This window comes from Streptomyces sp. NPDC088147 (assembly GCF_044741565.1).
Lineage (GTDB): Bacteria > Actinomycetota > Actinomycetes > Streptomycetales > Streptomycetaceae > Streptomyces.
In genome coordinates this window covers 115,344-171,407 of record NZ_JBIUSY010000011.1, presented here as the reverse complement: position 1 = coordinate 171,407, position 56,064 = coordinate 115,344, and the positions used below count along the sequence as shown (strand labels likewise).

The following is a 56,064-nucleotide window of genomic DNA, read 5'->3' as shown; positions in this document are numbered from 1 at the left end:
GGCCCCTTCAACCCCTGTGAAGCGCTCCTCCTGGCCCGGCTCGCCGCCTTCTATCACCGCCGCGGTGCCGAGTGGATGGTAATCGTCCCCTACCTCGCTCAGCGACAGGAGGTCGTCCGTCGCCTGACCCCGTTGATCGGTGATTCCCAGCTCGCGGATGCCTCCGTCGGCAGCGTCGACTCCTACCAGGGCGGAGAGCGCGACGTCGTCCTGTACGGCTTCACCCGCAGTAACCCGGAGGGCCGGATCGGCTTCCTCAAGGAGCTACGCCGTGCCAACGTCGCCTTCACTCGGGCCAAGAGCCAGCTCGTCCTGACCGGCGATCTGAGCACTTTGATGCGTGCGGACGATCCAGGATTCCGCACTCTCATCGGTGACCTGCATCAGCATCTGCTCGAACGTGGCGATCTGCGGGACTACCGGGAGGTCATGGCCGCCGTCGACGAAACCGTCCCGGACCTGGGAGATGCCGCAGGCCCGGCCTGGGAAGGAGTCCGGCCATGACGACCGCACCTCGTCTGATGAACTTCCCTGAAGAGCGGGTTCTGGAGGACGCCGCCTTCGGACAGGGCATCGTGCCAACCCGGCTCTACGCACTGCTGCTGCCGGTATGGAAGGTGGAAATTCGTGCCGATATCACCGAGGGTGAAGCTTTTTTCCTGATCGACCGCTTCCTGGAGCGCGGGCTGCGCCACGGTTCCTTGGACACCGTGGACGAACTCGCGGCGTTCTTCGCACTAGACCGTGCCCTGGTCGCGCAGGCCGTGCGTTTCCTGACCGCGATCGGCCACACAGAGGAGGGGCCCGGAGGCATACTGCGCTTGACGCCGCTGGGTCAACGCTCCGTGGACGACGACATCCGCTACGTGGTTACCCGCCAGGACCGTCGCCAGCTGTACTTCGAGGCGCTGAGCTGCGGCCCGCTGGCCCGGGCCCACTACGACGACGAGGTCGTGACGCTGCTGTCCGCCGAAGAGATGGACCAGGCGCAACGCGGCAAGCACTACCCGCGCTTCACACCGGTCGCTGTGGCATCCGGCTTCGACCGCTCAGCTCTCGACCGTCTCAAGAGCCGTAGGGACCGGGCCCGGTTCAACCTCCCCGTCGCCCTGGACGCCGTGGAGTGTCTGAGCGAGACGCTTGTCTTCCTGCCCGTCTACCTGGTACGTGGCCGGGCGGGGCTTCTGGTCTACGGCCAGGCCGAGGCGGGGACAGCACACGACCCGGAGCTCAGCGCGCTCTGTACCGGTACTCCGGAACTGATCAACGCGCTCGACAACGAGGAGTTGGACGCGGAGGCGGACGAGCGTCTCCTGCGGTCCGCCCGGAAGTGGCTCAGCGAGCAGGGCCTCGACGCGGTTGCGCCGGAACAGGACGACGACGGCACCTGGTCAGTCTCGCTGCCTTCCTCCGCCTTCGGTGAGAAGGGGATACCGTTCTCCCGCATCGGAAGCTACCGCATGGCGGGCAGCCGCTTCTTCCGCGTCTGGTGCCCGGAGGAAACACCACGGAAGCGCAGCCTTCTTGACCGACTGGACCAAAGGATGGGCTCGCGCCGACAGGTCACTCGACAGGAAGTGGAAGAACTCATCGTGCGCCTGGCCCTCCAACTGCGTTTGGATATACCCGACTTGACTCTCGTCCGCAGCGGGGCGAAGAGGACCGGCCTCAGCGGTCTGGAAGCCCAACTGGCTCGTCTGGAGAATGAACACCTGTGATCGATATCGGCCAACTCCTGCTTGCCGAGTACGAGCAGATCAAGCAGGAGCAGCGAGCGAGGATCGGCTTCCGCGACAACCTCATTTACGCCACCCTCGGCGTCATGGCGGCGGTCATCGGCTCCACGCTCGCTCGGGGCGGCCACCTTGAAATGCTGTTGCTGCTCCCCCCGCTGTCCGTAGTCCTGGGATGGACCTACCTGGCCAACGACGAGAAGATTTCCGCCGTTGGCCGGTACATACGCGACGACCTGTCCCCTCGTCTCAAGGAGTTGACGTCAGTCCAAGCTGATGTCTTCGGCTGGGAATCCGCACATCGTCGCGACGCGCGACGCCGCTCCCGAAAGCGATTCCAGCTCGCCGTGGACCTGATGACCTTCTGCGGGGCACCGCTCGCGGCACTGGCCGTCTTCTGGCTGCTCGGCCCGGCGCCATGGCCACTGTTGGTGATCTCGCTGGCCGAGACAGCCATGGTCATCGGCTTGGCGGTCCAGGTTGTCCGCTACGCCGAACTCGGGAGCTGACCCAATCCAGCGGCCTCGCCCCGGGGCAAACAGCGGCGAGGCCTTCCAACAGCACATCGCCACCAGTTCCTCGGCCACGGCGGTGCCGTGCTCAGCCATGGCCTCGGCCAACTCGGGGTCCCACGGCGCTACGGTGACACGCCCGGGTAGCGGACCGTATGCGTTGCGGACGGCTGCGGCCCCGGTAGTCCGCTGCCCTCATGCGCCAGGGGTACGCCCGCGTCGTGTCCAGGACCTGTGTGGCAATGCGGGTGCCCACGCCATGGAAGTCACCGTAGTAGCGAAGGTCGGCTGCCGGACACCCGATCAAGAATCGTAGCGCTCAGTTACCACCAGCGTCGTCCCTGCGAGCGCCACTCCCACTGGGGTCTCAGCCCACTCAGCAAGCCGCAGCGGCTTCTCCTCCACAGACTTCAGCCAGTGTGCAATCTCCTCGGCACCCGGTGCGGCCGGAAGGGCGCAGCCGATGACGGGGCTGCCTGTCGCACTGGTGTGGTCTTCGAACTCTTCTTCGGGGTCGTCCGGCTCCCAACGCCCGATCGCGATCTCCCATGAAGCCTCGTCAGAGCCGGGTTCCGGTGCTTGGACCGTCATGTAAAAGCCGTCAGAGTCGAATGGCTCCGCAAAGATCTCGCAGCTGGGGTCATCCAGTGAAACCCACATCCCGCCACCTCGGGAGTGTGCTGAGACCAACACTCGGAGGTCAGCGACAGCCCTCTCCCGCATCTCCGGTGTGAACCCAACTTCACGGCGATCGAGCTGTTCGCGCGTCTCGCCGCTCAGCGTGTCCATTCCGTCGTCGCACTTCACGAAGGGGTGATCGAACTCCCAGTGGCGTTCGATCACCGGCTCATCCTCCAAGGGAGTCCCCGAGAAATCGGCCAGTGCCGCCCACAACTCGCTCGCTTCTAGCTCCAGTTCAGAGCGGATCGCCCTGTTGACCGTGTCGGGCAAAGCCTCCAAGGAACTTTCCAGATCGGTGAGCGCCTGATGGAGCCGCAGGCAGACGTACTCGTACCACAGACTGTGGGAACCGGTGAGGAGAGCGGCCCGGGCAGCAGCGTCGGTGAGCGCCGCAAGGTGCTTCTGCGGGTAGTAGTCCACCCGCCGCTCGCGGCAGTCGTGAATGCTGACCGGGACGGTAGCAAAGGCGGAAATCCGATTGAGAGCGTCGACGATCGGACCCACAAGGCGAGAGTCGCCAAGACTCGTCACAGTCTTGGATACGACACCGTCCGGACCCTGGTAGGTCGCCAGGATCTGAGTCTTCCCACGGTTGGCGTGCTGAGAGTAGATGGTCAAGGGAACGCCTTTCGCCGTCCGGCAGATGACAGCCGGACAGGATGGGAGTGCAGAGATGGAAGGAGGTGGTGGCGAGGGCGCTTTCCGACGCTCCGTACCTCAAGATGACCGGAGGTGGCCCAGGCACTGTCCCAGGCTCCATTCCTGCCGGTAGGTTAGGGGGATGTCCTGTGCCCCGCAAGCGGGTTCCTGCACTTGCTCGGGCGGAAAGGATGAATGATGGATGGCAGATTGGCGACTTCAGGAGAGGCGCGGTCGTCAGCGCGGCGACACTGAGAACCCGAGTTTCCTACGAACTCCGCGTCGACCGTCCCAGCATGCATCGACGACCGCATATCAGTCTGCAGCACCCTGCCGACAACGACAGGTCACTCCGGCAGGGCTGCTCGCGAAGGGAACGACGGAGTCCAGTGTGGATGTAGGCACCGTCACCCTGCGCGGTCACGACCCCGGCAGATCTCGGCCAGTTCGGTGTCGCGCCGGGCGCCAAGGTGCATCTCCTGTCGGGGACACGAAGGGGCTGTCCCTCGGCCTCTCGCCGTATAGAACAGCTCGCGCAGCCGTCGCAGGGCCTGGGCCTGTCTTCTCACTTGGTACGGTCGAACATCGCCCCTACAGTCAGGACTGACTCGGAGCTACCCAAGGAACGACAACCGCACCTGACGGTCCGGGTTGTCCCCGTTGGTGTCGACCAGACACACCGACTGCCAGGTGCCCAGCTCCAGGCGTCCCCCGATCACCGGCAGCGTCGCGTGCGGGGGGACCAGGGCGGGCAGGACGTGGTCCCTGCCGTGGCCCGGGGAGCCGTGGCGGTGGCGCCAGCGGTTGTCGGCGGGCAGGAGGGTGTGGAGCGCGGCGAGCAGGTCGTCGTCGCTGCCGGCACCGGTTTCGATGACGGCCACACCCGCGGTCGCGTGCGGTACGAAGATGTTCAGCAGGCCGTCCCGGCCCGCCGCGCTGTCCCGGAGGAACTCCTCGCAGGCGTGCGTCAGATCGGTCACCGCCTCATGGGTGCCGGTGGTGACGTTCAGGGTCCTGGTGGTGAATGCGTCGGGCATGCCCCTATCTTCCCGCCCGCCCCGCGGGATCGCGCGTCCGCGTACCGAGACGCCATTGACCGGATCCGGAAACGCTCGCTACTTTTTGCGGCATGTTGCGTTCAGCTCTGCTCACCACGCGCGGTCACATCGACCTGCTGCGGGTGGCGTCCGCCGCGTGTCGTCGCGGCTGCTGACCACTTTCTCCTCCCGGGGTTCTCTCCTTCCCCTGTGCCCCGCTTCTCCCGTCGCCCCGGTCGGTGTGTCCCGCTGACCGTATGCCGTCGTACCCCCACGCGCCGGCGCTGAGGCGCTTCTCCCCGCACTCTCCCCGCACGCTCCTTCCCCCTCCCTCGCGCCCGAGGAGCCGCCATGACCATCGATCATGCCCCGCCGGACATATCCGCCATTTCGAAGAATGACCCCCTCGCGCTGGAGCCGGTGACCCCCGCCTCCGCGGCCGGTTCCCGACGCCGAGCCGTGCCGCGCTGGCTACGGCGTACCGTCGGCCCGCTGCTCCTGCTGGCCGGCTGGCAGGTACTCAGTACGACCGGTGTGCTGCACCGTGACATCCTCGCCTCCCCCGGCACCATCGCCGCCGCCGCGGGCGAGCTGATCAGCGACGGCACCCTGCCCGCGGCCATGGGGATCTCGCTCCAGCGCGTCGCCGTGGGACTGCTGCTCGGCGGGGTGATCGGGATCTCCCTCGCGCTGATCTCCGGGCTCTCCCGGCTCGGCGAGGATCTGGTCGACGCGACCGTACAGATGCTGCGCACCGTGCCCTGGGTCGGGCTGATCCCGCTCTTCATCATCTGGCTCGGCATCGGCGAGGCCCCGAAGATCGCGCTCATCGCGCTCGGCGTGGCCTTCCATCTCTATCTCAACGTGTACGCGGGCATTCGCGGCGTCGACGAGCAACTCATCGAGGCGGGGCAGTCGTTGGGGCTCGGCCGCTGGGGTCTCGTACGGCATGTCGTCCTGCCGGGCGCGCTGCCCGGCGCGATGACCGGACTGCGGTACTCCCTCGCCACCGCCTGGCTCGCCCTGGTCTTCGGCGAGTCCATCAACGCCGACGCCGGAATCGGCTTCCTGATGAACCAGGCCAGGGAGTTCTTCCGTACGGACGTCATCGTCGTCTGCCTGGTTGTCTACGCCTTCCTTGGCCTGATCGCCGATGCCATCGTCCGCACTCTCGAAAGGCTGCTGCTGCAATGGCGACCGACATTCCAGGGCAAGTGAACCCGCTGAACACGGCTCAGGTGCCGGGCACCGCTCCGGTGTCCGACGGCGCGGTGGCGGTACGGGTCGAGGGTCTGACCCGGGCCTTCGACGGGCGCCCGGTGATCGACCGGCTCGACCTGACGCTCCGCCCCGGGGAGTTCACCGCGCTGCTGGGCCGCAGCGGCTGCGGCAAATCGACCCTGCTGCGGGTGCTGGCGGGCCTCGACCGCGAGATCGAGGGGACCGTGCTCGTACCGAAGCGGCGCGCGGTCGCGTTCCAGGCGCCGCGGCTGATGCCCTGGAAGCGGGTCTGGCGCAATGTGCTGCTCGGCCTCGACGGCAAGCCCCAACGCGCCGTCGCCGAGGACGCGTTGGCGGAAGTCGGGCTCAGTCACCGGTCGGGGGCCTGGCCCAAGACGCTCTCGGGCGGCGAGGCCCAGCGCGCCTCGCTGGCCAGGGCTCTCGTACGGGAACCGGATCTGCTGCTGCTCGACGAACCGTTCGGCGCGCTCGACGCGCTGACCCGGATCAAGGCGCAGCGGCTGGTGGCCGAGTTGTGGCAGCGGCGCGGCTGCGCGGTGCTGCTGGTCACCCATGACGTGGAGGAGGCGCTGCTGCTCGCGGACCGGGCGCTGGTGATGCGGGACGGGGTGATCGCGTACGAGACGCCGGTCGCGCTCGACCGGCCGCGCACCGTCGGCGATCCCGGTTTCGCCGCCCTCCGCTCCCGGCTCCTGACCGAGCTGGGGGTCGATGAACCGGTCGCCACCGGCGCCGTCGCGTAGCTCGCTCGCCTGCCTCAGCCCTCTCTCCTCAGCCCCGGCCCCCAGCCCCCAGCCCCCGGCCCCCAGCCCCCAGCCCCCAGGAAAGCTCTCCGATGAAACGCTTCCTCCCCGCCGCCCTGCTCCCCCTCGCCCTCCTCCTCACCGCCTGCTCCGGAAACTCGGCCGCCGACGACTCCGGCGGTGCGGGCGGCTCCGTCGACGGCAAGGGTTCCCTGACCCTCACCATAGGTGACCAGAAAGGCGGTTCGGAGGCGGTCCTCCGTGCCGCGGGTGAACTCGACGATCTCCCCTACCGGGTCAAGTGGTCCACGTTCACCTCGGGGCCGCCGATGCTCGAAGCCGTCAACGCCGGTGCCGTGGACCTCGGTTCCGTCGGCAACACCCCGCCGGTCTTCGCCGCCGGAGCCAAGTCGAAGATCACGGTCGTCGCGGCGGCCCACGGCGACTCGCGGGGCGAGGCGATTCTCGTGCCGAAGGACTCGCCGCTGAAGAGGACCGCCGACCTGAAGGGCAAGTCCGTCGCGGTCGCCCAGGGCAGCTCGGCCCACTACCAGTTGATCGCCTCGCTCAGAAAGGCCGGCCTCACCCTCGACGACATCAAGGTCACGCTGTTGCAGCCGGCCGACGCCCTGGCCGCGTTCAGCACCGGCAAGGTGGACGCCTGGGCCGTCTGGGACCCGTACACCTCGCAGGTGCTGCGCGGCGGGCAGGGCCGGGTGCTGACCGATGGCCGCGGTGTCGTCAATGGGCTGAACTTCCAGGTCGCCGCGCCGGCCGCGCTGGAGAACAAGGAGAAGTCGGCGGCCATCGGTGACTTCATCGAGCGCCTGCGCCGGGCGCAGGACTGGGTCTTCGACCATCCCGAGGAGTGGGCGAAGGTCTGGGCGAAGGACACCGGGCTGCCGTACGAGGTCGCCCTGGACGCGGTGAAGCTGACCCACGGCACGCGCGTACCGGTGGCCCTCGACAAGGCCGCGATCTCCTCCGAGCAGGAGATCGCGGACACCTTCACCGAACTGAAGCTCATCCCGCACGCGTTCGACTTCTCCGACTACGTGGACGACCGCTTCAACAAGGACCTCCCGCCGTCGACCTCGCCGGCGCGCAGCTACGGAAAGGCCACTTCCCGATGAGCATTCATCTCCACTGGTTCCTGCCGACCGGGGGTGACGGACGGACGCTCGTGGACCGGCACGCCTACACCGACGGCGGCATCAAGCGCTCCCGGATCACCCCGGTGAGCGGGGTCAGGGCCCCGGACATCGACTATCTGGCGCAGATCGCCAAGGCCGCCGAGCATCTGGGCTTCGAGGCGGTACTGACGCCGACGGGCACCTGGTGCGAGGACGCCTGGCTGACGACGGTGGCACTCGCGCAGCAGACCGAGCGGCTGAAGTTCCTGGTGGCCTTCCGCCCGGGGCTGATCTCACCGGTGCTCGCCGCACAGATGGCGGCCACGTACCAGCGCGTCACCCGGGGCAGGCTGCTGCTCAATGTGGTGACCGGTGGTGACTCGACCGAGCAGCGCCGCTTCGGCGATCATCTCGACCACGACCGCCGCTACGCCAGGACCGCGGAGTTCCTCTCGGTGATCCGGGGTGTCTGGAGCGGACGGCCGTACGACTTCGACGGTGAGCACTACCAGGTGGAGGGCGGGCTGACGGCGCTGCCGCCCGACCCGCTGCCCGAGATCTTCTTCGGTGGTTCGTCCACGGCGGCGGGGCCGGTCGCGGCCGAGCACACGGATGTCTATCTGACCTGGGGCGAGCCACCGGCCCAGGTGAAGGAGAAGATCGACTGGATCCGCGGTCTCGCGGAGGAGCGGGGCCGTACGGTCCGCTTCGGCATCCGGATGCACACCATCTCCCGGGACTCCGCCAAGGACGCCTGGGCCACGGCGGACCGGCTGCTGGACGATCTCGATCCCGAGACGGTCGCGGCGGCCCAGCAGGCGCTGGGCAAGAGCGAGTCGGTGGGCCAGCAGCGGATGATCGCCCTGCACGGCGGGTCGCGCGACCGGCTGGAGATCGCGCCCAATCTGTGGGCGGGGGTGGGGCTGGTACGGGGCGGGGCGGGCACCGCGCTGGTGGGCAGCCACGCGGACGTGGCCGACCGGATCGAGGAGTACCACGAGCTGGGGATCGAGCACTTCGTCCTGTCCGGTTATCCGCATCTGGAGGAGGCGTACTGGTTCGGGGAGGGCGTGACGCCGCTGCTGGCCGCGCGCGGGCTCCTCGCGCAGGTCCCGGCCTCGCCGCTGCTGGGCGTGCCGGGGGCGAACGGCCGTCCGGCACCGGGCGGCGCTCCGCTGCTGCTCTCCGGGGGCAGGTGAGAGCACCCCGGCCCGGACCGGCGGGCCCACCTCGCCGGTCCGGGGAAGATTCCCGTCCCGGAGTCTGTTGGTAGAAACGTGAACGACTTTGGGGTGCGGGATATCGATGTGGTGGTCGTCGGCGCCGGACAGGCGGGACTGTCCGGCGCCTACCATCTGCGGCGGTCGGGGCTGGAACCCGGCCGCGACTTCGTCGTACTGGACCACGCCCCGCGGCCCGGCGGCGCCTGGCAGTTCCGCTGGCCCTCGCTGACGTACGGCAAGGTGCACGGCATGCACTCGCTCCCCGGCATGGAGCTGGCCACCGCGGAGAGCGACGACGGCCGGCCCTCCTCGGAGGTCATCGGGGCGTACTTCACGGCGTACGAGCGGCGCTTCGGCCTCCGCGTCCACCGGCCCGTGGACGTAAGGGCGGTACGCGAGGGCGGCGGCGGGCGGCTGCTGGTGGAGACGTCCGAGGGGAACTGGTCGGCCCGGGGACTGATCAGCGCCACCGGGACCTGGGACCGGCCCTTCTGGCCGCGCTACCCGGGCCAGGAGACCTTCCGGGGGCGGCAGTTGCACACCGCGGACTATCCGGGGCCCGGCGAGTTCGCCGGGCTGCGGGTGATCGTGGTGGGCGGCGGGGCCTCCGGCACCCAGCATCTGATGGAGATCGCGGAGGTGGCGGCGGACACCACCTGGGTGACGCGCCGTCCGCCGGTCTTCCGCGAGGGCCCGTTCGGCGAGGAGCAGGGACGGGCGGCCGTCGCGCTCGTCGACGAACGGGTACGGCGGGGTCTGCCGCCGCGAAGTGTGGTGTCGGTGACCGGACTGCCGGTCACGGAGGCGATCTCGCGGGCCCGCGAGACGGGGGTACTCGACCGGCTGCCGATGTTCGACCGGATCACCCCTGATGGCGTGGCCTGGGACGACGGGCGGACGGTGGAGGCCGATGTGATCCTCTGGGCGACCGGGTTCCGGCCGGCCGTCAGCCATCTGGCACCGCTCGGGCTGCGTGAGCCGGGCGGCGGCATCCGGGTCGAGGGAACGCGCGCCGTACGGGACGAACGTGTCCATCTCGTCGGGTACGGGCCCTCGGCCTCGACGATCGGCGCCAACCGGGCCGGACGGGCGGCGGTACGGGAGATCAAGCGACTGCTGGAGCGCGAGCCGGCCATGGCCTGACACCCCGGAATTCCGGAGGCTGACACCGAGGCGGCGGAACGATCAGTTCGAGCCGTCCGCGGACTTGCGGTTCTGGTTGAACTCCTCGACGTTGCGCCGTTGTTCGGCGTACTTGTTGGTGAAGCGGGTGTCCCCGGGCTTCACGGTGACGAAGTACAGCCAGTCCCCGCTCGCGGGATTGAGCGCCGCGTTCATCGCCTCCTCCCCCGGGTTGCCGATCGGCGTGGGCGGCAGGCCCTTGCGCTCATAGGTGTTGTACGGGCTGTCGATCTTCGTATCCGCGTGGCTGGTGTCCAGCGTGGAACGGTTCAGCGCGTAGTTCAGCGTCGAATCCATCTGGAGCGGCATGCCCAGCGACAGCCGGTTGTGCACGACTCTGGCGACCTTCCCCATGTCGGCCACCGAGTCCGCCTCCGCCTGCACGATGCTGGCGATGGTGACGGCCTGATAGGTCGACACCCCGGCGCGCTGCGCCCCGGCGCTGATACGGCCCGCCCCGAACCGCTGGTTGGCGGTGTTGACCATATAGCTCAGCAGATTGGCCGGGGTCGTCGCGGAGCCGACCGGATAGGTGGCCGGGAAGAGGAAGCCCTCGGGGTTGCCCCTGGCGGCCTCGGGCAGCCGCAGCCGCGCGGTGGCCGCCGCCTTGCGGGTGGTACCCGCGGGCAGGCCGAGCGTCTGGTCGACGGAGACATAGACCTCGGCGGCGCGCCGACCCTCCGGGATGACCAGTGTCGTCCGTTTCTCGCTCTCGCCGTCCCCGGTCAGCAGGAGCACGGGAACCAGCACCACGGCGGCCACGACCAGGACCACGGTCAGCAGCAGGACCACCCGGCCCCGGCGGGTCAGACGGGGTCGCCCAGGGCGCGCCTCCGGAGGCTCGTTCATCATGCGGGCACGCTAACCCGGAGTGATCAGCGAACCCGGCACTTCAGGCGTGCCGACACGGGCGACGCGGCAATACCATACGAACGGCATACGAATAGCCCCCGAGTCACCTGCCGACGGCGGCCGGACCGGACACGGAGAGTACGCACTCCCGCTCACCGAGCGCGGTGCCGCAGGACACGCCCCAGCCGTATCGCCACTCGCCGTTCCCACGGCGAGGTCACCATCCGTCCCAGCCGTGCCGTCGCTCCCCGTCCCACGGGGGCAGCGGCCCTGCCGGGTCACGGCGAGACCGACGCCAGTTCCTCGGCCGGCTGCGGCTGTGCCGGCCGGCTGTCCCTGCGTACCAGGGCGGCGTAGCGGCCGTCCTGCTCGATCAGCTCGTCGTGCGTGCCCCGCTCCGCGATGGCGCCCGCGTCGAGGACCACGATCTGGTCCGCGTCGCGCACGGTCGAGAGCCGGTGCGCGATGGTGAGGGTCGTACGCCCCTCGGAGAGCGCGTCGATGGCCTGCTGCACCGCGTGTTCGGTTCGGGTGTCGAGCGCGCTGGTGGCCTCGTCGAGGATCAGCACCGGCGGGTCCCGCAGGATGGTGCGGGCGATCGCGAGCCGCTGCTTCTCGCCGCCGGAGAACCGGTATCCGCGCTCACCCACCAGCGTCTCGTAGCCGTCCGGGAGCGAGCTGATGTGGTCGTGGATCTGAGCGGCTCTGGCGGCCGTCTCGATCTCCTCGTCGGTGGCTTCGGGCTTGGCGAAGCGCAGGTTCTCCGCCACCGAGGCGTGGAACAGATAGGTCTCCTGCGAGACGACGCCGACGGCCCGTGCGAGTGTGTCGAAGTCCAGGTCGCGTACGTCGACGCCGTCGAGCAGGACCCGGCCGCCGGTCACGTCGTACAGCCGGGGTACGAGATAGCTCAAGGTCGACTTGCCGGAGCCCGTGGGGCCGACGACGGCGAGGCTGCCGCCGGACGGGACCGTCAGATCGATCCCCCGCAGCGTCGGGCGCCCCTTGTCGTCATAGCTGAAGTCGACGTCCTCGAACCGCACTTCACCGCGGATCGTGTCGAGCCTGACCGGCCGCTCCGGCTCGTTGATGTCGACGGGCAGATCGAGGTACTCGAAGATGCGCTGGAAGAGGGCCAGCGAGGTCTGCATGTCCACGCCGGTGGAGAGCAGGCTCACGGCGGGCCGGAACAGGCCCTGCTGCAGCGAGACGAAGGCGACGAGCGTACCGATGGAGACGGCCGTGCCACCGGCGCCCAGCGCGATGCCCGCGGCCCAGTAGATCAGCGCGGGCATGGCGGCCATGACGATGCCGATGGTCGACATCCGCCACCGGCCCGCCATGTTGGAGCGCACCTCCAGACCGACCAGCCGCTCGGACTCGTCCGCGAACGACTTCGTGAGCGAGTCGGCCCGCCCCATCGTGCGGCCGAGGAGGATGCCGCTCACCGAGAGCGATTCGGTGACGGTGGCTGCCATGGTCGCCATGTGGCGCTGGCGGTCCGTGGTGATCTTCTTGCGCTCGCGGCCGACGCGGCGGCTGATCCAGACGAACACCGGCAGCAGCGCCATCGAGACGGCGGTGAGCCGCCAGTCCAGGGCGAGCATCGCGACGACCGAGGCGACGACGGCCGTGAGGTTGGAGACCAGGGAGGTCGCGGTGGAGGTGACGGTCGCCTGCATACCGCCGATGTCATTGGCGATACGGGACTGGACCTCGCCGGTCCTGGTCTTGGTGAAGAAGGCGAGCGGCATGCTCTGGAGCCGGCCGTAGACGCCGGTGCGCAGATCGTGCATGACCCGCTGGCCGACCGTGGTCGAGATCAGGGTCTGGAGCACGCCGAAGACGCTGTTGACGACGGCCGTGAGGATCATGCCGAGGGCGAGCAGACTGAGCAGTCCGGTGCGGCCCTGCGGGATGGCGGTGTCGAGGATCTCGCGCAGCATGAACGGCGACGCGACCGTGACCAGCGAGGACGCGCCGACGAGCAGCCCGACGAGCGCGAGCCGGCCGCGGTAGGGACGGAAGAGGCCGAAGATACGCCGCAGCTGGGCGGGCGGCTCCGGCTGCCCCGGATCACCGGGGTGGGACGAGGGTGTCCACGTCGAGTGTTCGGGTTTCATGGGCTCCTTCGATGGCTGAGGGGATCCGGCGGGGGCGCGCGAGTACAGGCGTACCCGCGGGACTCGCCGAGCATAGCTCACTGTTACCTATGTTCACAATGACCATAGTCCTGATATTATTCCGCCATGAACTCCCCCGACGCCGACGGCCTGCTGGCGGAGCAGCTCCTACGGCTGACCCGCAGGCTCCACCGCATCCAGAAGCGGCAGTTGGAGCCGATCGGCATCACCCCCGCGCAGGCCCGGCTGCTGCGCACCGTCGCGTCCTACGACACGCCGCCGCGCATGGCCGACCTGGCCCAGCGGCTCGAAGTGGTGCCCCGGGCCGTGACCTCCCTGGTCGACGGTCTGGAGGCGAGCGGCTCGGTGCGCCGCGCCCCCGATCCGACCAACCGGCGCGTGATCCGTATCGAGCTGACCGACACCGGCCGGGCCACGCTGCGGGCCCTGCGCGTGGCCCGCCGGTCGGCCGCCGAGGAGGTCCTGGCTCCGCTCGCGGCCGAACAGCGCGAGGTGCTCGGCGGGCTGCTCTCGACGCTGGTCGACGGCGGCCCCGAGCGCCCCTGCTGACCCCGGCGCGGAAGAAGGCCCGGCGGAAGAAGTCCAACAGTCCGTTCCCAAGAGTCCAATCGGACCCTTGCGTATCACCTTGCGCATCGCCCACGTCGGCGGCCAAGGTCCTTTCCGAGGTTCAGGCACCAGCCGCGCACGTCAACTCCCCCCTTGGAGGGTCGATGCACGACGCAGCACCGGAGAACCCCGGTACGGAAGACACATCCCCCCGTGACGACACAGCCCACGGAGAGGTCAGCCGCCGTTCGGTCCTGCGGACCACGGCAGGCGTGGCGGGCGCCGGGCTCGGGCTCTCCGCGCTCGGCACCGGCACCGCGGGCGCGGCCGGGCCCGCCGCGGCTGCCGGAGCGGCGGAATCCGCCGGGTCCGCCGACTCCTCGGCGCCCCCGCGCAAGGGCCGCACCATGGCCGGGGTCCCGTTCGAACGCCGTACGACGGTACGGGTCGGCATCATCGGCCTCGGCAACCGCGGCGGCAGCATGATCGACCTCTTCCTCGCCGTCCCGGGCGTCCGGGTCGTCGCGCTCTGCGACCCGGTGAAGGCGAAGACCGAGAGCGCCGCGGCGAAGGTGGTGGGCGCCGGCCAGCCCGCGCCCGCCGTCTACACCAACGGCGAGGACGACTACGAGAATCTCTGCGCCCGCGGGGATCTCGACTTCGTCTATGTGGCCACGCCCTGGGACTTCCACTTCGAGATGGCCAAGTCGGCGATGCTGAACGGCAAGCACGTCGGGGTGGAGTGTCCGGTCGCCATGCGCCTCGACGAGCTGTGGCAGCTCGTCGATCTCTCCGAACGCACCCGGCGGCACTGCATGCAGCTGGAGAACTGCTGTTACGGGAAGAACGAGATGCGGGTCCTGCGCATGGCCCACGCGGGCAAGTTCGGGGATCTGCTGCACGGCGCGGGCGCCTACAACCACGATCTGCGCGGCCTGATGTTCGACCCCGACTACTACGAGGGGCCCTGGCGCCGGCTCTGGCACACCCGGCTGCGCGGCGATCTCTACCCCAACCACGGCTTCGGCCCGGTCGCCAACTACATGGACGTCAACCGCGGCGACCGCGCGGTCTCCATCACCAGCGTCGGGACGCCCGCGCTCGGGCTCGCCGAGTACCGCGCCGCCCATATGCCGCCCGGCGACCCGAGCTGGAAGGAGACGTACATCGAGAGCGACCGGACCATCAGTCTGGTCAGGACGGCGAAGGGCCGGGTCATCCGGCTGGAGCACGATGTGTCAACGCCACACCCGTACAGCAGGATCAACAGTCTCGGTGGCACCAAGGGTGTGTTCGAGGACTATCCCGAGCGCATCTACATCGAGCCGGACCACACCGATGACGCCTGGGGTGATTTCGGGAAGTACGCGGACTGGGACCACTGGCTCTGGAAGGAGCACGCCAATCCGCCCGGTGGCCATGGCGGGATGGACTACATCATGGTCTTCCGGCTGATGCAGTGCGTCCGGCTGGGCCTCGTGCCCGACTTCGACGTGTACGACGCGGCGACCTGGACCGCGCCGGTGCCGCTCAGCCACGCGTCGCTCAAGGCGAACGGAGCCCCGCAGCTGATCCCCGACTTCACGCGCGGCGAATGGCGTAAGGCCCGGCCCGGCGTGGACTCCGGCAGACCAGAGGAGTGATCGGGAGCCCGTAGGGGTGCGGGGGCCGTACGGGGCGTACCGTACGGCCCCCCGCACCCGCCCCCGGGGCCCCTCCCCGCACACTTCCCACTGGCTCGATCTGGCTCTTTCGTGGAAAACCCATTGCCCCGGGCACGCCACTGAGGCGAACCTTGCACGGTTTGGGCCACTCCACGAGTCATGGGACATCATGCAGATTCGCGACCTTCCGTATCCCGATCCAGGGGTTCCCGATGCCAGGTCGGGCCCCCGGTTCCTGCTGTGGCTCGGACGTAGTCAGCTGGGCGGACAGATCAAGGCCGTGTGCTGGGGCCTGCTGCACTTCGCGGGCATCGGCGGGCTGTCGGTGGGCGCCGGGCTCGCCGTCCAGGCGGTGATCGACCGCTCCGGCGGCCGGCTCGCGTTCGCCGGCGGCTTCATCGCGCTGTGCGGCATCGCCATCTCGGTCGGCGACACCATGCTGCACCGCACCGCCGTCACCAACTGGATCACCGCCGCCGCACGCGTCCAGCAGCTGCTGGCCCGCAAGACCGCCCAGCTCGGCGCGGCGCTGACCCGCCGGGTCGCCGCCGGTGAGGTGGTCGCCGTCTCGACCGGCGACGTCGAGAAGATCGGCTGGTTCGTGGAGGCGCTCTCGCGCTTCCTGGCCGCCGTCATCGCGATCGTGCTGATCTGTGTCGGGCTGGTGCTGTATCTGCCGGAGCTGGGGACACTGGTCGCGATCGGCGTGCCGGTGCTCGCCCTCGCCGTGCTGCCGCTGCTCCCCCGCGCCGCACAACGGGCCGACGTCCAGCGCGAGAAGGCGGGCAAGGCCACCGAGCTGGCCTCCGACACCGTGGCGGGACTGCGGGTGCTGCGGGGCATCGGCGGCGAGGAGCTGTTCCTCGGCCGCTACCGCGCCGCGTCGCAGGAGGTGCGCAAGGCCGCCGTGCGCAGCGCCCGCATGTGGTCGCTGATCTCGGCGATCCAGGTACTGCTGCCGGGCATCATGCTGATCTCCGTCATCTGGTACGGAGCGCGGCTCGTGCTGGACGGCAGGATCGAGGTCGGCGGTCTGGTGACCGTCTACAGCGCGGTGACGCTGCTGCTCTTCCCGCTGCGGCACTTCGAGGAGATCGCCATGGCGTACTCCTTCTCCCGGCCCTCCGCGAAGCGCGCGGCCCGGGTGCTCTCGCTGGAGCGGACCGCGTTCGAGGACGAGCGCGGCGGACTGGACGACGCCCGGCCGACGGGGGATCTGTACGACCCCGCCACCGGACTCCGCGCCCCGTCCGGGCTGCTGACCGCCGTGGTGTGCGGAGACCCGGACGCGGCGGGGCGGCTCGCCGAGCGCCTCGGGGGCCATGCCGCCGCCGAGGAGAAGAGCGTGTCCGTGCTGCTCGGCGGGGTGGCGCTGGACGATCTCCCGCTGGACGCGGCGCGGGCCAGCGTCCTCGTACAGGACAAGGACCCGGTGCTGCTGTCGGGCACGCTCAGGGAGCTGCTGGACATCCCTGCCTCCGGCGCCGTCGATCCGGAGAAGGCGCTGGCCGCGGCCCAGTGCGGCGATGTCCTCGACGCGCTCGCCCAGGCGTCGGTGGACGGCAGCGGGGATCCGATGCGGTCCAGGATCACCGAGCGCGGCCGGTCGCTCTCCGGCGGCCAGCGCCAGCGGCTGGCGCTGGCCCGTTCGCTGGTGACCGACCCGGAGGTGCTGGTGCTCGACGAGCCGACCTCCGCCGTGGACTCGCATACGGAGGCCCGGATCGCCCAGAGCGTGAAGGAGCTGCGGGCGGGCCGTACGACCGTGGTGTTCGCGTCCTCGCCGCTGCTGCTCGACCACGCGGACCGCGTGGTGTTCATCCACGAGGGCCAGGTCTCCGCGGTCGGTCTCCACCGCGAGCTGGTAAGGAACGATCCCGGCTACCGGGCGGTCGTCACCCGCGAGACCGAGGACGAACAGAGACAGATCATGGCGCCGGCGGCAGCGCGGGCACGGGAAGAGATCGAGGAATCAGCATGATCGGCGTGGCCCCACCGGCGTACGACCCGGCGGCGCCGGAGTCGGCGACGACCCTGCCCGTCGGGACGCCCGCGACCGTACGCGCCTATGTGGGCGAGCTGCTGCGCCGGCACCGTAAACCGTTCATCCTGCTGATCTCGGTCAACACGGTCTCCGTGATCGCCTCGATGGTCGGCCCGTATCTGCTCGGCGACATCGTCGAGAAGCTCTCCGACGGCGCGCGCGAGCTCCATCTTGAGCGCACCGCCGCGCTGTTCGCGATCGCGCTGGTCGTGCAGACCGTCTTCGTACGGATGATGCGGCTGCGCGCGGCGATGCTCGGCGAGGAGATGCTCGCGGATCTGCGGGAGGACTTCCTCGTCAGGTCCGTCGGGCTGCCGCCCGGTGTGCTGGAGCGGGCGGGGACCGGCGATCTGCTGTCCCGGATCACCACCGACATCGACCGGCTGGCCAACGCGATGCGCGAGGCCGTGCCCCAGCTGGCGATCGGCCTCGTCTGGGCCGGGCTGCTGCTCGGCGCGCTGACGGTGACCGCGCCGCCACTGGCGCTCGCGGTACTGCTCGCGGTGCCGCTGCTGGTCATCGGCTGCCGCTGGTACTTCAAGCGCGCGCCCTCCGCGTACCGCTCGGAGGCCGCCGGATACGCGGCCGTCGCGGCCATGCTCGCCGAGACCGTCGACGCGGGCCGGACCGTGGAGGCGCACCGCCTCGGCGGGCGCCGGGTGGAGCTGTCGGAGCGGCGGATCAAGGAGTGGACGGCCTGGGAGCGGTACACGCTCTGGCTGCGCTCCGTGCTGTTCCCCGTCATCAACGTCACCCATACGACGATCTTCCTGGCGGTGCTGGTGATCGGCGGGGTCTTCGTCCTCCAGGGCTGGATCACCGTCGGGGAGCTGACGACGGGCGCGCTCCTCGCCCAGATGCTGGTGGAACCGGTCGGCATCATCCTGCGCTGGTACGACGAACTCCAGGTCGCGCAGGTGTCCATCGCCCGCCTGGTGGGGGTGCGGGACATCGAGCCGGACGCGGGCGACGCGTCGGTGGTGCCCGACGGGCGGGACGTCAGCGCCGACCGGGTGCACTTCGGGTACCGCGAGGGCGTCGACGTACTGCACCGCGTGACGCTGGACGTCAGTCCGGGCACCCGGCTCGCGCTGGTCGGCCCGTCCGGCGCCGGGAAGTCGACGCTGGGCCGGCTGCTCGCGGGCATCTACGGTCCGCGCGCGGGCCGGATCACGCTGGGCGGCGCCGAGCTGTCCAGGATGCCCGCCGAGCGGGTCCGTGAGCAGGTCGCCCTGGTCAACCAGGAACACCATGTGTTCGTGGGCGCGCTGCGCGACAATCTGCTGCTGGCGCGCACGGGCGCGGAGGACGCCGAGCTGTGGGCCGCGCTGGCGGCGGTCGACGCGGACGGCTGGGCGCGGGCGCTGGACGAGGGCCTGGACACCGAGGTGGGTTCCGGCGGTACGGCGCTCACACCGGCCCAGGCCCAGCAGATCGCGCTGGCCCGGCTGGTGCTCGCGGACCCGCACACGCTGGTGCTCGACGAGGCGACCTCGCTCCTCGACCCGCGCGCGGCCCGGCATCTGGAACGCTCACTGGCCCGCGTCCTGGACGGCCGTACGGTCGTGGCGATCGCCCACCGGCTGCACACCGCGCATGACGCGGATGTGATCGTGGTGGTCGAGGAGGGCCGGATCAGCGAGCTGGGCAGCCATGACGAACTGGTGGCCGCGGACGGCGCGTACGCCGCGCTGTGGCGCTCCTGGCACGGATGACGGAGCGCGGGGGCGGTCCCGTACAGGCCGTACGAGCCTGTACGGGACCGCCCCCGCCGCTGCCCCGCCGTGTCAGATCAGGTTGAGGGCGGACGCGCCGCCGACCCCGCCCAGCAGCATGAACGCCGGCATCAGCACCTTCAGCTCCACCCAGCTGCCGGCCCGGAACCGCATGGCCTTCGGCGGGCCTATCGGGTACCAGCGCTTGCGGCCCAGCGGGATGGGCCAGAGGATCGGGCAGCCCGACACCGTCAGCGCGTCCCCGATGTCGTGCACCAGCGCGCCGAGGACGATCGGCAGCCCCAGCCAGAGGTATTCCTGTCCCGGCGCGGTGAAGAGCCAGTCCGCGCCGTTGCCCGGCTCGTCCAGGACGCCCGCCAGGATCCAGGCGCTGGTCGCCCCGAGCAGCCAGACCAGGACGTCGCTGGAGACGCGGGCGGCCCGCCACAGCAGGCCCTCCACCGCGAGCACCAGATGGACGAAGAGGATCGCGAGCACGCCCCAGCGTCCGGCGGTGATCGCGATCAGCGAGGCACCGCCGCCGATCAGGACCGCCCACAGCCAGGTGTGGGTCAGGGTGCGGTGGCCGCCGGTCCTGCGCGGGTCTCCGGGCTTCCTGGTCGCCTTGTAGACGGCGAACGACAGCTTGTCGACGATCTCGCAGAGCGCCTTGGAGATGGGCCCGAAAGCCCGGGATATCGTCGCGGCCTTGTGGTCGAGGTCGGGGGCGAGCGCGGCGCCCGCGGTGATCAGCGCGCCGACCACCAGGACGGGCCACGGCATGGTGTGGCCGGCCGCGGCCGCGGCGGCACCCACCCCCAGCCAGGCCGCTGCCCCTGACAGAGAGTGTGCCGGTCCCATCATGGTCGTACCCGTCCCAGTGCGGTTGTGGTGAGGGCGAAGCCGAAGGCCAGTGTGGCGACGCCCAGTTGACGGGCCAGCGTATCGTCCGTGATCTTCGACGTGCCGTCCGGTTCCCTGATCGGGCCGGAAGGCAGGCAAGATGGGGGCGTGACCCTTATCGATCAGCTGCCGCCGGATGCCGACCCCGATGCCCTCTTCGAGGCTTTCTCCTCCTGGGCCGAGGGCCAGGGCATCACGCTCTATCCGGCTCAGGAGGAGGCGCTGATCGAGGTGGTCTCCGGGGCCAACGTGATTCTGTCCACCCCCACCGGCTCGGGAAAGAGCCTGGTCGCGGCGGGTGCGCACTTCACGGCGCTGGCGCAGGACAAGGTCACCTTCTACACCGCGCCGATCAAGGCGCTGGTCTCGGAGAAGTTCTTCGACCTGTGCAAGCTCTTCGGCACGGAGAACGTCGGCATGCTGACGGGCGACGCCTCCGTCAACGCCGACGCCCCGGTGATCTGCTGTACGGCCGAGGTGCTGGCCTCCATCGCGCTGCGCGACGGCAAGCACGCCGATATCGGCCAGGTGGTGATGGACGAGTTCCATTTCTACGCCGAGCCGGACCGCGGCTGGGCCTGGCAGATCCCCATCCTGGAGCTGCCGCAGGCGCAGTTCATCCTGATGTCGGCGACGCTCGGTGATGTCTCCCGCTTCGAGGAGGACCTGACCCGCCGTACGGGCCGGCCGACCTCCGTCGTACGGTCCGCGACCCGGCCGGTCCCGCTGTCGTACGAGTACCGCCTCACCCCGATCACCGAGACGCTGACCGAGCTGCTGGAGACCAGGCAGGCGCCGGTCTACATCGTGCACTTCACGCAGGCCGCCGCCGTGGAGCGGGCGCAGTCGCTGATGAGCATCAATATGTGCACGCGTGAGGAGAAGGACCGGATCGCCGATCTCATCGGCAACTTCCGCTTCACCACCAAGTTCGGCCGCAATCTCTCCCGCTATGTGCGCCACGGCATCGGGGTGCACCACGCGGGCATGCTGCCGAAGTACCGGCGGCTGGTGGAGAAGCTCGCCCAGGCCGGTCTGCTGAAGGTCATCTGCGGTACGGACACGCTCGGGGTCGGCGTCAACGTCCCGATCCGTACGGTGCTGTTCACCGCGCTCACGAAGTACGACGGCAACCGCGTCCGCACCCTGCGCGCCCGGGAGTTCCACCAGATCGCGGGCCGGGCGGGGCGTGCCGGGTTCGATACGGCGGGGTTCGTGGTCGCGCAGGCGCCCGAGCATGTCGTGGAGAACGAGAAGGCGCTCGCGAAGGCGGGCGACGACCCCAAGAAGCGCCGCAAGGTGGTGCGGAAGAAGGCCCCCGAGGGCTTTGTGGCCTGGTCGGACACCACGTTCGAGAAGCTCATCGGCTCCGATCCCGAGCCGCTGACCTCCCGCTTCCGGGTCACGCACACCATGCTGCTGTCGGTCATCGCGCGGCCGGGCAACGCCTTCGAGGCGATGCGCCATCTGCTGGAGGACAACCACGAGCCGCGCAAGCAGCAGCTGCGGCACATCCGCCGGGCCATCGCCATCTACCGCTCGCTGCTGGACGGCGGGGTGGTGGAGCGGCTGGCGGCCCCCGACGCCGAGGGCCGTATCGTCCGGCTCACGGTCGATCTCCAGCAGGACTTCGCGCTCAACCAGCCGCTGTCCACCTTCGCGCTGGCCTCGTTCGAGCTGCTGGATCCCGAATCGCCGTCGTACGCCCTGGACATGGTCTCCGTCGTCGAGTCCACGCTCGACGATCCGCGGCAGATCCTCGCGGCCCAGCAGAACAAGGCGCGCGGCGAGGCGATCGGCGCGATGAAGGCGGACGGGGTCGAGTACGAGGAGCGGATGGAGCGGCTCCAGGAGGTCACGTACCCCAAGCCGCTCGAAGAGCTGCTCGTGCACGCGTACAACACGTACCGCACGAGCCATCCGTGGGTCGGTGACCATCCGGTCTCACCGAAGTCCGTGATCCGCGACATGTACGAACGGGCGCTGTCCTTCACCGAGTTCACGTCCCACTACGAGCTGGCCCGTACCGAGGGCATCGTGCTGCGCTATCTCGCGGGCGCGTACAAGGCGCTGGAACACACCATCCCGGACGATCTCAAGTCGGAGGATCTGGAGGATCTCACGGCCTGGCTCGGCGAGATGGTCCGGCAGGTCGACTCCAGTCTGCTCGACGAGTGGGAGCAGCTGGCCAATCCCGAGGTGGAGACGGCCGAGCAGGCGCAGGAGAAGGCCGACCAGGTCAGGCCCGTCACGGCCAACGCTCGCGCCTTCCGGGTCCTCGTACGCAACGCGATGTTCCGCCGGGTCGAGTTGGCCGCGCTGGACCATGTCCGCGAACTGGGCGAGCTGGACTCCGAGTCGGGCTGGGACGAGGAGGCGTGGGGCGAGGCGATGGACGCGTACTGGGACGAGTACGAGGACCTGGGCACCGGCCCCGACGCCCGTGGGCCGAAGCTGCTCTCCATCGAGGAGGACCCGGCGCACGGCCTGTGGCGGGTCCGGCAGACCTTCGCCGACCCGAACGGCGATCATGACTGGGGCATCAGCGCGGAGGTCGATCTCGCGGCCTCCGACGAGGAGGGTCTCGCGGTGGTGCGTGTCACGTCCGTGGGGCAGCTCTGAGAGCCGTGGATCAGCGCCGAGGCCCCGGGCCGGCTCCGGGATTCGCACCACCGCACCGAGAACGGGAGTACACAGCGCCATGACAAACCCCGCCGAGAGACTGGTCGATCTGCTCGACCTGGAGCGGATCGAGGTCGACATCTTCCGCGGGCGCAGCCCCGAGGAGTCCCTGCAACGGGTCTTCGGCGGGCAGGTGGCGGGCCAGGCCCTGGTCGCGGCCGGCCGGACCACGGACGGGGACCGCCCGGTCAACTCGCTGCACGCGTATTTCCTGCGGCCGGGCCGCCCGGGTGTCCCGATCGTCTATCAGGTCGAACGGATCAGGGACGGCCGGTCGTTCACCACGCGCCGGGTCACGGCCGTCCAGCAGGGCCGTACGATCTTCAATCTGACGGCCTCCTTCCACCACCCCGAGGAGGGCGGCTTCGAGCACCAGCTGCCGCCCCGGCTGGACTTCCCCGACCCCGAGTCGCTGCCGACGGTCTCGGAGGAGGTACGGGAACATCTGGGCCAACTCCCCGAGCCGCTGGAGCGGATGGCCCGGCGCCAGCCCTTCGACATCCGGTACGTGGAGCGGCTGCGCTGGACGCGCGAGGAGATCGAGGGCGCGGACGCGCGCAGCGCCGTCTGGATGCGCGCGGTGGGCACGCTGGGCGACGACCCGCTGGTGCACACCTGCGCGCTGACGTACGCGAGCGACATGACACTGCTGGACGCGGTGCGCATCCCGGTGGAGCCGCTGTGGGGCCCGCGGGGCTTCGACATGGCCTCGCTGGACCACGCGATGTGGTTCCACCGTCCGTTCCGTGCCGACGAGTGGTTCCTGTACGACCAGGAGTCACCGATCGCGACGGGCGGCCGGGGGCTGGCCCGGGGCCGTATCTACGACCGCGAGGGGCGGCTGCTGGTGTCGGTGGTGCAGGAGGGTCTGTTCCGCCGCCACGACGCGCAGCGCTAGGGACGGAGGGCGCGGCCCGTCTCAGATTCCGGGGAGCGGGTCCTGTTCGGCCTCGCGCCGCCGGGTCCTGATGTCCGGCGCGGGCGGATGGAGTTTGGCGTCGCAGGCGGGGCCGAGGCCGGTACGGCGCGATGCCGTGCCGGTGAGCGGCCTGCCGCACATCCCGCACCGGACCGGCCGGTGCGCGGGGCCGTCCGGTTCCGTGCCGGGCAGCCGGTCGTCGTGGAGCTCTGGGGGGCGCTGTGATTCCTGCACGGTCCCAGCTGTACCAGCCCTGCCCGCCGGGGTGGTCATCCGCGGGTCCACAATGAGCCGAGAACACCGGATACCGAGGAGATCTTGATGACTCTGTACGACATTCCGCTGAACACGCTGACCGGTGAGCCCACCTCCCTGGCCGCGTACGAGGGCAAGGCCGTGCTGCTGGTGAACGTCGCCTCCAAGTGCGGTCTCACGCCGCAGTACGCCGGTCTGGAGCGGCTCCAGCAGCAGTACGGCGACCGGGGTTTCACGGTCCTCGGCGTGCCGTGCAACCAGTTCGCGGGCCAGGAGCCCGGCACCGCGGAGGAGATCGGTACGTTCTGCTCGGCGACGTACGGGGTCACGTTCCCGCTGCTGGAGAAGACGGACGTGAACGGGGAGACCCGGCACGCGCTGTACACGGAGCTGACGAAGACGGCCGACTCCGAGGGCGAGGCCGGCGATGTGCAGTGGAACTTCGAGAAGTTCCTGATCTCCCCCAAGGGCGAGGTCGTCGGCCGCATCCGGCCGCGTACGGAGCCGGAGGCCCCGGAGGTCGTCGCGGCGATCGAGGCGCAGCTCCCGGCCTGAGCCGCGGGACAGGACCGAGCGGGCCCCTCCGGACTTCGGAGGGGCCCGCTCGGTGCCGGGGCCTCTGCCGAGAGGGCCACACGTCCGCACGTCCGCGTGGCACCGCGGATGATCCGGCGGGCGGCCGAGGCGCCAACGCTTCTCGCAGGCAGCGGAAGCCGATGCCGCGCGTGCGCAGACCGGCGCCCGCCACGACCTCCTCCACCCTTTGGTCACAACTCGACTACTTGTTCCGCACATTCACCACCTGCCGCACGAGCCCCCCGTTACGGTCATCGCTCCACGAACCGCCCAGGGGGGACACATGTCGTATCAGCAGCCGCAGCATCCCGGTTGGGGCGGGCCGCAGCCGCCCGCGCCGAAGAAGGCGAGCGCGGGAAAGATCGTCGGCTTCAGCTGCCTCGGCGTCATCGGAGTCTTCGTCGTCATCGGTGTCATCGCCTCGCTCTTCGGCGGAACCGACGAGGGCTCGGCATCCGGCAGCAACCCCGGCGTCACCCAGGACGCCGCCGGATCCGGCAAGCCCGAGGATGTGAAAGCCGAAGAGCCGAAAGCCGACGAGGCCAAGAAAGAGAAGGAAGAGCCGGCCAAGGACGCGCCGGTGACCGTCACGGCGAAGAAGGTCGCCTTCAAGAAGAGCATCCTCGCCGACGGCAGCGACTACACCAGCGTCCAGATCACCCTCGCCAATGAAGGTGACAAGGAGGTCGAGGTGAACCCTCTGTACTTCACGATCACCGACACCAACGGCGGCAAGCACACCGCCGAACTCGGCACGGACGAGAACCAGATCGACACGGTCCAGCTCGCCCCCGGCGAAAACATCACCGGTACCGTCACGGGCAAGGGAACCTTCACGCCAAAGTACGTCACTTACACCGACGGCCTGTTTGGTGAGGGCGTCCGAGGCAACGTCTCCTGACCGCACGCGGAACAATGATGAGCGCCCGCCGCCCGCCGGAGCGGGGGCGGGCCCGCTCGGCGGTGCCCCGCATCAGCGGATCGGCATACCCGACAGCGTGCGGGCGATCACCAGGCGCTGGATCTCGCTCGTTCCCTCGAAGATCGTGTAGATCGCGGCGTCCCGGTGCATCCGCTCCACCGGGTACTCACGGGTGAAGCCGTTGCCGCCGAGGATCTGAACGGCCTGGGCCGTGACCTTCTTCGCCGTCTCGCTCGCGTACAGCTTGGACATGGAGCCCTCGGCCGAGGTGAACGGCTTGCCCGTGGTCGCCATCCAGGAGGCCCGCCACACCAGCAGCCGGGAGGCGTCGATCCGGGTGCGCATATCGGCCAGCTGGAAGGCTATGCCCTGGTTGTCGATGATCGGGCGGCCGAACTGGCTGCGGGTCTTCGCGTAGTCGAGGGCGACCTCGTACGCCGCGCGCGCGGTGCCCACCGCCATCGCGCCGACGGCCGGGCGTGAGGCCTCGAAGGTGGCCATGGCCGCGTTCTTCACCCGCTCGCCGCCCGGCGCCGCGGCCCGCTCCCTGGCCCGCGCCAGCCGTTCGTCGAGCTTCTCCTTGCCGCCGAGCAGACAGTGGCCGGGGATCCTGACGTCCTCCAGGACCACCTCGGCGGTGTGGGAGGCGCGGATGCCGTGCTTCTTGAACTTCTGGCCCTGGGAGAGACCGGGGGTGCCCGGCGGGACGATGAAGGAGGCGTGGCCCTTGGATCCCAGTGCGCCGTCGACGACGGCGACCACGACATGGACGTTGGCGATCCCGCCGTTGGTCGCCCAGGTCTTGGTGCCGTTGAGCACCCACTCGTCCTTCGCCCCGTCGTACACGGCGCGGGTGCGCATCGCGGCCACGTCGGAGCCCGCGTCGGGTTCGGAGGAGCAGAAGGCGGCGACCTTCACGTCGTCGGCGTCGCCGTACATCTGCGGGATCCAGGTGCCGATCTGCTCCTCGGTACCGTTCGCGAGGACGCCGACGGCCGCCAGGCCCGTGCCGACGAGGGACAGGGCGATGCCCGCGTCACCCCAGAACAGCTCCTCCATGGCCATCGGGATGCCGAGGCCCGTGGGGTCGAAGAACTGCTGGGCGTAGAAGTCCAGGGAGTAGATGCCGACCTTGGCGGCCTCCTGGATGACCGGCCACGGCGTCTCCTCACGCTCGTCCCACTCCGCGGCGGCCGGGCGGATGACGTCGGCGGCGAAGCCGTGGAGCCAGTCGCGTATCTGCTTCTGGTCGTCGTTGAGATCGAGCGTGAACTCGGCCATGTTCCCCTCCAGCACTGCGCGACCGCTGAGCCGTCGCCGTTGTTACCTACGGTAACCCTAGCCTGTTACCCGTAAGTAGGAAATGTCAACGGGCCACGGCCTGATCAGCGTCGATGAGGGGGAGGGTGTTACGTTGCCGGGGCGTCAGGCAATCGCAGGGGCGGGGAGACAGACCTATGGAGACCACACAGCAGGCCGAGCAGCAGCGGTCGGCACGGGCGCGGCGGCGCCAGCTTCTGGAGGCCGCCGACCGCGTGGTGCTCAGGGACGGCCCCCAAGCGTCCATGAACGCCATCGCCGCCGAGGCGGGCATCACCAAACCCATCCTCTACCGCCACTTCGGCGACAAGGGCGGCCTCTACCGCGCGCTCGCCAAGCGCCACACCGACGCGCTGCTCGACGCGCTGCGGACCGCGCTCGACGCCCCCGCCGAGCGGCGCCGGCGCGTCGAGGCCACGCTCGACACGTATCTCGCCGCGATCGAGGCACGCCCCCAGGTGTACCGGTTCCTGATGCATCCGGCCGAGGACGCTCAGCTGCCCGAGGCGGGCTTCGACGTCGGCCGTCACTCCGCGCCGCTGCTGCGCCGCCTGGGCGAGGAACTCGCCAAGGTCATAGAGGAGCGGGTCGACCTCGGCCCCGACAGCGAGCAGCTCTCCCGGGTCTGGGGCCATGGCATCGTCGGCATGATGCACGGCGCCGGCGACTGGTGGCTCGGCGAACGGCCCTGCTCGCGGGAGCAGTTGGTACGCAGCCTGGCGGATCTGCTGTGGGGGCGGCTGGCCGATGTCGGCGACCGCGCGGGCGGCCCCGGCTTCTGAGGCATCGCTGCGCGCCCGCCAGGCCCGAATCTTCCGGTGCTGTCGTCGCAGGTCTGCGGGGATCGCGGCGCGCGCCCGCGAGACCCTCGGGCGCCGCGCGCTACTGACCGGTCCACGGGCCGGTGGCCCAGGGCGCCTTGCGCGCGGCCCGCAGCGTCCTGGCGCGCCGCCAGCCGGAGAGCCGGTCGGGATAGACAAGACCCTCCAGATGGTCGCTCTCGTGCTGGAGACAGCGCGCGAAGAACCCCGAGCCCTCGATCCGCGCCGGCGCGCCATCCTGGGTGACACCCTCCGCGACGGCGTGGTCGTACCGCTCCGTACCCGCTTCCAGGCCGGGCAGCGAGAGACAGCCCTCGGGGCCGCGCAGCACGATCCCGTCCGCCTCGGTGAGCCGCGGGTTGACGAGGTGTCCGAGATGGCGGACGTCCTCGTCGTCCGGGCAGTCGTAGACGAACACCCTGAGCGGCACGCCGATCTGGTTCGCGGCGAGCCCGACCCCCCGGGCGGCGTACATCGTCGCGAAGAGATCCTCGATCAGTTCGGCGAGCGCGGGACCGAAGTCGGTGACGGGCTCGCAGGGGGTGTGCAGTACGGGATCACCGAGCATTCGCATGGCTCGTACTCGCCCGGTACTGCCGGGGATCGGACGGTTTCGCATGACGGTCAGGGTACGGTCCGTGGTAACCCCCGCCTTCTGCCCGGTGCCGCGGTTCGGGCCCCTGGCCGGATCTCGATAGGCTGACCCACGGACCGACGCAAGGAGGATCAAGGCGATGTCAGGCAACACGGACCCGCTGACGCCGCGGGCCAAGCTGGCCGTGACGGCGGGCAAGGCCGCGGCGGCGGTGTCGCGCGCCGCGGGCCGCGGCAGCGGATCGGTGATCGGCGGGAAGGTCGCGCTCAGACTCGACCCCGATCTGCTGGGACGGCTGGCGCAGCATCTCGACGTCATCCTCGTGTCGGCGACCAACGGCAAGACCACCACGACGCGGCTGATCGCCGAGGCGCTGCGGGCCGCGGGGCCCGTGGTCTCCAACGCTCTCGGCGCCAATATGCCCGCCGGCATCACCTCGGCCCTCGCGGGCGGTTCGGACGCCAAGTACGGCGTGATCGAGGTCGACGAGAAGTACCTCGCCGGGGTGGCACGGGACACGACGCCCAAGGCGATCGCCCTGCTCAACCTCTCCCGCGACCAGCTCGACCGCGCCGCGGAGACCCGGATGCTCGCCGAGAAGTGGCGCGAGGGCCTGGCCGGGACGAAGGCCGTCGTCATCGCCAACGCCGACGACCCGCTGATCGTCTGGGCCGCCTCCTCCTCGCCCAATGTGGTCTGGGTCGCGGCCGGACAGGAGTGGAAGGACGACGCCTGGTCCTGCCCCGCCTGCGGCGGTGTGATGCAGCGCCCCGGCGACGACTGGTTCTGCGGCGACTGCGGATTCCGCAGGCCGCCCCCCAGCTGGGCGCTGCACGGCGACCATGTCCTCGACCCGCACGGCTCCGCCTGGCCGATCCACCTCCAGCTGCCCGGCCGCGCGAACAAGGCGAACGCCGCCACCTCCGCCGCCGTCGCGGCGACCTTCGGGGTGCCGCCGCAGGTGGCGCTGGAGCGCATGTACCAGGTGCAGGCCGTGGCCGGCCGGTACGACGTGGTGTCGTTCCTCGGCCGCGATCTGCGGCTGCTGCTCGCGAAGAACCCCGCGGGCTGGCTGGAGACCTTCTCCCTCATCGATCCGCCGCCGACCCCGGTCATCCTCGCCGTCAACGCCCGTGGCGCGGACGGCACGGACACCTCCTGGCTGTGGGACGTCGACTACACCCGGCTGGCCGGCCATCCGATCTTCGTCATCGGGGACCGGAAGCTGGACCTCGCGGTACGCCTCGAAGTCGCCGGTCTCGACTTCCGGGTCTGCGAGACCCCGGACGAGGCCGTGCAGATGGCACCGCCCGGACGGATCGAGGCGATCGCCAACTACACCTCGTTCCAGGACCTGCGCCGCCGTGTCGGCAACTGACCCGACTCCGGCAGACCTGACCCCTCGGAACCCTGAAGGACGAGCGAGAATGAGCGACAACAGCCTGCGTCTGGTGTGGATCTACCCCGACCTGCTGAGCACCTACGGGGACCAGGGCAACGCCCTGGTGGTGGAGCGCCGGGCCCGCCAGCGCCGTCTGAACGTCACCCGCGTCGACGTACGGAGCGACCAGCCGGTGCCGACCTCGGGCGACATCTATCTGATCGGCGGCGGTGAGGACCGGCCGCAGCGGCTGGCCGCGGAGCGGCTGCGCCGCGACGGCGGGCTCAGCCGGGCCGTCTCGAACGGCGCGATCGTGTTCTCGGTCTGCGCCGGCTACCAGATCCTCGGGCACGAGTTCGTCAACGATCTGGGCGAGCGCGAGGCCGGTCTCGGGCTGCTCGACGTGGTCTCCACCCGTGGCGAGGGGGCGCGCTGCGTCGGTGACGTGCTGGCCGACATCGACCCGCAGCTGAACCTGCCTCAGCTCACGGGGTTCGAGAACCACCAGGGCGTCACGCACCTGGGCCCGTCGGCCCGGCCGTTCGCGCGGGTACGGCTCGGGCGCGGCAACGGCACGGGCGACGGCACGGAGGGCGCGTACAACGGGACCGTCTTCGGTACGTACATGCACGGTCCCGTGATGGCCCGCAATCCGCAGATCGCGGACCTGCTGCTGAAGCTGGCCCTCGATGTGAACGCGCTGCCGCCGACCGACGACCGCTGGTACGAGGCACTGCGCGCCGAGCGGGTCGCCGCGGCGATCCAGCCCGCCTGACGCCGTTCGAAGCCTGAGGGACCCCCGCCCCCGGCCGGGCCGCCGGCGGGGCTGTCGGCGTGGTCGTGGGCTCGGTTGTGGGCATGATTGTCGGCGGGGCCTGTCCAGCAGGCGGACGCCGGGTTTCGGTCCCGCCACCGCCCGCCGGTAGGGTGGCCGCGACCTGGCTGGACGATGGGGTCCGGCCGTCGGCCCACGAAGCGAAGGTATTGCGGGCAATGCGAATTGGTGTGCTCACCTCAGGCGGCGACTGCCCCGGGCTCAACGCCGTGATCAGGTCCGTCGTGCACCGCGCCGTCGTCGACCACGGCGACGAGGTGATCGGCTTCCATGACGGCTGGAAGGGCCTCCTGGAAGGCGACTACCGCAAGCTCGACCTGGACGCGGTCGCGGGCATCCTCGCCCGCGGCGGCACGATCCTGGGCTCGTCCCGGGTGCAGCCCGCGCATCTGCGGGACGGGGTGGAGCGCGCCCGGGGTCACGTGGCCGACCTGGGTATCGACGCGATCATCCCGATCGGCGGTGAGGGCACCCTCAAGGCCGCCCATCTGCTCTCCGAGGCCGGACTGCCGATCGTCGGCGTACCGAAGACCATCGACAACGACATCGCCTCGACCGATGTGACCTTCGGCTTCGACACGGCCGTCGGGGTCGCCACCGAGGCGCTCGACCGGCTGAAGACCACCGCCGAGTCCCATCAGCGCGTGCTCATCGTCGAGGTCATGGGACGGCACACCGGCTGGATCGCCCTGCACTCCGGGATGGCCGCGGGCGCCCACGCCATCGTCGTACCCGAGCGGCCCTTCGACATAGGCGAGTTGACCGAGCTGGTCGGCAAGCGCTTCTCGGCGGGCAAGCGGTTCGCGATCGTGGTGGTCGCGGAGGGCGCGAAGCCGCGCGAGGGCTCGATGGAGTTCGACGTGGGCGGCAAGGACATCTACGGTCACGAGCGCTTCGCGGGCGTGGCCAGGCAGCTCTCGATCGAGCTGGAGGAGCGCCTCGGCAAGGAGGCCAGGCCGGTGATACTCGGCCATGTCCAGCGCGGTGGCACCCCCACGGCGTACGACCGGGTCCTGGCCACCCGCTTCGGCTGGCACGCCGTCGAGGCCGCGCACCGCGGCGAGTTCGGGATGATGACGGCGCTGCGCGGCACGGACATCGTGATGGTGCCGCTGGGCGAGGCCGTCGAGACGCTCAAGACGGTGCCCGCGGAGCGGTACGCCGAGGCGGAGTGCGTGCTCTGATCCACGGCGAACCCCCGATGAACCCGGAGACCCCGGAGAACCCGGAGAACCCGGAGAACCCGGAGAACCCGGAGAACCCGGAGAACCCGGAGAACCCGGATGAACGCCGGTGAACCACGGTGATCCGCGATGAACCGCCCCCGGTCGCAGCGGCGACCGGGGGCGGTTCTAGTCTGGTGCGGACAATCGACGCGATTCCGGGAGCAGACGGATGGACCACAGCGGGCACGGCATGACCATGGATCTGCCGCCGTTCACGCTGGGACGGGCACTGGAGTTCTCCCCGGACCTCTTCTTCCTGATCGGCTGCCTGCTGGGACTGGTCCTGTACGGCGCGGGCGTACTGAGGCTCCGGCGACGCGGCGACAGCTGGCCTGTGGGCCGCACCATCGCGTTCGTCCTGGGTGTGCTGACCGTGGCGCTGGTGATGTGCACCAAGCTGAACGACTACGGCATGGTCATGTTCAGTGTGCATATGGTCCAGCACATGATCATCAGCATGGTCTCGCCGATCCTGCTGCTGCTCGGCGCCCCGGTGACGCTGGCACTGCGCGCGCTGCCGGTCGCCGGGCGCGGCCGCAAGGGTCCGCGCGAGCTGCTGCTGGCTCTGCTGCACAGCCGGTACGTACGGATCGTCACGCACCCCGCCTTCACCATCCCGCTCTTCATCGCGAGCCTGTACGGGCTGTACTTCACGCCCCTCTTCGACTTCCTGATGGAGTCCAAGGCCGGGCACATCGCGATGATGGTCCACTTCCTCGCGGTCGGGCTGGTGTTCTTCTGGCCGATCATGGGCGTCGACCCGGGTCCGCACCGGCCCGGATATGTGATGCGGATGCTGGAGCTCTTCGCCGGGATGCCGTTCCACGCGTTCTTCGGGATCGCCCTGATGATGGCGAGCGAGCCGATGGTCGACGCGTACCGCGATCCCCCGGCCTCGCTCGGGATCGAAGCGCTGACCGATCAGAACGCGGCGGGTGGTATCGCCTGGGCGTTCAGCGAGATCCCGTCGGTGCTGGTCCTGATCGCACTGGTCTTCCAGTGGTACCGCTCGGAGCAGCGGCAGGCGAAGCGCTCGGACCGGGCCGCCGACCGGGACGGTGACAAGGAACTGGCGGCGTACAACGCCTATCTGGCCTCACTCCAGGCCCGGGGGCAGTAGCGCGAACCCCTGGTCCCGGGCGACGATAAGCGTCATGGCCCCGGCCAGGAGGAGGACACACATGTCCGGATCCACCAAGACCATGGGTGTGGTGACCGTCGGCGCGCTGGTCGTCGTGACGGGCTACACCGCGGCGCTCGGCAGCAACGGCTGGCTGTGGTTCGGCTGGGTGGTGCTGGCGCTGATCACCATCGGTATGGCGGCCTCCCGCGGCCACTGACCCATGTCGCGCAACCATCGGGTTGCACCATTGAGGGAGTAGTGCAACCATTGAGTTGCACGTTGGTTCCGAGCAGCGGAAGGTTCCCTCATGTCCACATCCGATGACCGCATCGAACGCGAGATCACCATCGCGGCGCCCGTGGGACGCGTCTGGGCGGTGCTGACAGAACCGGAGCACGTCGGGAAGTGGTTCGGCCAGGGCCCGCCCGCCCCCATCGACCTGCGGCCGGGCGGCGTCATGCACCTGGACCACGGTCAGTACGGCCAGTTCCCGACGACGATCGTGAAGGTCGATCCGCCGCACTACTTCTCGTACCGCTGGGCGAGCGCGTACCCCGGTCAGCCGGCCGAGGAGGGCAACTCGACCCTCGTGGAGTTCACGCTCACCCCGGAGGGCGACGTGACCCGGCTGCGTGTGGTCGAGACCGGCTTCGCCGATATCGTGATCCCGGAGGACAGGAAGGACGTCGCCTCGAAGGAAAGCCACACGGATGGCTGGACGGAGATGGTCGTCACCATCCGGGATTACGTGGAGCGACTCGACGCATGACGGCAGAAGCCGACCAGGACACCGTGGCGGAGGTCCTGACCGCGCTGGCGGATCCGACCCGGCGCCGGATACTCGACGCCCTCGCCGCGCACGGCGAGGCGACCGCCACGGTCCTGGCCGGGGAACTGCCGGTCAGCCGCCAGGCGATCGTCAAACATCTCGCGGTCCTCGACCGGGCCGGTCTGGTCGCCGCTCACCGGGCAGGTCGCGAGGCGCGGTACGCGGTACGCCCCGCCCGGCTCAGCGTCACGGCCCGGTGGATGGACCGGGTCGCCGCGGACTGGGACTCCCGGCTCTCGGCGATCAAGCGCCTCGCCGAGGACGTGTCCGACGACAGAGCCCCGGACCGGTCCTAGAAGCGGGTTCTGGAACCGGTCTGGGGCCCTGTGGGAGGGCTGGCCCTGTGGGAGGGCTCGGCGTCACGTGGACTCGGTGACACGGAGCGCGGGCTTCCGGTTCACGGCGGGGGTCGCGCCGGACTCCTTGGTGTCGTCGGCGGAACCCTTGAGCGAGTTCAGGATGGCCATGCCCTGGCCCACCAGACCCGCCGCCATGTCGTTGACGCCGTCGGTGCCGTTCAGGACGGTGAGGTTCGCACCCGACATGCCCCGGGCCGCCGCGTCGGCCAGCGCCGGCAGGTTCTCCACGACGCGGTTGGCCGCGATGAGTTCCTGGTTGCCGTCCTTCAGGGAAGCCGCGCGGGCGGTGTTCGCGTCGGCCTGCGCCTGGGCGAGCGCGCGCTCGCTGTACGCGTTGCCGTCCGCCTCGAACTTCGCCCGGTCACGCCCCGCTTCCGCGAGCGTCCGCTGCCGGTACGCCTCGGCGTCCGCCGGGCGCCGGACCTCGGCCTCCAGCCGCTGTGCGGCCAGCAGCGCCTGACGCTCCGCCAGCGCCGTCTGCTGCTCGATGGTGTCCTGCGAGGCCCTGGCCTCCGCCAGCGGTCCCGCCTGCGCGGCACGGGCGTTGACCTGCTCCGTCTCGGCGAGGAAGCCGGCCCGCTTGATCGCGGTGTCCCGCTCGTACTCGGCCTTGAGCGCGGCGGCCTGCTGCTCGCGTTCGGAGGCTTCCTGGTCCGCCTTGGCCTGGGCGATACGCGCCTGGCTCGCGACGGCGGCGGCGTGCGGGGCCGCCAGGTTGCTGATGTATCCGGTCGCGTCCTCGATCTCCTGGATCTGGAGGGCGTCCACGACGATGCCGAGCTTCTCCATCTCGCTGTGGCTGCCCTGCTTGACCTCCTGGGCCACCCGGTCGCGCTCCCGGATGATCTGCTCCACGGTCAGTCCGCCGATGATGGAGCGCAGGTGACCGGCGAAGATCCGGCCGACCAGCTCTTCCATGTGTTCCTGCTCCGTCAGGAAGCGCCGGGCCGCGTTGGCGATCGACACGGCGTCGTCGCCGACCTTGAACACGGATACCGCGCGGACCTTGAGCCGGATGCCCTGCTGGGTCACACAGTCCTCGACGATCTCCGCCTCCCGCAGCGCGAGTGACAGCATGCGGGCCTTCTGTTTGATGGGCATGACGAAACTGCCGTGCCCGGTGACGATCCGGAACTGCGTGTCCTGTGCCTGACGTTTGGAACCGGATATGAGCATCGCCTCGTTGGGCGCGGGAACATGCCAGAACAGCATGGGGTACTCCTGTCGAACTGCCTGCTTCTCTGTGTTCAGGAAGGGGTTCAGGACGGAAAGGGCTCCACGATCACCGAACGCGCCGAGATCGAATCGACGACGATCACCCGGAGGTTTCTGCCGATCGGGTGGTCCGCCCAGGCCGCGTAGGCCTCGGATCCGCCCCGTACGGACACCAGCACCTCGCCGGGGCCGTCGGCCGGGATCGGCACGGTGACCCGCCCGATCGCACCGATGGGGCTCTGCGCGGAGTCATCTGCCACGGACATACGTCGTTGCTCCACCCGTCTCCCTCGTGGCGGCGCGCCGGGCCCCGTCGGACGGAGTCGCTCCACGGTCCACGTGGGCCCGCGTCCGTATGGTCACTGGCCGTATGGTCACCGGCCGTATGGTCACCGGCCGTATGGTCACCGCGTCAGTCGCGATCCTCGCGATCACGTTCCTGATCATGGCGATCACGCTCCTGGAGGGCCGCGCCTCCGACCTCGTCCATCATCGAGGACGCCCCCGGCAAAGCGGCCGACGGCGACATACCCTCGATCTCTTCACACTACTCCGGAGGGGGTCACGGGAGCATGGGCGGCGCCGCGAGCGACCACCTCTCGGGGCCCGCGCCACGGGTTCCCGCGCCCCTCGTTTCGGCCCGGCGCAGCCGTGCAGGCCGGTCAGCCGTAGACGACCGACCAGGGCCGGGGTCCGGGCCGGTCCAGCGGGTCCCTGGGGGTCTGCGGGTCCGTGGGGTCTCCCGGGTCCGTGGGGTCCCTGGGGTCTCGCGGATCCCTGGGGTCCCTGGGGTCCCGCGGGTCCCTGGGGCCTCTGGGGTCTCGCGGGTCCCTCAGGGCCCCCAGGTCCCCCGGGGACTCCTCGCCGGGGGATCCGGGCGCCCCGGGCTTCCCGGACCCTCCGTACCCCCCGGACTCCCCGGGCTCCGCGGACTCCCCGGCTGGGCGTACGGCGGGCGGGGAGTCGCGGGCGAGCACGTCCGTCGCCAGCTCCGCGAAGGTCCGGGCCGCGGGATGGGCCGCCCGGGTCGGCCGTACGGCCACGATCCGCTGGGTGAGCGGGCGGCCCGCCAGTGGCCGCCAGATCACACGTGGCTCCTTGCGGGCCACGGGACCCGCGTCGAAGGCGATCCCCTGGCCCGCGGCCACCAGTCCGATCAGGAACTCGGGGGTACGGGCGTGCCGGATCCGGGCCGGGACGAAGCCGCCCAGGCGGCAGCTGTCCAGCGTGCTGTCGTACCGGCCGGGGGCGGTCGCCCGGGGGAAGAGAACGAGATCGTGGCCGGCCAGCTCGCCGAGCGCGACCTCGGGCGCCCCGGCCAGCGGTGAGGTACGCGGCAGCACCACACCCAGCTCCACGGACACCTCGGGCCCCGCGACCAGACCGGTGGTGTCGGCCGGCTGATGGAGCAGCCCCACATCGAGCCGGCCGGAGGCGAGCAGCCGCAGCTGCTCCTCCGTCGTCTCTTCCCGCAGGTCGACCCGGAGGTCCGGCGCCCGCTCCGCGCAGGCCGCGAGCAGCGCGTGCAGCACGGACGCCGGGGTGTCCGGCGGGACGCCCGCCCGCAGCGCGGAGGGACCGCCCTCCCCCGCGCGGCGCACCAGCGCCCGCAGCCGCTCCTCCCGTACGAGCACGTCCCGTGCCTCCTCCAGCAGGACCGTGCCCGCGGCCGTCAGCCGGACCTGGCGTCGTGAGCGGTCGAAGAGTTCGGTGCCGAGCTCCTTCTCCAGCCGGCGGATCGCCTGGCTGAGCGGTGGCTGGGCCATGCCCAGGATGTCCGCGGCCCGGCTGAAGTGCAGTTCTTCGGCGACGACGGCGAAAATACGGAGGTGGCGCAGGAGATCCACGCCATGAGCCTATGCGAGGGGGGCGGCGAGGGTGATACCGGTCGAGGAGCGAGTCGGAGCGGTGTTCGCGGCGGCGGGGGCGGAGGCGCGGTTGCACGCGGTGGCGATCGAACCCGGCCCTTCCGTCCCGAACGGGCCGCCGGGCAGGGCGGGTTCGCCGGACGGGGCGGACGGTAGGGGTTCGCCGGACGGGGCAGACTCGGAGGACGGTAGGGCTTCGGAGGACGGGGCAAGCTCGGAGGGCGGGGCAGGCTCGGCGGGCCGCGCCGAGATCGCGATCGGGGCGGACGAACCGGTCGTGCTGGCGTCCGTGTTCAAAGTGCTGCTCGTGCTGGAGTTCGCGCGGCAGGTGGCCGCGGGCCAACTCGACCCGAGGGAAAGGGTATGGGTGACGGCCGACGACCGGCTCGGCGGATGGGGCACCGCGGGGTGTCTGGACGACATCGAGGTATCGCTGCGCGATCTGGCCCACTTCGCCATGTCGGTGAGCGACAACTCGGCGGCCGATCTGCTGCTGGCACGGGTCGGCACGGACACGGTCCGGCTGCTCGCCGCGGAGTTGGGGCTCCACCGCACCCGGATCCTGGGCGGGCCGCGCCAGTTACTGGAGACGATGCTCGCGGAGGTGGGGGCGCGCGACGAGCGGGAGTTCGCCGCCATCTATCCGTCGCTGACGGCCGAGCGGCTGCGCGGTCTGAGCGTGCTGGATCCGGAGCGTACGAGCGCGAGCACCCCGCGCGAGATCACCCGGCTGCTGGAACTCATCTGGCGCGACGAGGCGGGACCGCCCGAAGCCTGTGCGCAGGTGCGGGAATTGATGGGACGTCAGGTATTTCGCCACCGGCTCGTCTCGGGCTTCCCCGACGAGGTGCGCGTCGCCGCCAAGACGGGCACGCTGCCGGGGCTCCACGCCGAGGCGGGTGTCGTGCACTACCCCGACGGCGGGCGGTACGCGGTCGCCGTCTTCGCGCGTACCGGCGATCCGGTCACCAACCGCACCGCGGTGGATTCGGCCATCGGCGCGGCGGCCCGGATCGCGGTGGAGGCACTGCGCGAGGGACGCGGATGATCTGACGCGAAGGGCGCACGCGAGCCTCGAACAAGCGCGTGACCTGCGGTCATACGTCACCGGATATGGGAGATGCGCCGCTTCGGTCTTGGACGGCGGCGGGTCCGCGCTGATCTCCTGCCGTCATGAACCCCGATCACACACAGCGCACGCCCCGGCCCGGCCGTCGTTCGGTCCTGAGAACCGCCGTGCTCGGTACGGCCGCCGGACTGGCGCTGCCCACGGCCGCGTCGGCTGCGGACCCGACCCGCACCACGGCAGCCCCGTCGGGCACGGCGTCCCGTCCGGCGCCCAGCCGGGCGGATCCGGTGTCCTGGCGCTGGCTCGGCACCTCGGGCTGGCGCATGGATCTCGACGGCCGGACCGTGCTCTTCGACCCGTATGTCACCCGCTTCCCCACCGGCCTGTTCGACGGCACGTTCGACGCGGCCACGGAGCTGGAGACGGACGAGGGGCTCGTCGACCGGCACGCGGGCCATCCCGAGGTCATGCTCGTCAGCCACAGCCACTGGGACCATCTCAACGATGTCCCGTATCTCGCGAAGACGACGGGGGCGCGGGTCGTCGGTACGGAGACGACGTACCACCTGCTGTGCTCGCTGGGCGTCGACCCGGCACAGCTCTCCGTGGTCAGGGGCGGGGAGGTGCTGGACTTCGGCGGATACACCGTCGAGGCCGTGGCGTCCGTCCACAGCCGCAACAAGAACCACTCCTACTTCTCCCCCGGCACCCTCAACGCCCCGCCCGCCACCGCACCGACGACCATCGGCGAGCTGCCGGAGGGCGACACCCTCGCCTTCCAGGTGACGTTCGGGAACGGGCCCTCGGTCTTCCTGATGGGCGGCAGCGACTTCATCGAGCGCGAGGTGACGGGGCTGCGGCCCGACATCGCCATGGTCGCCGTCCCGTCCAGCACGGCGACACACCGGTACGTTCCCCGGCTGATGGGGGCGCTCGGCTCGCCCGGCGTGGTCGTACCGGTCCACTGGGACAACTTCGAAGTGCCCCTGAGCGGACCGCCGCTGCGGGATCCCGGCGCGGATCTGGACGGTCTGGTGGCCGGGGTGCGCGCCGCGAGCCCCGCGTCCCGTGTCGTCGTACCGGACTACCGGACGGTCTACGGGCCGGACATGCGACCCCGGAGGTAGGGCCCGTACAGCGCGAGGAGCCGGGGGCGGGGCCGGATCCGAAACACGCCCTAGGGGCGGCAACCTTTTCCGTGCGGGCGGCGACCAGGGGACGCAGGGACAGACACCCCCCACCCCTCTGGAGGACTCGTGCGGTTCAGAGTCGGCTCGTACCCAGCGCGTTCGGGATCCCCACCACCACGCCCGCCCGCCCGCGGAGTGGTGCCGCTGGGCGTGCTCGCGGTGGCCGGGGCGGTCCTCGCCGGGCTGCTGACGCCCGCGCCGAGCGTGGCACGGCCCGGTGAACGGGCGGTGGCGGCGGCGCGGCTGGAACGGCTCGACCGCGGTCTGGTCAGTGTGCACACGGGAAATGACAACCTGGTCAGCTGGCGCTGGCTGGCGACCGACGCGGACAACGTGTCCTTCAACCTCTACCGGGGCTCGGTCAAGGTCAACACCGCGCCGATCACCACCACGAACTATCTGCACAAGGACGCCCCCGGCTCCGCGGACTACACGGTGCGCGCGCTCGTCAACGGCGTGGAGCAGCCCGCCTCGCCCAGCGCGGTCCAGTTCCGCTCCGGCTATCTCGATGTGCCGGTCTCCGTCCCGGCGGCAGGACCGGACCACACATACGAGGCCAACGACGCGTCGGTGGGTGACCTCGACGGGGACGGCGACCTCGACCTCGTCCTGAAGTGGCAGCCCACCAACGCCAAGGACAACTCCCAGTCCGGGGTCACCGGCAACACGATCCTGGACGGCTACACGCTCCAGGGCCAACGCCTGTGGCGCATCGACCTGGGCCGCAACATCCGCTCCGGCGCGCACTACACGCAGTTCCAGGTCTTCGACTACGACGGTGACGGCCGGGCCGAGGTCGCCATGAAGACCGCCGACGGCACGGTCGACGGTACGGGAAGGGCGATCGGCGACGCCTCCGCCGATCACCGTAATTCCAGCGGGTATGTCCTCGAAGGGCCCGAGTTCCTGACGGTGTTCGACGGGCGGACCGGAGCCGCGCGGAGCACGGTCGACCATGTCCCGCCACGCGGCTCCGTCGCCTCCTGGGGCGACTCGTACGGCAACCGCGTGGACCGTTTCCTGGCCGGGACCGCCTATCTGGACGGAAGCAACCCCTCCCTGATCATGGCGCGGGGGTACTACACCCGTACGGTGATCTCCGCCTGGGACTTCAACGGTGGTCAGCTCACCCGCAGATGGACGTTCGACACCAACAGCTCCACCAACAGCGGCAAGGGCTATGACGGCCAGGGCAACCACGCCCTCACGGTCGGCGATGTGGACGGCGACGGCAGGGACGAGATCGTGTACGGCTCGATGGCCGTGGACGACAACGGCTCCGGCCTGTGGACGACGCGCAACGGCCACGGCGACGCGGCCCATCTCGGCGATCTCGACCCGTCCCGCCCTGGCCTCGAGTACTTCAAGGTGGACGAGGACGCCTCCAAGCCCTCCTCGTACTTCGCCGACGCCAGGACCGGCCAGGTGTTGTGGCAGACCCCGTCCGGCGGCGACAACGGCCGCGGTGTGGCCGGGGACATCTGGGCGGGCAGCGACGGCTCGGAGATGTGGTCGGCGGCCGACGGTTCGATCCGTGACAGGGCCGGTACCGCCCGGGGCCGCAAACCGTCGTCGGCCAACTTCCTGGCGTGGTGGGACGGCGATCCGGTGCGCGAACTGCTCGACGGCACCCGTATCGACAAGTACGGCCCGTCGTCGGACAGCCGGCTGCTGACCGCGGCAGGGGTGCACTCCAACAACGGCACCAAGGCGACCCCGTCCCTCTCCGGCGACATTCTCGGCGACTGGCGCGAGGAGGTCATCTGGCCCACCACGAACAACACGGCGCTGCGTATCTACTCCACACCGCACGCCACGGACCGGAAGATCACCACGCTGCTGCACGACCGCATGTACCGGACGGCCCTGGCCTGGCAGAACACCGCCTACAACCAGCCGCCGCACCCCAGTTTCCCCATCGGCGACAAGATGCCCACGCCGCCCCGGCCGGTCATCACCGCCCCGCGAACCACCACGCCGTGAAGCACCGCCCCGTGAATCACCACTCCGTGAATCTGCACTCCGCGAATCACCACTCCGTGAATGGGCGGTCCACACCGTTCACCCGACAGAAGGAGCACCCCCTCATGACACGACGGCACAGCACCCGCCCGGCCGCAGGGAAACGGCGGGTGATCGCCGGCGGCCTCGGCGCCGCCGGCCTTCTCCTCGCCACACTCACCTCCGGACTCACACTGCCCACCGCGGCGGCGGCCACCTGGCCGTCGCCCAACGGCAGCGAGGCCGTCGGCGCCACGAAGCCCGTCAGCGGTTCCGTGGACGGCGGTATGAAGCGCTACTACGGCACCGGTGACCTGGGCAGCGGCGGCCAGAACGAGGGCCAGGACCCGATCTTCCGGCTCGCCGACGGCGCGACCCTGAAGAACGTCATCATCGGTGCCCCCGCCGCCGACGGCATCCACTGCGCCGGGAGCTGCACACTCCAGAACGTCTGGTGGGAGGACGTCGGCGAGGACGCGGCCACCTTCCGCGGCACCGGCGAGACGTACACGGTCACCGGCGGCGGCGCCCGCAAGGCGGCGGACAAGATCTTCCAGTTCAACGGCGGCGGCACACTGAACATCTCCAACTTCGCCGGCCAGGACTTCAAGACCTTCGTCCGCTCCTGCGGCAACTGCTCGAGTCAGTACAAGCGCACGGTCAATGTGACCAACACCGAGATCACCGCCCCCGGCGGTGTCATCGGCGGCATCAACACCAACTACGGCGACTCACTGACCCTGCGTGGTATCACCATCGTCGGGGACAGCAGCAGGAAGATCGTGCCGTGCCAGAAGTACATCGGGAACAACACCGGCGCCGAGCCGACGAAGAACGGCTCCGACGCGGACGGCACGTACTGCAAGTACAGCGCCTCCGATCTGACCTACAGGTGAGGGGCCGCCGGTGAGCACTGACACGTGAGCCGAGCGCGCGCCGCGCCCGCCTCCGCCGGTCATCGGCGGTGGACGCGCGGCGCGCGCGCCTCTTCGGGCCTCGCCTCGCCTCTCCGGGCCTCGCCTCGCCTCTCCGGGACGCCGGACGGGGTCCGGGTGGCGGCCCGTGGACGTCTTTGACGAGTACGCGTACGGCGCGCTGCCCCCGTGACCGTGTACACACTGTCATCATCGCCCGTAAGGCCGGTATCGCCCGGTATTGGCGGAACGGAGGGACGCGCCGGATGAATACGATCACCAACTGGCTCGGCGGTCTCTCCGGTCCCGTGATCTACACCGTGGTCGGCGCGCTCGTGTTCTGCGAGGACGCTCTCTTCTTCGGCTTCGTGCTTCCCGGCGAGACCGCCGCCGTACTGGGCGGGCTGCTGGCCGCCCAGGGCGAGGTGTCGGTGTGGTGGCTGACGGTGGTCGTGGTGCTCGCCGCGATCCTCGGCGACAGCACCGGCTACGCGGTGAGCCGCCACTTCGGCGACCGGATCCTGTCGGCCAGGAGTCTGCGCAGACGCCAGGACCACGTCGAACGGGCGCGCGAGATGATCCGGGTACGGGGCGCCTCGGCGGTGTTCCTGGCCCGCTTCATCGCGTTCCTCCGCGCGCTGATGCCGGCGCTGGCGGGGCTCTCGGACATGCCGTACCGGAAATTCCTGCTGTTCAACGCGCTGGGCGGGCTGTGCTGGGGCGTGAGCAGTACGGCGGTCGGCTATTTCGCCGGGGCCGCGTTCACCAGGATCGAGTCACAGGTGGGACAGATCGCCGGGGCCGTGATCGCCGGGGTGGTCGTCCTCGCGCTGGCCGTGTGGGCATACCGACGCCACCGCCGGACACGCCCACCACACCACTGACGGAGGATGGCCGCCCCGAGCCGCCGCCGTGCCCCCCCCCGTCCCCCTGGTCTCCCCGTCCCCGTCAACGGCTCTGGAGCGCCTTGACGTTGCTCCCGAACGTCCACAATACCGCTGCCACCTGCGAAAACAACACTTTGGAGCTACCGAGCCAGCACAGAATCAGCACGGTCAGCACATAGATGTCGACGGTAGTCCTGATCGACTTGTGCCCCAGCCAGCGAGACACTTCGTGGAGGGAAATTCCGTTCGCCAACGCCGTTGAGGCGAAGAAGTGGCGAAGGCCGTGCGGCGTGCACTTCGGCTTACCGTTAGCGTCCACCAGCCCGGCGGCTTTGCATGCCTTCATGAAGTGGTGGCCGTAGGACGAGGCCGTGGGCATGGCGACCTTGGTGCGATTGCGCTGAGCGAAAAAAGCATTGAGCGCGCTCGATCGTCCTACACGTATGGCCCCCGAACCCCACACCGTCCCCGACTCCGCCTGCCTGGCCACACCATGTGCCTGCCCCACCCGGCCGACGTGGACCGCGACGCCTGTTTAACCGGACTGACCCCCGGCACCCACGTCGACCACAGCAGCACCGCCTTCACTCAGCCACTTCTCGACGGCCTTCTCGACGCCCTTCGCGATCCCACCACCGGCCAACCCTGCTTCGGATACGTCGGGTTCGGGTCGGCGACCTTCAAGGGTTCGGCGGAGTTTGAGTCGGCGATCTCAGAGACCCCGACTGTCCCCGTCCCTCGGGGTCGTTCGGGCAGATGGAGAACAGCGCTCGACCACATTGCGTCGGCGGTGGGTAGTGCGGTTCGCGGCACAGGTTCTCACCGCAGCACGGGCGTCCGCCGGCTTCCCTCGTCCGTTCCAACCGGTGGCGTCAGGTACCCGCCAGAGTCCCAGAGTCAGCGAGAGCCAGGAGGAGGTGAGTACCTCGACCGCGTGAGGCATCGAGGCCGGAAGGTACAACAACCCGCCCCGGACACAGGTCAGTGCCCACTCGGCGGAGGTGACGCGCATATGCCTGTCGATCACCTGAAGCGGCAGCGGGCGCGGTCGAGACCATCGACGTCTTCTGGAACATGCATCACTACATGTCACACTGCGAGCTGCACGGTCCGTCGGTCAACCAGGATCTGTTCTCTGATCAGCCCGACCCTCGATAACCCGACTATACACTCTGTGTATAGTCGGGTCATGGTTTCTGAGTACTGGTTGCCGGTCAAGACGGCCGCGGCGATCTTTCCACTGCTCGCTCTGCTTCTCTTCGTGCCCGTGACGGTGGCCCTCTACCGTCGGCATGGCGGCCTCACGCGAGGCCGTGTGCTGTCGTTGTGCGGCTTCCTGTACTACATGCTGACCGCCGCGTGCCTGACTTTGCTGCCGCTGCCGAAGCCCACCGCAGACATGTGCGCCAGATATGTGCTCGTCGCCAAACCCGAGTGGCGGGTCGGGCACACCTTCGGGGACATCTGGAAGGAGGCCGACCGCAAGATCGGCTTCGGCCCGCTGGTCCTGGACAATCCAGCGGTGGCAGGTGTGGTGTTCAATCTTCTGCTCCTGCTCCCCCTCGGGATCTTCGTCCGGTACCACCTCCGACGCGGCATGGTCGTGGCACTGCTCGCGGGCTTCGGGGTGGCCCTGTTCTTCGAAGTGACGCAGGGAACCGGCCTCTGGGGGGCTTATCCGTGCCCCTACCGCCTCTTCGACGTGGATGACCTGGTGACCAATTCGGCCGGCGCCGCGATTGGCTGGATGGCCGCCGGCCCCCTGGCTCGCGCACTGCCCACGCTGGGGGCGAAAGGCCCTCGCGTACGGGCGCATGAGCCTGTTCCGTTCGGCCGTCGCCTGACCGCCCTGGTGGTGGACATCGCGGGCTGCGCGATCGTGGCGTGGGGTGTGTCGATAGTCGCCAGGTATGGCGTTGGCGCCCACCCGTCGCCCTTGCTGATACCGCTGCTGGTGTGCGTGTGCTGGTTCGCCGTGTTGCCGTTCCTGGCCTGGGTGACCCCGGGGATGCTCCTGCTCCGCCTTCGCTTCACCGGCATCGACGGTGGGAGGGTGGCCCGGCGGTGTGTTGCCCTGCGGCAGCTGCTGCTCACCGTGATCGCCTTCCCGTCTCTCCTGGTCATGCTGTTGCCGGTCACCGCGCTGTCGGGGTGGCTGACGATCGCGTTCCTGAGCGATCCGGTCGTTGAGGTCCTGTGGGTCACCGGTGTGTCCGACAGCCCCTGGCTGTCCCTGGATGCCTTCGGCCTCCGTGGCGCGCCCCTGTCGATGGCGCTCATCGCTCTCTTTCCCGTTGGTTATGGCGTCCTTGTCCTGTGTCATCAGGAGCAGTTCGGAGCGCATGAACTGCTGTCCGGCGTCCGGATGCAGGCATTGCCGCCCACCTGGGGTGACGGCCGCGATACGGCGCCGCGGCCCGGCGAGAGGGAAGGTCTGCCGCGGTTCTCCGGGCGGACCTGATCGGGGAGCGAGGTCTGACGGGGGCGTCACACACCCATCTATACACTCAATGTATACATCGAGGTTATAGTCGACAGCATGCGGACTGGTCGCCTCCGCATCCATTGCAAAGGAAGGGATTCATGGGGCCGAGCACGCCCTGCAGGGGCCGCGTCACGGCATATGGGGCCGACGCCCACCCGCTCGAAGTGGCCGCCGACCGTCTTTTCAGCCTTGTCAAGGAAGTGAACGAATGACCACCACCCTGCTCTCCGGGTCTGGCTTGCGCAAGGCGTACGGCCCGACCCCGGCACTCGACGGCGCGAGCATCGCGGTCGGGGCTGGCGAAATCGTCGCTGTGATGGGCCCGTCCGGGTCCGGCAAGTCGACGCTGCTGCACTGTCTCGCCGGCGTTGTGCGGCCGGACTCCGGAGTCATTCAGTATGACGGGCGCAATATGCTCGATATGCACGATGGTGAAGTCAGTGCTCTGCGGCGCGGTGAATTCGGCTTCGTCTTCCAGTTCGGTCAGTTGGTGCCCGAGCTGACGTGTGTGGAGAACGTGGCGCTGCCTTTGCGGCTCTCCGGCGTCCGTCGGGGGAAGGCCGAGGGCCGAGCCCTGGAGTGGATGGCCCGGCTTGAGGTCGACGACCTCGCGGCCAAGCGCCCCGGTGAGGTGTCCGGGGGCCAGGGCCAGCGAGTAGCCGTGGCCCGTTCGCTGGTCACGGAACCTCGTGTGATCTTCGCGGACGAGCCGACCGGCGCCCTCGACTCGTACAACGGCGAGCGCGTGATGAATCTGTTCATCACCGCCGCCCAGGAGACCGGCGCGGCCGTCGTTCTCGTGACACACGAGGCACGGGTGGCGGCGTACTCTCATCGCGAAGTAGTCGTCCGGGACGGCAAGTCTGCGGGTGCCGCGACGGTGGAGCGCCCGTGAACAGGACGCGGAGTCTTCTGCTGGGTGTGCGTTTCGCGGTGGCTTCCGGCCGTGAAGGCTGGATCCGAACCCTTCTCACCACGGTCGGTGTCGGGCTGGGAGCGGCGCTGCTACTTCTCACCGCGGCCATCCCGAACGCGCTTGACGCGCGGTCGGCGCGGTCCGACGCACGCAGCGACTATGTGGTGGGGGAGGTGATTCCCCGTGCGGCGAACACACTGCTGGTGGGCAAGGTCCAGGACGCGGGTGGCGGCGGAGAGGTGCGCGGCCGGCTCGTGTACGCCGAGGGGCCCGAGGCGCCGGTACCTCCCGGCCTCGTCGGGATACCCGAGCCCGGAGACATGGTCGTCTCGCCGGCGCTCAAGGAACTGCTGTCCTCTACCGAAGGGGCATCGCTGAAGGAGCGACTGCCCTACCGCGTCACCGGAACCATCAGGGACGAGGGACTGCTGGGACCGAGCGAACTCGCCTACTACGCGGGCAATGACACGCTGAGGCCGGGAGAGGGGGACGTCGTCCGGGTCGGCTCGTACAACACGGTCGGTGCTTCCGCGGGGATCGACCCGTTTCTCATGCTCCTCGTCGTCGTCATGCTCGTGGTGCTGCTGACGCCGGTTGGGGTGTTCACCATCGCGGCCCTGAGGTTCGGCGGCGAACGCCGGGACCGCCGGCTCGCCGCGCTGCGGCTGGTCGGTGTGGACCGGAAGGGGGTGCGATGGGTCGCCGCCGGTGAAGCACTTGTCGGGTCCGTACTGGGGCTGGTGGCGGGTACCGGGTTCTTCTTGCTGGCGCGCGGCTGGATCGCTGACGTCTCGGTCGCGGGACTGGACGTCTTCCCGGCCGACGCGGACCCGAGTCCGGCGTTGGTGGCGCTGATCGCGGTGCTGGTACCGGTCTGCGCCCTTGGTGTGACGCTCCTCGCGATGCGCGGTGTAATCATCGAACCCCTGGGAGTGGTCCGGTCGGCGCAGGCTCGGAGACGACGCCTGTGGTGGCGGCTGCTGCCGACGGCGGCTGGTCTGGCCCTGCTCACCCCGCTCGTCGGCGGGAGCAGGGACGGAGCGTTCTTCAACACGCCCCAGGTGATCACGGGGACAGTGCTCCTGCTGTTCGGAATGATCGTGCTGCTGCCCTGGGTCATCGAAGCGGTCGTGAAGCGGCTCGATGGAGGCAGTGTCAGCTGGCAGCTCGCCGTGCGGCGGCTCCAGCTCAGCTCGGGAACTGCGGCCCGGCTGGTCAGCGGCATCGCGGTCGCCGTGGCCGGTGGCATCGCCTTGCAGATGTTGTTCACGAGCCTGGAGAGCGACTACGTCAAATACACCTACGCGACAGACGACATGCGTGTCGTCATGGACGGTGTGCCCCCGAAGAAGCGTGCCGAACTCGTTTCCGGCGTCCGCGGCGCGGACGGTGTGAAATCCACGAGCGTGTTGTTCACCCAGAACCTCGGCTCCGCGTCGCCGGCGAAGGGCGAGGACTATCTGTCCCGCTTGAACGTCGGTGACTGCGCGTCGCTGAGCAGGCTGGCAGACCTTCCGTCGTGCACGGACGGCGATGTCTTTCTCGTCAACAACGGAAGCGAGAGCGCGCAGGACAAGGCACTGGTGAGGCCTGGGGCCCGACTGCTGGTCGCCCCCTCCGAGCAGCGGGGCGGTGCCGACCGCGGCGTACCGTGGGTCGTGCCCGACCGGCTCAGGATCGTATCGGCTGTGGCCGGGCAGTCGAGCACGGAAGGTGTGCTCGCGACGCGCGGTGCGGTGCCGCGACTGGACGAGGTGCCGGCCAACGTCCTGATAAAGGTGGATCTGCGCAGCAACTCGGTGGACGAAGCCGACTCGGTACGCGAGGCCGCGAGCGCGGTGCACCCGCTGGCAGCGGTCATAGCCGAGCAGGCCACGGTCACCGATCGGAAGTTCGCCAACGTGGTGAAGGGCATCGGCATCGGCACGGTCGCCCTCCTGCTCCTGATCGGGCTGAGTCTGCTGCTGTCGACACTGGAACAGCTACGCGAACGCAAGAAGCTGCTGGCGGCACTGGTCGCGTTCGGGACCCGGCGCTCCACCCTGGGGTGGTCAGTCCTGTGGCAGTCGGCCCTGCCGGTCGCACTGGGAATGCTCCTGGCCAGTGCGACCGGGGTGTTGCTCGGATCCGTGCTCCAGCTGATGGTCAGCCAGTCCCCTGCGGTGGACTGGGCAGCTGTGGTGACACTGACGGGCGCGGGCGGCGCGGTGGTCGTGCTGACGACACTGCTCAGCCTGCCCGCGCTGTGGCGGCTCATGCGGCCGGACGGTCTGCGCCACGAATAACACTGAGCTCTTCCCAACCTGGTGGTGCTGGCAGCGTGTTGGACGGCTCTGCGGAACGACGAAGCTCCTGGTAGATGGGTTCTCGACCAAGATCCACCGTCCGCCAGGAGCTTCGTGTGCTTGTCTACCCGTCGTCGATCGACCTGTCCAGTCGCACCCTGCGGTACCTGACCGGACGACTCGTTGCCCGGCGAGGGGAGATCGGGACCCGGTGGCGGCGTCTGGCCGCCGGTCGTCGAACGAAACGGCGGGCGCCGCCCCTCGCAGGGGCGGCAGTGGGTCACCCCGCCGCCGGGCCGGGGTCGGCGGCCGCGGCCTTCGCGGTGTAGTCGGCGGCGAGGCCGACGAACATCGCGTGCAGCGCACGGGACGCGGCGGGGACCGAGCCGGCGAGAGGACGCTGGATCACCAACAGCACGGCGGTGTCCTCGACTTCGAGAGGACGGAAGGTGATCATCCCCGCGCGCTCCAGCGGATCTCCGCGCACGCTGAAGTCGGGCAGCACGGTGGTGCCGAGACCCTCGGCGACCATCAGCTTCCCCATCTCGGCGCCGTCCGTCGAGTACGAGAAGCTGGGACTGCGCCCGTGCAGGAGCCGGTGGACGTAGCGGTGCATGAGGTAGCCCGACCGCATCACGACGAGCGGCTGGCTGAGCAGATCGTCCACCGAGACCCTCTCCTTCGCGGCCAGCGGACTGTCGGAGCGCACGCAGGCCACCGGCCGGCCGCGCAGCAGCTCCGTGGTGTGGAATCCGGGCGGGGTGTCGTCGCCCTGAAGGTAGTTGACGAGGCCGAGATCGAGACCGCCCTCCAGCAGCGCGCTGTGCAGCGCGGTCTGCTGGGAACTGACCACCTCGACCTGCGTCTCCGGATGCGCGGCCCGGAACGCCCGGATGGTGGGCACGAGCAGCGGCACAGTGGCGGCGTGGACCGTGCCGAGCCGGATCATCCGGCTGGTGTGGTGCTGCTCGTCGGCCGCTCTGCGCAGCCCCTCGACCGCGTCGAGCACACCGGTGATGTGCGGCAGCAGTTCACGGCCCGCGGCGCTGATCTTGGCCCCCGACCGCCTGCGGTCCAGGATGTCCACGCCCAGCTCACGCTCCAGATTGCGGACGGTCTCGCTCAGCGCGGGCTGGGACAGATGCAGGGCCTCGGCCGCCCGGCGAAGAGAGCCGAGACGGGTCACGGCCTCGATGTATTCGAGCTGTTCTATCCGCATGGCCTCATGTTCTCCGATCGGCGTTGAAGGGAATCCCTATCACCACTTTGCGGATCCCGAATGTACGCGGGCGACGCCGGTCGCTAATCTCGTGAGCACATGCTTCGGTGAAACAGGTTCGAGAGGTGGTGACGAGCGATGCGGGATCTGTGGGAGCTGACCCGCCGCCGTCACGTGGACCTGGTGCGCGTCTCCAGCGCCCTGTGTCGTCAGGCGCGATAGGACCGGGCCCGCAGCACACCGCGTGTCATCCGGACGCGGCGCGAGCCCGGTGTTCACAGCACACCGGCAACGGCTTCCCCGGTCTTCCTGTCGCTTACCGCGTGTCCGGCGGGTCACTCCGCCGGGCACGCGGATGCTCGCCGCTGCCCGCGCTCACCACCGCACCCGCAGATTTCACGAGGTGATTCCGCATGGCCACCGTCCTCTCCGTCTCCGGCAGTCCGTCCGCCGGCTCCCGCACGGCCCGCCTGCTCAGGCACCTGGACACCGGGCTCGCCGCCAGGGGCCATCACGTCGTACCCCTCGACGTCCGCACCCTTCCCCCCGAAGCGCTGCTCGGCGCGGACTTCGCCCACCCGGCGATCGTCCACGCGACGGAACTGTTCGAGGAGGCCGACGCGGTGATGATCGGCACCCCCGTCTACAAGGCGGCCTACTCCGGGGTCCTGAAGTCCCTGCTCGACCTGTTGCCGCAGTACGCGCTGGCCGGCAAGACCGTACTGCCGCTGGCCACCGGTGGCAGTACCGCGCACGTTCTCGCCATCGACTACGCGCTGCGGCCGGTACTGTCCGCCATGGGAGCGCGGCACATCGTCCAGGGCTGGTTCGTCCTCGACCGGCACATCACGGCCCTCGAAGGCGGTGGGATCTCCCTCGACGCCGAGGCCGAGAGGGGGCTCCACCAGGTGGTGGACCAGTTCGCGTGGGCACTACGGCCGGGCAGCGCCCACCAGATGCCGGCCGCCGCCTGAACCGCCCGCCTCACCGGCCGTTTCCCCCGACCATCCGCCGCACACCGCACGGAGGACCACCGTGACCGCACCCGTACCGCCCGCCGGCGCAGCGCCGGCGAACGCCCATGTGATCGCCGACGACACCGAAGCGCGCACGGTGGCCGCGGCGTTGGCCGACGAGTTCCGGGCCGGTGCGGCGCGGCGGGACGCGGGGCGCGTCCTGCCGCGCGAGGAGCTGGCACGCCTGTCCGCCAGTGGTCTGCTCGGGATCACCGTGCCCCGCTCGCACGGCGGCGCCGATGTGTCGGCGGGGACGCTCGCCGAGGTCTTCCGGCTGCTGGCGACCGGCGACGCCAGCCTGGCCCAGATACCGCAGAACCACTTCGTCTATGTCAATGTGCTGCGCAGACAAGGCAGCGCGGAGCAGCGGAAGTTCTTCTTCGCCGAGGTACTCGCGGGGCGCAGCTTCGGCAACGCGCAGTCGGAGGCCGGCACCAAGCACGTCCAGGACATCAGGACCAGACTGGCACCCAGGGGCGACGGCTCCTATCTGCTGAGCGGTGAGAAGCACTACTCGACGGGAGCACTGTTCGCGGACTGGATCCCGGTCCTCGCACGGGCCGAGGAGGACGCGCTGCATGTCGCGTATGTGGCCCGTGACGCACCCGGCGTCACTGTCGTCGACGACTGGAACGGCATGGGCCAGCGCACCACGGCGAGCGGCACGGTGCGCCTCGCCGACGTCAGTGTCGCCGCTGACCGGGTCGTACCCCACCATCTCACCTTCCAGGGCCCCCAACTGCACGGTGCGGTGGCCCAGTTGCTGCATGCCGCCATCGATGTGGGCATCGCCTCCGGCGCCCTCGCCGAGGCCGCCGAATTCGTCCGTACGAAGAGCCGGCCCTGGTTCGAGAGCGGCTGCGAGACCGCCGCCGAGGATCCGCTGCTGATCCAGCGCTTCGGTGAACTGGCCTTGCAGGTACGGGCTTCGGAAGCGCTGCTGGTCGCCGCGGCGTCCGCCGTGGACGCGGCGTCCGCCGACCTGACGGACGAGACGGCCGCCGAGGCGTCGATCGCGGTGGCGGCGGTCAAAGTGCACGCGGCCTCGACGGCCGTCGACACGAGCAGCGCGCTGTTCGAGGTGTCGGGGACCCGCTCGGCGCTGGACAGCCTCAACCTGCACCGCCACTGGCGCGACGCCCGTACCCATACGCTGCACGACCCGGCCCGGTGGAAGATCCAGCACATCGGCCGTTACGTGCTCAACGGCACCCGGCCGCCCCGCCACGGTCTGATCTGAGCGGGACGCCGTCCCGCCGCCCGCGCCCCGCCCCACGCCTCCCGCCGGAGGTGTCCTGTCGGAAGAGTCCGGAGAACGCGATGAGCCTCACCTTCCATTGGTTCCTGCCCACGTACGGAGACAGCCGCCACATCGTCGGCGGCGGTCACGGACTGCCGGCGGGCGCGGCGGGCGGACAGCGCCCCGCCGACCTCGGATACCTGAGCCAGATCGGCCGGGCGGCCGAACAGCTGGGCTTCGTGGGAGCGTTGACTCCGACAGGGGCCTGGTGCGAGGACGCGTGGCTGACCACGGCGATGCTCGCTCGGGAGACCGAACGGCTGAAGTTCCTGGTCGCCTTCCGCCCCGGCTTCGTCGCCCCGACGCTCGCCGCCCAGATGGCCGCCACCTTCCAGCGCCATGCGCCGGGACGGCTGTTGCTCAATGTCGTCACGGGCGGCGAGAGCCACGAACAGCGCGCTTACGGCGACTTTCTCGACAAGGAGAGCCGGTACGCGCGCACCGGTGAATTCCTGCACATCGTCAGGGAGCTGTGGCGCGGCGAGACCGTGTCCTTCGCCGGCGAACACCTCCAGGTGGAGAACGCGCGGCTGGCCCGCGTCCCGGATCCCGTGCCGCCCGTCTACTTCGGCGGCTCCTCACCGGCGGCGGGCGAGGTCGCGGCCCGTCACAGCGATGTGTATCTGACCTGGGGAGAGCCCCCGGCACAGGTCGCGGAGAAGGTCGCCTGGATCCGCTCCCTGGCGGCCGAGCAGGGCCGTACCGTACGGTTCGGCATCCGCCTCCATGTGATCACGCGCGACACGGCGGAGCAGGCGTGGGCGGAAGCCCGCCGACTGCTCGACGGCTTCTCCGACGAGGCGGTGAAGGCCGTTCAGACCGGCCTGGCCCGCAGCGAGTCGGAGGGCCAGCGGCGCATGCTGGCCCTGCACGGAGGCGACAGGGACGGCCTGGAGGTGTCGCCCAATCTCTGGGCGGGCGTCGGTCTGGTCCGCGGCGGCGCGGGCACGGCGCTGGTGGGCAGCCACGCCGAGGTCGCGGAACGCATCACCGAATACCACCGCCTCGGCATCGACGAGTTCATCATGTCGGGCCACCCGCACGTCGAGGAGGTGTACTGGTTCGGCGAGGGCGTCCTGCCGCTGCTCGCCGGGGCCGGCCTGTGGACCCACCCGAGCGCCCCCGCGACCGCCGCGCAGCACGGCACCGGGGTGCCGTTCGCCGCCGGTGTGAAGCCCTGACACGAGCGGCCTGACACGAGCGGCCTGGTCCGGCGCCGCCTGTTCGGCGCCGCCGGACCAAGGCCGCCGGACCAGCGCCGCCGGACCGGCTTCGCCGGGTTGGGCCGAGCCGGTCCCGGACGACGGGGAGACGATGGATGCGGTACGCCCTGAGGGATGTGGCCGGCCGCCCGGACCGGAGTCCACCGGGGCATCGGGAACCACCTGCGCCACGCGCGTGACGCCCCCGCGATGTAACGGCCGCATTGCACCTCTACGAAGGTGTCATCGCAGTACCGGTCAGGGGCACCCCGTGCCTTGACCCGTATGTGACCTGTGCATACCTTCGACGGCATGGGCATCCGCCAGCGGTTCCGGAAGCGACGGGCCATCGATCTGATGCGCGTCGCCACCGCGATGTGTAGCTGACTCTCCACCACGCCGCACCGCGCCGCGCGTGCGTGCCGATTTCCCTTTCGCGCCTCCGGCGTCACCCCCGCTCTGCCGGCTCGTTCCCTCGTTCTGTGAAGGCCCGAATGATCTCTCGCACAGGCATGTCCAGATCTCTCCTCACCGGCGTAGTCGCCGCACTCGCCGGTTCCCTTCTTCTGACTTCGTGCGTGGACAGCACTCAGTCGACAGCCACCGGTAAGGACGTCTCCGGCGAGAAGATCCCGGCCAAGGTGTCACCTGATACCTCCATCACCGTCGGCGCACCCGATCTCAAGGTCGCGCTGGAGCTTTCGGGCCAGATCGACAAGCTTCCCTTCACGGTCAAGTGGGCCAATATCAGTGGCGGTCCGCAGTGCTCCGAGGCATTCCGGGCGAACGCTCTCGATATCTGCTCAGCCGCGGAGATTCCGTCGATCAACGCCCACTGGACGGGACTTGACACCAAACTCGTGGCGGCGAAGTTCCGTAAGGATCCGCTCCAGTACCCGATCTACGAACTGGGAATCGCCCCGGGCGCCGGCATCAGGACACTGGCGGACCTGCGGGGGAAGAAGATCGCCTACAGCCCCGGGCAGGCACAGGGCGCGCTGGTGCTGAGGATTCTTCAGAAGGCCGGGCTCACCCAGCAGGATGTCCAGCTGATCGAGATGGCCAGTACCGGTGACGTCTATCCCACGGCTCTCGGAAATCACCAGGTGGATGCCGCACCGATCGGCGACGTCAACGTCAAGCGTTATCTGACGAAATACGGCACGGACGGCGGGACGACGATCAGGCACGGGCTGCGGGATGACCCGGCGCATCTATGGGCGCTCACCACGTCCGTCAGCGACGGGCAGAAGTCCGCCGCGATCGGCGAACTCATCACGTTCTGGGCGCGGGCCCAGATCTGGGTCGATGAACACCCGAACGAATGGGTCGAGGGCTACTACGTCAAAGATCAGGGACTGAGCCGCGAGGACGGCGAATATCTCGTCGAGAGAGCCGGCCATCCGGACTTCCCTGCGGACTGGACCAGCGCCGTCGAGCGTCAGCAGCGGACCATCGATCTGCTGGCGAAGGAGCAGAAGCACAAGGCTTTCCAGGCGGACATCCTCTTCGACCGCCGGTACGAGTCGGTGGCCGCCGACGCCATCGCCGGTGAAGGGGGGACGACATGAGCGCCACCGTTTTCGACAAGCGGACGGAACCGGTGACAGACGGAGCCGCGACGGCCACCCCTCGGCCGCGCCGCGCCGTCCGAAAGCGGCTCGGGCCGGGCCGCCCCCTGCCGTACGGCTGGGCGCTCGGCCCACTGCTGCTGCTCGTCCTCTGGGCGGTCGGCTCGGGCGCCGGCCTCATCGACGCGCGGAATCTGCCCGCGCCGTGGACCATCGCCGGTACGGCGGGCAGCCTCATCGCCGACGGGAGGCTGCAGTCCCACCTCGCGACCTCCGCCCAACGCGCCCTGCTCGGCCTGGCCTTCGGAGTCGCGGCCGGCCTGCTCCTCGCGGTCGTCTCCGGCCTCAGCCGGCTGGGCGAGGGCCTCATCGACGGTCCGGTGCAGATCAAGCGGGCGATCCCCTCTCTCGCGCTGATCCCGCTTCTGATCCTGTGGTTCGGCATCGGCGAGACGATGAAGGTCATCACGATCGCGCTCGGCGTCTTCGTACCGGTCTACATCCACACCCACAACGGGCTGCGCACCATCGACAACCGCTATGCCGAGCTGGCCGAGACCGTGCGGCTCAGCAGGCTCCAGTTCGTCCGCCACGTCGTGCTCCCCGGCGCCCTGCCGGGATTTCTGCTCGGGATGCGCTTCGCCGTGACCGCCGCCTGGCTCTCGCTGGTCGTCGTCGAGCAGGTCAACGCCACCAGCGGCATCGGCTACATGATGGAGCTCGCGCGGACGTACGGACAGACCGACATCATCATCGTCGGCCTTGTCGTGTACGGACTCCTCGGGCTCGTCTCCGATGCCCTGGTACGGCTCGTGGAGAGGAGGACGCTCTCATGGCGGCGCACTCTGGCGAACTGAGCGCGATCGGGAGCGGCGCGGAGACGGTAAGGATCGAGAAGCTGGTCCGTTCCTTCGGCACACGCCGGGTACTGGACGGTCTCGATCTCACCATCGCTCCAGGTGAGTTCGTGGCCCTGCTCGGGCGCAGCGGATCCGGCAAGAGCACACTCCTGCGGGCGCTGGCCCGACTCGACCACGAAGTGGCGGGGAGCGGCGAACTCGCCGCCCCCGACCATGTCTCCGTGGTC

At 69.8% G+C, this 56,064-nt stretch carries 55 protein-coding genes and 1 pseudogene (2 of these 56 running past the window's edge); 42 read left to right on the top strand and 14 right to left on the bottom strand.

Going from position 1 to position 56,064, the window contains the following annotated elements:
• The 3 genes in view from ACIOGX_RS33705 to ACIOGX_RS33695 are tightly spaced (each overlapping or abutting the next) and all read left to right on the top strand, a layout consistent with a single transcriptional unit that may run on beyond the window.
• Positions 1-504 carry the final stretch of a DEAD/DEAH box helicase gene (locus ACIOGX_RS33705; RefSeq protein WP_401918458.1) on the top strand. Its footprint begins 2,502 nt before the window's first position, so 504 of the gene's 3,006 nt are visible here — the last part of the coding sequence; the start codon falls outside the window, past its left edge; its stop codon occupies positions 502-504.
• Positions 501-1,718 carry a hypothetical protein gene (locus tag ACIOGX_RS33700; protein WP_401918456.1) on the top strand — a complete coding sequence of 406 codons (1,218 nt, stop codon included), beginning with the start codon at positions 501-503 and terminating at the stop codon, positions 1,716-1,718. The genes ACIOGX_RS33705 and ACIOGX_RS33700 overlap by 4 nt, the downstream gene beginning before the upstream one ends.
• Complete coding sequence (locus tag ACIOGX_RS33695; protein ID WP_401918454.1) at positions 1,715-2,242, top strand: hypothetical protein; 528 nt, start codon at positions 1,715-1,717, stop codon at positions 2,240-2,242. Before ACIOGX_RS33700 ends, ACIOGX_RS33695 begins: the two co-directional genes overlap by 4 nt.
• Positions 2,243-2,333: 91 nt before the next feature.
• On the opposite strand, the gene ACIOGX_RS33690 is transcribed toward ACIOGX_RS33695, so the two are convergent.
• The 3 genes from ACIOGX_RS33690 to ACIOGX_RS33680 all read right to left on the bottom strand — a co-directional run bounded on the left by ACIOGX_RS33690 (position 2,334) and on the right by ACIOGX_RS33680 (position 4,602).
• Complete coding sequence (locus tag ACIOGX_RS33690) at positions 2,334-2,501, bottom strand: hypothetical protein (protein WP_401918452.1); 168 nt, start codon at positions 2,499-2,501, stop codon at positions 2,334-2,336.
• A gap of 47 nt (positions 2,502-2,548) precedes the next feature.
• Complete coding sequence (locus ACIOGX_RS33685; RefSeq protein ID WP_401918450.1) at positions 2,549-3,544, bottom strand: hypothetical protein; 996 nt, start codon at positions 3,542-3,544, stop codon at positions 2,549-2,551.
• A gap of 635 nt (positions 3,545-4,179) precedes the next feature.
• Positions 4,180-4,602 carry a secondary thiamine-phosphate synthase enzyme YjbQ gene (locus ACIOGX_RS33680; protein WP_356517073.1) on the bottom strand — a complete coding sequence of 141 codons (423 nt, stop codon included), beginning with the start codon at positions 4,600-4,602 and terminating at the stop codon, positions 4,180-4,182.
• A 92-nt stretch (positions 4,603-4,694) separates the two neighbouring features.
• Here ACIOGX_RS33680 and ACIOGX_RS33675 point away from each other — a divergent pair, with 92 nt between their 5' ends.
• The 6 genes from ACIOGX_RS33675 (at position 4,695) to ACIOGX_RS33650 (ending at position 10,086) form a co-directional block, all read left to right on the top strand.
• A complete protein-coding gene (locus ACIOGX_RS33675; protein WP_349817350.1) occupies positions 4,695-4,778 on the top strand; it encodes a putative leader peptide in 84 nt (27 codons plus the stop codon).
• 175 nt (positions 4,779-4,953) lie between these two features.
• Positions 4,954-5,820, top strand: coding sequence for an ABC transporter permease (locus ACIOGX_RS33670; RefSeq protein WP_356517071.1), 867 nt, complete (start codon positions 4,954-4,956; stop codon positions 5,818-5,820).
• Entirely contained in the window at positions 5,793-6,587 is a 795-nt protein-coding gene (locus tag ACIOGX_RS33665) for an ABC transporter ATP-binding protein (RefSeq protein WP_383971964.1), read from the top strand. The genes ACIOGX_RS33670 and ACIOGX_RS33665 overlap by 28 nt, the downstream gene beginning before the upstream one ends.
• A 92-nt stretch (positions 6,588-6,679) precedes the next feature.
• Positions 6,680-7,720, top strand: a complete 1,041-nt coding sequence (locus tag ACIOGX_RS33660; protein WP_401918447.1) for an ABC transporter substrate-binding protein — start codon at positions 6,680-6,682, stop codon at positions 7,718-7,720.
• Positions 7,717-8,919: an LLM class flavin-dependent oxidoreductase gene (locus ACIOGX_RS33655; RefSeq protein WP_356517066.1), complete on the top strand. Its 1,203-nt coding sequence runs from the start codon at positions 7,717-7,719 to the stop codon at positions 8,917-8,919. Before ACIOGX_RS33660 ends, ACIOGX_RS33655 begins: the two co-directional genes overlap by 4 nt.
• A gap of 78 nt (positions 8,920-8,997) precedes the next feature.
• Positions 8,998-10,086, top strand: a complete 1,089-nt coding sequence (locus ACIOGX_RS33650) for an NAD(P)-binding domain-containing protein (protein WP_401918445.1) — start codon at positions 8,998-9,000, stop codon at positions 10,084-10,086.
• Positions 10,087-10,128: 42 nt separating this feature from the next.
• On the opposite strand, the gene mltG is transcribed toward ACIOGX_RS33650, so the two are convergent.
• Complete coding sequence (gene mltG / locus ACIOGX_RS33645) at positions 10,129-10,977, bottom strand: endolytic transglycosylase MltG (protein ID WP_129769285.1); 849 nt, start codon at positions 10,975-10,977, stop codon at positions 10,129-10,131.
• A 278-nt stretch (positions 10,978-11,255) separates the two neighbouring features.
• Positions 11,256-13,100 carry an ABC transporter ATP-binding protein gene (locus ACIOGX_RS33640; protein WP_401918443.1) on the bottom strand — a complete coding sequence of 615 codons (1,845 nt, stop codon included), beginning with the start codon at positions 13,098-13,100 and terminating at the stop codon, positions 11,256-11,258.
• A 126-nt stretch (positions 13,101-13,226) separates the two neighbouring features.
• Between ACIOGX_RS33640 and ACIOGX_RS33635 the strand changes: the two genes are divergently transcribed.
• From ACIOGX_RS33635 to ACIOGX_RS33620, 4 genes are all read left to right on the top strand, one after another.
• Positions 13,227-13,670, top strand: a complete 444-nt coding sequence (locus tag ACIOGX_RS33635; protein WP_129769283.1) for a MarR family winged helix-turn-helix transcriptional regulator — start codon at positions 13,227-13,229, stop codon at positions 13,668-13,670.
• Positions 13,671-13,834: 164 nt separating this feature from the next.
• Positions 13,835-15,313, top strand: coding sequence for a Gfo/Idh/MocA family protein (locus tag ACIOGX_RS33630; protein ID WP_129769282.1), 1,479 nt, complete (start codon positions 13,835-13,837; stop codon positions 15,311-15,313).
• Between the two features lie 190 nt (positions 15,314-15,503).
• Positions 15,504-17,315 (top strand): ABC transporter transmembrane domain-containing protein, encoded by a 1,812-nt coding sequence (locus ACIOGX_RS33625; RefSeq protein WP_401918440.1) that lies wholly within the window; start codon positions 15,504-15,506, stop codon positions 17,313-17,315.
• Entirely contained in the window at positions 17,312-19,093 is a 1,782-nt protein-coding gene (locus ACIOGX_RS33620) for an ABC transporter ATP-binding protein (RefSeq protein ID WP_356517054.1), read from the top strand. The genes ACIOGX_RS33625 and ACIOGX_RS33620 overlap by 4 nt, the downstream gene beginning before the upstream one ends.
• 72 nt (positions 19,094-19,165) lie before the next feature.
• Here ACIOGX_RS33620 and ACIOGX_RS33615 read toward each other — a convergent pair whose 3' ends face one another.
• Entirely contained in the window at positions 19,166-19,957 is a 792-nt protein-coding gene (locus tag ACIOGX_RS33615) for a metal-dependent hydrolase (RefSeq protein ID WP_401762235.1), read from the bottom strand.
• A 147-nt stretch (positions 19,958-20,104) separates the two neighbouring features.
• On the opposite strand from ACIOGX_RS33615, the gene ACIOGX_RS33610 reads away from it, so the two are divergent.
• Together ACIOGX_RS33610 and ACIOGX_RS33605 are read left to right on the top strand one after the other, a co-directional pair.
• Entirely contained in the window at positions 20,105-22,618 is a 2,514-nt protein-coding gene (locus ACIOGX_RS33610) for a DEAD/DEAH box helicase (RefSeq protein WP_401918438.1), read from the top strand.
• Between the two features lie 79 nt (positions 22,619-22,697).
• On the top strand, positions 22,698-23,576 hold the full coding sequence (locus ACIOGX_RS33605) for an acyl-CoA thioesterase II (protein WP_356517048.1): 879 nt from the start codon (positions 22,698-22,700) through the stop codon (positions 23,574-23,576).
• A gap of 21 nt (positions 23,577-23,597) precedes the next feature.
• On the opposite strand, the gene ACIOGX_RS33600 is transcribed toward ACIOGX_RS33605, so the two are convergent.
• Positions 23,598-23,789 (bottom strand): DUF6011 domain-containing protein, encoded by a 192-nt coding sequence (locus tag ACIOGX_RS33600; RefSeq protein ID WP_356517137.1) that lies wholly within the window; start codon positions 23,787-23,789, stop codon positions 23,598-23,600.
• Positions 23,790-23,918: 129 nt separating this feature from the next.
• On the opposite strand from ACIOGX_RS33600, the gene ACIOGX_RS33595 reads away from it, so the two are divergent.
• Both ACIOGX_RS33595 and ACIOGX_RS33590 read left to right on the top strand, forming a co-directional pair.
• The gene (locus ACIOGX_RS33595) at positions 23,919-24,407 is read left to right on the top strand and encodes a glutathione peroxidase (protein ID WP_356517046.1); all 489 of its coding nucleotides are present in this window, start codon (positions 23,919-23,921) and stop codon (positions 24,405-24,407) included.
• 208 nt (positions 24,408-24,615) lie between these two features.
• Positions 24,616-25,329, top strand: a complete 714-nt coding sequence (locus tag ACIOGX_RS33590) for a DUF4352 domain-containing protein (RefSeq protein WP_401918435.1) — start codon at positions 24,616-24,618, stop codon at positions 25,327-25,329.
• A gap of 72 nt (positions 25,330-25,401) precedes the next feature.
• Here the strand turns inward: ACIOGX_RS33590 and ACIOGX_RS33585 are convergent, their stop codons facing one another.
• Complete coding sequence (locus ACIOGX_RS33585; RefSeq protein WP_384769927.1) at positions 25,402-26,631, bottom strand: acyl-CoA dehydrogenase family protein; 1,230 nt, start codon at positions 26,629-26,631, stop codon at positions 25,402-25,404.
• 176 nt (positions 26,632-26,807) lie between these two features.
• On the opposite strand from ACIOGX_RS33585, the gene ACIOGX_RS33580 reads away from it, so the two are divergent.
• Positions 26,808-27,452 (top strand): TetR family transcriptional regulator, encoded by a 645-nt coding sequence (locus ACIOGX_RS33580; RefSeq protein ID WP_356517042.1) that lies wholly within the window; start codon positions 26,808-26,810, stop codon positions 27,450-27,452.
• Positions 27,453-27,552: 100 nt separating this feature from the next.
• Here ACIOGX_RS33580 and def read toward each other — a convergent pair whose 3' ends face one another.
• Positions 27,553-28,110: a peptide deformylase gene (gene def / locus ACIOGX_RS33575; protein WP_401918433.1), complete on the bottom strand. Its 558-nt coding sequence runs from the start codon at positions 28,108-28,110 to the stop codon at positions 27,553-27,555.
• Between the two features lie 115 nt (positions 28,111-28,225).
• Here def and ACIOGX_RS33570 point away from each other — a divergent pair, with 115 nt between their 5' ends.
• The 8 genes from ACIOGX_RS33570 to ACIOGX_RS33535 all read left to right on the top strand — a co-directional run bounded on the left by ACIOGX_RS33570 (position 28,226) and on the right by ACIOGX_RS33535 (position 33,776).
• Positions 28,226-29,464, top strand: coding sequence for a MurT ligase domain-containing protein (locus ACIOGX_RS33570; RefSeq protein WP_129769271.1), 1,239 nt, complete (start codon positions 28,226-28,228; stop codon positions 29,462-29,464).
• Between the two features lie 49 nt (positions 29,465-29,513).
• Positions 29,514-30,242, top strand: coding sequence for a type 1 glutamine amidotransferase (locus ACIOGX_RS33565; protein WP_129769270.1), 729 nt, complete (start codon positions 29,514-29,516; stop codon positions 30,240-30,242).
• A gap of 218 nt (positions 30,243-30,460) precedes the next feature.
• Positions 30,461-31,486: a 6-phosphofructokinase gene (locus ACIOGX_RS33560; RefSeq protein ID WP_356517038.1), complete on the top strand. Its 1,026-nt coding sequence runs from the start codon at positions 30,461-30,463 to the stop codon at positions 31,484-31,486.
• Positions 31,474-31,599 carry a hypothetical protein gene (locus ACIOGX_RS33555; protein ID WP_401918430.1) on the top strand — a complete coding sequence of 42 codons (126 nt, stop codon included), beginning with the start codon at positions 31,474-31,476 and terminating at the stop codon, positions 31,597-31,599. The genes ACIOGX_RS33560 and ACIOGX_RS33555 overlap by 13 nt, the downstream gene beginning before the upstream one ends.
• Before the next feature lie 98 nt (positions 31,600-31,697).
• The gene (locus tag ACIOGX_RS33550; protein WP_384769935.1) at positions 31,698-32,648 is read left to right on the top strand and encodes a cytochrome c oxidase assembly protein; all 951 of its coding nucleotides are present in this window, start codon (positions 31,698-31,700) and stop codon (positions 32,646-32,648) included.
• Positions 32,649-32,709: 61 nt separating this feature from the next.
• Positions 32,710-32,868 (top strand): hypothetical protein, encoded by a 159-nt coding sequence (locus ACIOGX_RS33545; protein ID WP_030349777.1) that lies wholly within the window; start codon positions 32,710-32,712, stop codon positions 32,866-32,868.
• 90 nt (positions 32,869-32,958) lie between these two features.
• On the top strand, positions 32,959-33,420 hold the full coding sequence (locus ACIOGX_RS33540) for an SRPBCC family protein (protein WP_401918427.1): 462 nt from the start codon (positions 32,959-32,961) through the stop codon (positions 33,418-33,420).
• On the top strand, positions 33,417-33,776 hold the full coding sequence (locus ACIOGX_RS33535; protein ID WP_193563982.1) for a helix-turn-helix transcriptional regulator: 360 nt from the start codon (positions 33,417-33,419) through the stop codon (positions 33,774-33,776). Before ACIOGX_RS33540 ends, ACIOGX_RS33535 begins: the two co-directional genes overlap by 4 nt.
• A 63-nt stretch (positions 33,777-33,839) precedes the next feature.
• Here ACIOGX_RS33535 and ACIOGX_RS33530 read toward each other — a convergent pair whose 3' ends face one another.
• The 3 genes and pseudogenes from ACIOGX_RS33530 to ACIOGX_RS33520 all read right to left on the bottom strand — a co-directional run.
• Positions 33,840-35,051 carry an SPFH domain-containing protein gene (locus ACIOGX_RS33530; RefSeq protein ID WP_383971916.1) on the bottom strand — a complete coding sequence of 404 codons (1,212 nt, stop codon included), beginning with the start codon at positions 35,049-35,051 and terminating at the stop codon, positions 33,840-33,842.
• Positions 35,052-35,098: 47 nt separating this feature from the next.
• Positions 35,099-35,320, bottom strand: a complete 222-nt coding sequence (locus ACIOGX_RS33525) for a hypothetical protein (RefSeq protein WP_356517028.1) — start codon at positions 35,318-35,320, stop codon at positions 35,099-35,101.
• 651 nt (positions 35,321-35,971) lie between these two features.
• Positions 35,972-36,892 (bottom strand): annotated as a pseudogene (locus ACIOGX_RS33520) (LysR family transcriptional regulator); the annotation flags it as partial.
• A gap of 43 nt (positions 36,893-36,935) precedes the next feature.
• Here ACIOGX_RS33520 and ACIOGX_RS33515 point away from each other — a divergent pair.
• The 5 genes from ACIOGX_RS33515 to ACIOGX_RS33495 all read left to right on the top strand — a co-directional run bounded on the left by ACIOGX_RS33515 (position 36,936) and on the right by ACIOGX_RS33495 (position 42,980).
• Positions 36,936-37,970 carry a serine hydrolase gene (locus tag ACIOGX_RS33515; protein ID WP_401918623.1) on the top strand — a complete coding sequence of 345 codons (1,035 nt, stop codon included), beginning with the start codon at positions 36,936-36,938 and terminating at the stop codon, positions 37,968-37,970.
• A gap of 125 nt (positions 37,971-38,095) precedes the next feature.
• Positions 38,096-39,118 carry an MBL fold metallo-hydrolase gene (locus tag ACIOGX_RS33510; protein WP_401918424.1) on the top strand — a complete coding sequence of 341 codons (1,023 nt, stop codon included), beginning with the start codon at positions 38,096-38,098 and terminating at the stop codon, positions 39,116-39,118.
• Positions 39,119-39,325: 207 nt separating this feature from the next.
• Positions 39,326-41,164 (top strand): rhamnogalacturonan lyase, encoded by a 1,839-nt coding sequence (locus tag ACIOGX_RS33505; protein WP_401918621.1) that lies wholly within the window; start codon positions 39,326-39,328, stop codon positions 41,162-41,164.
• 104 nt (positions 41,165-41,268) lie between these two features.
• Complete coding sequence (locus ACIOGX_RS33500) at positions 41,269-42,078, top strand: pectate lyase (protein WP_401918422.1); 810 nt, start codon at positions 41,269-41,271, stop codon at positions 42,076-42,078.
• Between the two features lie 284 nt (positions 42,079-42,362).
• Entirely contained in the window at positions 42,363-42,980 is a 618-nt protein-coding gene (locus tag ACIOGX_RS33495) for a DedA family protein (RefSeq protein ID WP_401918420.1), read from the top strand.
• Between the two features lie 64 nt (positions 42,981-43,044).
• On the opposite strand, the gene ACIOGX_RS33490 is transcribed toward ACIOGX_RS33495, so the two are convergent.
• Positions 43,045-43,362, bottom strand: a complete 318-nt coding sequence (locus ACIOGX_RS33490) for a tyrosine-type recombinase/integrase (RefSeq protein ID WP_401762269.1) — start codon at positions 43,360-43,362, stop codon at positions 43,045-43,047.
• A gap of 810 nt (positions 43,363-44,172) precedes the next feature.
• On the opposite strand from ACIOGX_RS33490, the gene ACIOGX_RS33485 reads away from it, so the two are divergent.
• The 3 genes from ACIOGX_RS33485 (at position 44,173) to ACIOGX_RS33475 (ending at position 48,669) form a co-directional block, all read left to right on the top strand.
• Entirely contained in the window at positions 44,173-45,444 is a 1,272-nt protein-coding gene (locus ACIOGX_RS33485) for a VanZ family protein (RefSeq protein ID WP_401918418.1), read from the top strand.
• A gap of 232 nt (positions 45,445-45,676) precedes the next feature.
• Positions 45,677-46,363, top strand: a complete 687-nt coding sequence (locus ACIOGX_RS33480) for an ABC transporter ATP-binding protein (protein WP_401762275.1) — start codon at positions 45,677-45,679, stop codon at positions 46,361-46,363.
• Positions 46,360-48,669 (top strand): FtsX-like permease family protein, encoded by a 2,310-nt coding sequence (locus tag ACIOGX_RS33475; RefSeq protein WP_401918416.1) that lies wholly within the window; start codon positions 46,360-46,362, stop codon positions 48,667-48,669. The genes ACIOGX_RS33480 and ACIOGX_RS33475 overlap by 4 nt, the downstream gene beginning before the upstream one ends.
• Positions 48,670-48,949: 280 nt before the next feature.
• On the opposite strand, the gene ACIOGX_RS33470 is transcribed toward ACIOGX_RS33475, so the two are convergent.
• Positions 48,950-49,888, bottom strand: coding sequence for a LysR family transcriptional regulator (locus ACIOGX_RS33470; protein WP_401918414.1), 939 nt, complete (start codon positions 49,886-49,888; stop codon positions 48,950-48,952).
• A gap of 138 nt (positions 49,889-50,026) precedes the next feature.
• Here ACIOGX_RS33470 and ACIOGX_RS33465 point away from each other — a divergent pair, with 138 nt between their 5' ends.
• The 8 genes from ACIOGX_RS33465 to ACIOGX_RS33430 all read left to right on the top strand — a co-directional run.
• A complete protein-coding gene (locus ACIOGX_RS33465; protein ID WP_356517131.1) occupies positions 50,027-50,110 on the top strand; it encodes a putative leader peptide in 84 nt (27 codons plus the stop codon).
• Between the two features lie 191 nt (positions 50,111-50,301).
• Positions 50,302-50,862, top strand: coding sequence for an NADPH-dependent FMN reductase (gene ssuE, locus ACIOGX_RS33460; RefSeq protein ID WP_401918412.1), 561 nt, complete (start codon positions 50,302-50,304; stop codon positions 50,860-50,862).
• Between the two features lie 61 nt (positions 50,863-50,923).
• Positions 50,924-52,144 (top strand): SfnB family sulfur acquisition oxidoreductase, encoded by a 1,221-nt coding sequence (locus ACIOGX_RS33455; protein ID WP_401918410.1) that lies wholly within the window; start codon positions 50,924-50,926, stop codon positions 52,142-52,144.
• 80 nt (positions 52,145-52,224) lie between these two features.
• A complete protein-coding gene (locus ACIOGX_RS33450; RefSeq protein ID WP_401918408.1) occupies positions 52,225-53,385 on the top strand; it encodes an LLM class flavin-dependent oxidoreductase in 1,161 nt (386 codons plus the stop codon).
• A 333-nt stretch (positions 53,386-53,718) separates the two neighbouring features.
• Positions 53,719-53,793 carry a putative leader peptide gene (locus ACIOGX_RS33445; RefSeq protein ID WP_356517129.1) on the top strand — a complete coding sequence of 25 codons (75 nt, stop codon included), beginning with the start codon at positions 53,719-53,721 and terminating at the stop codon, positions 53,791-53,793.
• 191 nt (positions 53,794-53,984) lie between these two features.
• Positions 53,985-54,977 carry an ABC transporter substrate-binding protein gene (locus ACIOGX_RS33440; protein ID WP_401762291.1) on the top strand — a complete coding sequence of 331 codons (993 nt, stop codon included), beginning with the start codon at positions 53,985-53,987 and terminating at the stop codon, positions 54,975-54,977.
• The gene (locus ACIOGX_RS33435) at positions 54,974-55,834 is read left to right on the top strand and encodes an ABC transporter permease (protein WP_401918406.1); all 861 of its coding nucleotides are present in this window, start codon (positions 54,974-54,976) and stop codon (positions 55,832-55,834) included. The genes ACIOGX_RS33440 and ACIOGX_RS33435 overlap by 4 nt, the downstream gene beginning before the upstream one ends.
• A protein-coding gene (locus ACIOGX_RS33430; RefSeq protein ID WP_383971886.1) for an ABC transporter ATP-binding protein crosses the window boundary here: on the top strand, positions 55,810-56,064 show its beginning. Its footprint extends 507 nt past the window's final position; 255 of the gene's 762 nt are visible here — the first part of the coding sequence; it begins with the start codon at positions 55,810-55,812; its stop codon lies off the right edge, out of view. Before ACIOGX_RS33435 ends, ACIOGX_RS33430 begins: the two co-directional genes overlap by 25 nt.

Coding starts and splice junctions, on each gene's coding strand:
- ACIOGX_RS33700 (WP_401918456.1), top strand. CDS start 501: ATGACGACCGCACCTCGTCTGATGAACTTCCCTGAAGAGCGGGTTCTG.
- ACIOGX_RS33680 (WP_356517073.1), bottom strand. CDS start 4,602: ATGCCCGACGCATTCACCACCAGGACCCTGAACGTCACCACCGGCACC.
- ACIOGX_RS33675 (WP_349817350.1), top strand. CDS start 4,695: ATGTTGCGTTCAGCTCTGCTCACCACGCGCGGTCACATCGACCTGCTG.
- ACIOGX_RS33670 (WP_356517071.1), top strand. CDS start 4,954: ATGACCATCGATCATGCCCCGCCGGACATATCCGCCATTTCGAAGAAT.
- ACIOGX_RS33665 (WP_383971964.1), top strand. CDS start 5,793: ATGGCGACCGACATTCCAGGGCAAGTGAACCCGCTGAACACGGCTCAG.
- ACIOGX_RS33660 (WP_401918447.1), top strand. CDS start 6,680: ATGAAACGCTTCCTCCCCGCCGCCCTGCTCCCCCTCGCCCTCCTCCTC.
- ACIOGX_RS33655 (WP_356517066.1), top strand. CDS start 7,717: ATGAGCATTCATCTCCACTGGTTCCTGCCGACCGGGGGTGACGGACGG.
- mltG (WP_129769285.1), bottom strand. CDS start 10,977: ATGATGAACGAGCCTCCGGAGGCGCGCCCTGGGCGACCCCGTCTGACC.
- ACIOGX_RS33640 (WP_401918443.1), bottom strand. CDS start 13,100: ATGAAACCCGAACACTCGACGTGGACACCCTCGTCCCACCCCGGTGAT.
- ACIOGX_RS33635 (WP_129769283.1), top strand. CDS start 13,227: ATGAACTCCCCCGACGCCGACGGCCTGCTGGCGGAGCAGCTCCTACGG.
- ACIOGX_RS33630 (WP_129769282.1), top strand. CDS start 13,835: ATGCACGACGCAGCACCGGAGAACCCCGGTACGGAAGACACATCCCCC.
- ACIOGX_RS33625 (WP_401918440.1), top strand. CDS start 15,504: ATGCAGATTCGCGACCTTCCGTATCCCGATCCAGGGGTTCCCGATGCC.
- ACIOGX_RS33620 (WP_356517054.1), top strand. CDS start 17,312: ATGATCGGCGTGGCCCCACCGGCGTACGACCCGGCGGCGCCGGAGTCG.
- ACIOGX_RS33615 (WP_401762235.1), bottom strand. CDS start 19,957: ATGATGGGACCGGCACACTCTCTGTCAGGGGCAGCGGCCTGGCTGGGG.
- ACIOGX_RS33605 (WP_356517048.1), top strand. CDS start 22,698: ATGACAAACCCCGCCGAGAGACTGGTCGATCTGCTCGACCTGGAGCGG.
- ACIOGX_RS33595 (WP_356517046.1), top strand. CDS start 23,919: ATGACTCTGTACGACATTCCGCTGAACACGCTGACCGGTGAGCCCACC.
- ACIOGX_RS33585 (WP_384769927.1), bottom strand. CDS start 26,631: ATGGCCGAGTTCACGCTCGATCTCAACGACGACCAGAAGCAGATACGC.
- ACIOGX_RS33580 (WP_356517042.1), top strand. CDS start 26,808: ATGGAGACCACACAGCAGGCCGAGCAGCAGCGGTCGGCACGGGCGCGG.
- def (WP_401918433.1), bottom strand. CDS start 28,110: ATGCGAAACCGTCCGATCCCCGGCAGTACCGGGCGAGTACGAGCCATG.
- ACIOGX_RS33570 (WP_129769271.1), top strand. CDS start 28,226: ATGTCAGGCAACACGGACCCGCTGACGCCGCGGGCCAAGCTGGCCGTG.
- ACIOGX_RS33565 (WP_129769270.1), top strand. CDS start 29,514: ATGAGCGACAACAGCCTGCGTCTGGTGTGGATCTACCCCGACCTGCTG.
- ACIOGX_RS33560 (WP_356517038.1), top strand. CDS start 30,461: ATGCGAATTGGTGTGCTCACCTCAGGCGGCGACTGCCCCGGGCTCAAC.
- ACIOGX_RS33550 (WP_384769935.1), top strand. CDS start 31,698: ATGGACCACAGCGGGCACGGCATGACCATGGATCTGCCGCCGTTCACG.
- ACIOGX_RS33545 (WP_030349777.1), top strand. CDS start 32,710: ATGTCCGGATCCACCAAGACCATGGGTGTGGTGACCGTCGGCGCGCTG.
- ACIOGX_RS33540 (WP_401918427.1), top strand. CDS start 32,959: ATGTCCACATCCGATGACCGCATCGAACGCGAGATCACCATCGCGGCG.
- ACIOGX_RS33535 (WP_193563982.1), top strand. CDS start 33,417: ATGACGGCAGAAGCCGACCAGGACACCGTGGCGGAGGTCCTGACCGCG.
- ACIOGX_RS33530 (WP_383971916.1), bottom strand. CDS start 35,051: ATGCTGTTCTGGCATGTTCCCGCGCCCAACGAGGCGATGCTCATATCC.
- ACIOGX_RS33525 (WP_356517028.1), bottom strand. CDS start 35,320: ATGTCCGTGGCAGATGACTCCGCGCAGAGCCCCATCGGTGCGATCGGG.
- ACIOGX_RS33510 (WP_401918424.1), top strand. CDS start 38,096: ATGAACCCCGATCACACACAGCGCACGCCCCGGCCCGGCCGTCGTTCG.
- ACIOGX_RS33500 (WP_401918422.1), top strand. CDS start 41,269: ATGACACGACGGCACAGCACCCGCCCGGCCGCAGGGAAACGGCGGGTG.
- ACIOGX_RS33495 (WP_401918420.1), top strand. CDS start 42,363: ATGAATACGATCACCAACTGGCTCGGCGGTCTCTCCGGTCCCGTGATC.
- ACIOGX_RS33490 (WP_401762269.1), bottom strand. CDS start 43,362: ATGCCCACGGCCTCGTCCTACGGCCACCACTTCATGAAGGCATGCAAA.
- ACIOGX_RS33485 (WP_401918418.1), top strand. CDS start 44,173: ATGGTTTCTGAGTACTGGTTGCCGGTCAAGACGGCCGCGGCGATCTTT.
- ACIOGX_RS33480 (WP_401762275.1), top strand. CDS start 45,677: ATGACCACCACCCTGCTCTCCGGGTCTGGCTTGCGCAAGGCGTACGGC.
- ACIOGX_RS33470 (WP_401918414.1), bottom strand. CDS start 49,888: ATGCGGATAGAACAGCTCGAATACATCGAGGCCGTGACCCGTCTCGGC.
- ACIOGX_RS33465 (WP_356517131.1), top strand. CDS start 50,027: ATGCGGGATCTGTGGGAGCTGACCCGCCGCCGTCACGTGGACCTGGTG.
- ssuE (WP_401918412.1), top strand. CDS start 50,302: ATGGCCACCGTCCTCTCCGTCTCCGGCAGTCCGTCCGCCGGCTCCCGC.
- ACIOGX_RS33450 (WP_401918408.1), top strand. CDS start 52,225: ATGAGCCTCACCTTCCATTGGTTCCTGCCCACGTACGGAGACAGCCGC.
- ACIOGX_RS33435 (WP_401918406.1), top strand. CDS start 54,974: ATGAGCGCCACCGTTTTCGACAAGCGGACGGAACCGGTGACAGACGGA.